The sequence below is a fragment of the Mycobacteriales bacterium genome (genome assembly GCA_030697205.1).
Classification (GTDB): domain Bacteria; phylum Actinomycetota; class Actinomycetes; order Mycobacteriales; family SCTD01; genus JAUYQP01.
In genome coordinates this window covers 1-55,697 of record JAUYQP010000007.1, presented here as the reverse complement: position 1 = coordinate 55,697, position 55,697 = coordinate 1, and the positions used below count along the sequence as shown (strand labels likewise).

General features: G+C 73.5%; 63 protein-coding genes (1 of these 63 running past the window's edge). 33 read left to right on the top strand and 30 right to left on the bottom strand.

The features are described from left to right. Both Q8R60_01835 and Q8R60_01830 read left to right on the top strand, forming a co-directional pair. Positions 1-484: the 3' portion of a Gfo/Idh/MocA family oxidoreductase gene (locus Q8R60_01835; GenBank protein MDP3711211.1), read on the top strand. 467 nt of this gene lie to the left of the window's left edge; 484 of the gene's 951 nt are visible here — the last part of the coding sequence; its start codon lies beyond the left edge, outside the window; its stop codon occupies positions 482-484. Positions 485-494: 10 nt separating this feature from the next. After that, positions 495-821: an Rv2175c family DNA-binding protein gene (locus Q8R60_01830; GenBank protein MDP3711210.1), complete on the top strand. Its 327-nt coding sequence runs from the start codon at positions 495-497 to the stop codon at positions 819-821. On the opposite strand, the gene Q8R60_01825 is transcribed toward Q8R60_01830, so the two are convergent. After that, complete coding sequence (locus Q8R60_01825) at positions 818-1,330, bottom strand: phosphate-starvation-inducible PsiE family protein (GenBank protein MDP3711209.1); 513 nt, start codon at positions 1,328-1,330, stop codon at positions 818-820. The genes Q8R60_01830 and Q8R60_01825 overlap by 4 nt on opposite strands. 58 nt (positions 1,331-1,388) lie before the next feature. Between Q8R60_01825 and thiS the strand changes: the two genes are divergently transcribed. From thiS to Q8R60_01805, 4 genes are read left to right on the top strand one after another with little or no spacing between them, the layout of a single operon-like run. Next, complete coding sequence (gene thiS / locus Q8R60_01820) at positions 1,389-1,601, top strand: sulfur carrier protein ThiS (protein MDP3711208.1); 213 nt, start codon at positions 1,389-1,391, stop codon at positions 1,599-1,601. A 1-nt stretch (position 1,602) separates the two neighbouring features. Next, a complete protein-coding gene (gene thiE, locus Q8R60_01815; protein MDP3711207.1) occupies positions 1,603-2,223 on the top strand; it encodes a thiamine phosphate synthase in 621 nt (206 codons plus the stop codon). Continuing rightward, positions 2,220-2,540: a lycopene cyclase domain-containing protein gene (locus Q8R60_01810; protein ID MDP3711206.1), complete on the top strand. Its 321-nt coding sequence runs from the start codon at positions 2,220-2,222 to the stop codon at positions 2,538-2,540. Before thiE ends, Q8R60_01810 begins: the two co-directional genes overlap by 4 nt. After that, positions 2,537-2,920, top strand: a complete 384-nt coding sequence (locus Q8R60_01805) for a lycopene cyclase domain-containing protein (GenBank protein ID MDP3711205.1) — start codon at positions 2,537-2,539, stop codon at positions 2,918-2,920. The genes Q8R60_01810 and Q8R60_01805 overlap by 4 nt, the downstream gene beginning before the upstream one ends. On the opposite strand, the gene Q8R60_01800 is transcribed toward Q8R60_01805, so the two are convergent. The 9 genes from Q8R60_01800 to Q8R60_01760 form a co-directional block, all read right to left on the bottom strand. After that, entirely contained in the window at positions 2,877-3,122 is a 246-nt protein-coding gene (locus Q8R60_01800; protein ID MDP3711204.1) for a DUF6480 family protein, read from the bottom strand. The genes Q8R60_01805 and Q8R60_01800 overlap by 44 nt on opposite strands. Positions 3,123-3,152: 30 nt before the next feature. Next, complete coding sequence (locus Q8R60_01795; GenBank protein ID MDP3711203.1) at positions 3,153-4,748, bottom strand: sialidase family protein; 1,596 nt, start codon at positions 4,746-4,748, stop codon at positions 3,153-3,155. Beyond that, on the bottom strand, positions 4,745-5,716 hold the full coding sequence (locus Q8R60_01790) for a phytoene/squalene synthase family protein (GenBank protein MDP3711202.1): 972 nt from the start codon (positions 5,714-5,716) through the stop codon (positions 4,745-4,747). The genes Q8R60_01795 and Q8R60_01790 overlap by 4 nt, the downstream gene beginning before the upstream one ends. 10 nt (positions 5,717-5,726) lie before the next feature. Further along, complete coding sequence (locus Q8R60_01785; GenBank protein MDP3711201.1) at positions 5,727-7,358, bottom strand: hypothetical protein; 1,632 nt, start codon at positions 7,356-7,358, stop codon at positions 5,727-5,729. Between the two features lie 102 nt (positions 7,359-7,460). After that, positions 7,461-8,981 (bottom strand): phytoene desaturase family protein, encoded by a 1,521-nt coding sequence (crtI, locus tag Q8R60_01780; protein MDP3711200.1) that lies wholly within the window; start codon positions 8,979-8,981, stop codon positions 7,461-7,463. 32 nt (positions 8,982-9,013) lie between these two features. Further along, positions 9,014-9,457, bottom strand: a complete 444-nt coding sequence (locus tag Q8R60_01775; GenBank protein ID MDP3711199.1) for a hypothetical protein — start codon at positions 9,455-9,457, stop codon at positions 9,014-9,016. Continuing rightward, positions 9,454-9,900 (bottom strand): hypothetical protein, encoded by a 447-nt coding sequence (locus Q8R60_01770; GenBank protein MDP3711198.1) that lies wholly within the window; start codon positions 9,898-9,900, stop codon positions 9,454-9,456. Before Q8R60_01770 ends, Q8R60_01775 begins: the two co-directional genes overlap by 4 nt. Positions 9,901-9,962: 62 nt before the next feature. After that, positions 9,963-10,976 carry a type I methionyl aminopeptidase gene (gene map / locus Q8R60_01765; protein ID MDP3711197.1) on the bottom strand — a complete coding sequence of 338 codons (1,014 nt, stop codon included), beginning with the start codon at positions 10,974-10,976 and terminating at the stop codon, positions 9,963-9,965. Between the two features lie 46 nt (positions 10,977-11,022). Then, entirely contained in the window at positions 11,023-12,093 is a 1,071-nt protein-coding gene (locus Q8R60_01760; GenBank protein ID MDP3711196.1) for a polyprenyl synthetase family protein, read from the bottom strand. Between the two features lie 47 nt (positions 12,094-12,140). Between Q8R60_01760 and metF the strand changes: the two genes are divergently transcribed. From metF to Q8R60_01725, 7 genes are read left to right on the top strand one after another with little or no spacing between them, the layout of a single operon-like run. Then, the gene (gene metF / locus Q8R60_01755) at positions 12,141-13,028 is read left to right on the top strand and encodes a methylenetetrahydrofolate reductase [NAD(P)H] (protein ID MDP3711195.1); all 888 of its coding nucleotides are present in this window, start codon (positions 12,141-12,143) and stop codon (positions 13,026-13,028) included. Positions 13,029-13,061: 33 nt separating this feature from the next. Next, positions 13,062-13,445 (top strand): response regulator, encoded by a 384-nt coding sequence (locus Q8R60_01750; GenBank protein MDP3711194.1) that lies wholly within the window; start codon positions 13,062-13,064, stop codon positions 13,443-13,445. Then, positions 13,442-13,885, top strand: coding sequence for an SRPBCC family protein (locus tag Q8R60_01745; GenBank protein ID MDP3711193.1), 444 nt, complete (start codon positions 13,442-13,444; stop codon positions 13,883-13,885). The genes Q8R60_01750 and Q8R60_01745 overlap by 4 nt, the downstream gene beginning before the upstream one ends. Continuing rightward, complete coding sequence (locus Q8R60_01740) at positions 13,882-14,661, top strand: CDP-alcohol phosphatidyltransferase family protein (GenBank protein ID MDP3711192.1); 780 nt, start codon at positions 13,882-13,884, stop codon at positions 14,659-14,661. The genes Q8R60_01745 and Q8R60_01740 overlap by 4 nt, the downstream gene beginning before the upstream one ends. A gap of 58 nt (positions 14,662-14,719) precedes the next feature. Next, a complete protein-coding gene (locus tag Q8R60_01735; protein MDP3711191.1) occupies positions 14,720-15,301 on the top strand; it encodes a nucleoside triphosphate pyrophosphatase in 582 nt (193 codons plus the stop codon). After that, positions 15,292-16,404, top strand: a complete 1,113-nt coding sequence (gene dusB / locus Q8R60_01730; protein ID MDP3711190.1) for a tRNA dihydrouridine synthase DusB — start codon at positions 15,292-15,294, stop codon at positions 16,402-16,404. Before Q8R60_01735 ends, dusB begins: the two co-directional genes overlap by 10 nt. A gap of 42 nt (positions 16,405-16,446) precedes the next feature. Further along, complete coding sequence (locus Q8R60_01725; GenBank protein MDP3711189.1) at positions 16,447-16,875, top strand: hypothetical protein; 429 nt, start codon at positions 16,447-16,449, stop codon at positions 16,873-16,875. Between the two features lie 31 nt (positions 16,876-16,906). On the opposite strand, the gene Q8R60_01720 is transcribed toward Q8R60_01725, so the two are convergent. From Q8R60_01720 to Q8R60_01675, 10 genes are all read right to left on the bottom strand, one after another. After that, complete coding sequence (locus Q8R60_01720; GenBank protein ID MDP3711188.1) at positions 16,907-17,281, bottom strand: hypothetical protein; 375 nt, start codon at positions 17,279-17,281, stop codon at positions 16,907-16,909. Then, on the bottom strand, positions 17,278-18,762 hold the full coding sequence (gene crtI / locus Q8R60_01715; protein MDP3711187.1) for a phytoene desaturase family protein: 1,485 nt from the start codon (positions 18,760-18,762) through the stop codon (positions 17,278-17,280). Before crtI (Q8R60_01715) ends, Q8R60_01720 begins: the two co-directional genes overlap by 4 nt. Further along, on the bottom strand, positions 18,759-19,805 hold the full coding sequence (locus Q8R60_01710; protein MDP3711186.1) for a glycosyltransferase family 2 protein: 1,047 nt from the start codon (positions 19,803-19,805) through the stop codon (positions 18,759-18,761). Before Q8R60_01710 ends, crtI (Q8R60_01715) begins: the two co-directional genes overlap by 4 nt. After that, complete coding sequence (locus Q8R60_01705) at positions 19,802-20,572, bottom strand: carotenoid biosynthesis protein (protein ID MDP3711185.1); 771 nt, start codon at positions 20,570-20,572, stop codon at positions 19,802-19,804. Before Q8R60_01705 ends, Q8R60_01710 begins: the two co-directional genes overlap by 4 nt. A gap of 95 nt (positions 20,573-20,667) precedes the next feature. Further along, the gene (locus Q8R60_01700) at positions 20,668-20,880 is read right to left on the bottom strand and encodes a hypothetical protein (protein MDP3711184.1); all 213 of its coding nucleotides are present in this window, start codon (positions 20,878-20,880) and stop codon (positions 20,668-20,670) included. A gap of 134 nt (positions 20,881-21,014) precedes the next feature. Further along, the gene (locus tag Q8R60_01695; protein ID MDP3711183.1) at positions 21,015-21,461 is read right to left on the bottom strand and encodes a hypothetical protein; all 447 of its coding nucleotides are present in this window, start codon (positions 21,459-21,461) and stop codon (positions 21,015-21,017) included. Further along, a complete protein-coding gene (locus tag Q8R60_01690; protein MDP3711182.1) occupies positions 21,454-23,034 on the bottom strand; it encodes an NAD(P)/FAD-dependent oxidoreductase in 1,581 nt (526 codons plus the stop codon). The genes Q8R60_01695 and Q8R60_01690 overlap by 8 nt, the downstream gene beginning before the upstream one ends. 4 nt (positions 23,035-23,038) lie before the next feature. Beyond that, complete coding sequence (locus Q8R60_01685) at positions 23,039-23,560, bottom strand: GNAT family N-acetyltransferase (GenBank protein ID MDP3711181.1); 522 nt, start codon at positions 23,558-23,560, stop codon at positions 23,039-23,041. Beyond that, positions 23,557-24,255 carry a monooxygenase gene (locus tag Q8R60_01680; GenBank protein ID MDP3711180.1) on the bottom strand — a complete coding sequence of 233 codons (699 nt, stop codon included), beginning with the start codon at positions 24,253-24,255 and terminating at the stop codon, positions 23,557-23,559. The genes Q8R60_01685 and Q8R60_01680 overlap by 4 nt, the downstream gene beginning before the upstream one ends. Further along, positions 24,252-24,719 carry a YbaK/EbsC family protein gene (locus Q8R60_01675; protein ID MDP3711179.1) on the bottom strand — a complete coding sequence of 156 codons (468 nt, stop codon included), beginning with the start codon at positions 24,717-24,719 and terminating at the stop codon, positions 24,252-24,254. The genes Q8R60_01680 and Q8R60_01675 overlap by 4 nt, the downstream gene beginning before the upstream one ends. A 61-nt stretch (positions 24,720-24,780) precedes the next feature. On the opposite strand from Q8R60_01675, the gene Q8R60_01670 reads away from it, so the two are divergent. Further along, positions 24,781-25,461 carry a phosphoadenylyl-sulfate reductase gene (locus Q8R60_01670; GenBank protein MDP3711178.1) on the top strand — a complete coding sequence of 227 codons (681 nt, stop codon included), beginning with the start codon at positions 24,781-24,783 and terminating at the stop codon, positions 25,459-25,461. Here Q8R60_01670 and Q8R60_01665 read toward each other — a convergent pair. Genes Q8R60_01665 through Q8R60_01655 form a run of 3 tightly spaced genes read right to left on the bottom strand, consistent with a single transcriptional unit; the run spans position 25,458 to position 27,830 of the window. Further along, positions 25,458-25,958, bottom strand: coding sequence for a GNAT family N-acetyltransferase (locus Q8R60_01665; protein ID MDP3711177.1), 501 nt, complete (start codon positions 25,956-25,958; stop codon positions 25,458-25,460). The two genes, Q8R60_01670 and Q8R60_01665, sit on opposite strands and share 4 nt — an antisense overlap. A gap of 38 nt (positions 25,959-25,996) precedes the next feature. Further along, entirely contained in the window at positions 25,997-26,170 is a 174-nt protein-coding gene (locus tag Q8R60_01660) for a hypothetical protein (protein ID MDP3711176.1), read from the bottom strand. A 25-nt stretch (positions 26,171-26,195) separates the two neighbouring features. Next, the gene (locus Q8R60_01655) at positions 26,196-27,830 is read right to left on the bottom strand and encodes a nitrite/sulfite reductase (protein ID MDP3711175.1); all 1,635 of its coding nucleotides are present in this window, start codon (positions 27,828-27,830) and stop codon (positions 26,196-26,198) included. 272 nt (positions 27,831-28,102) lie between these two features. Between Q8R60_01655 and cysC the strand changes: the two genes are divergently transcribed. The 10 genes from cysC to Q8R60_01605 all read left to right on the top strand — a co-directional run bounded on the left by cysC (position 28,103) and on the right by Q8R60_01605 (position 37,277). Beyond that, complete coding sequence (gene cysC, locus Q8R60_01650) at positions 28,103-28,672, top strand: adenylyl-sulfate kinase (GenBank protein ID MDP3711174.1); 570 nt, start codon at positions 28,103-28,105, stop codon at positions 28,670-28,672. Then, entirely contained in the window at positions 28,669-29,580 is a 912-nt protein-coding gene (gene cysD, locus Q8R60_01645; GenBank protein MDP3711173.1) for a sulfate adenylyltransferase subunit CysD, read from the top strand. The genes cysC and cysD overlap by 4 nt, the downstream gene beginning before the upstream one ends. After that, complete coding sequence (locus Q8R60_01640; protein MDP3711172.1) at positions 29,580-30,854, top strand: GTP-binding protein; 1,275 nt, start codon at positions 29,580-29,582, stop codon at positions 30,852-30,854. The genes cysD and Q8R60_01640 overlap by 1 nt, the downstream gene beginning before the upstream one ends. Before the next feature lie 28 nt (positions 30,855-30,882). Then, positions 30,883-31,386, top strand: coding sequence for an Rrf2 family transcriptional regulator (locus Q8R60_01635; protein ID MDP3711171.1), 504 nt, complete (start codon positions 30,883-30,885; stop codon positions 31,384-31,386). Positions 31,387-31,654: 268 nt separating this feature from the next. After that, on the top strand, positions 31,655-32,695 hold the full coding sequence (locus tag Q8R60_01630) for an ABC transporter substrate-binding protein (GenBank protein MDP3711170.1): 1,041 nt from the start codon (positions 31,655-31,657) through the stop codon (positions 32,693-32,695). Next, on the top strand, positions 32,692-33,498 hold the full coding sequence (locus tag Q8R60_01625) for an ABC transporter ATP-binding protein (GenBank protein ID MDP3711169.1): 807 nt from the start codon (positions 32,692-32,694) through the stop codon (positions 33,496-33,498). The genes Q8R60_01630 and Q8R60_01625 overlap by 4 nt, the downstream gene beginning before the upstream one ends. After that, on the top strand, positions 33,495-34,367 hold the full coding sequence (locus Q8R60_01620; GenBank protein ID MDP3711168.1) for an ABC transporter permease subunit: 873 nt from the start codon (positions 33,495-33,497) through the stop codon (positions 34,365-34,367). The genes Q8R60_01625 and Q8R60_01620 overlap by 4 nt, the downstream gene beginning before the upstream one ends. Positions 34,368-34,390: 23 nt before the next feature. Continuing rightward, entirely contained in the window at positions 34,391-35,548 is a 1,158-nt protein-coding gene (gene cobA / locus Q8R60_01615; GenBank protein MDP3711167.1) for a uroporphyrinogen-III C-methyltransferase, read from the top strand. Next, positions 35,536-36,372, top strand: coding sequence for a sirohydrochlorin chelatase (locus Q8R60_01610; GenBank protein MDP3711166.1), 837 nt, complete (start codon positions 35,536-35,538; stop codon positions 36,370-36,372). Before cobA ends, Q8R60_01610 begins: the two co-directional genes overlap by 13 nt. A 332-nt stretch (positions 36,373-36,704) precedes the next feature. After that, positions 36,705-37,277, top strand: coding sequence for a hypothetical protein (locus tag Q8R60_01605; protein MDP3711165.1), 573 nt, complete (start codon positions 36,705-36,707; stop codon positions 37,275-37,277). A gap of 40 nt (positions 37,278-37,317) precedes the next feature. Here the strand turns inward: Q8R60_01605 and Q8R60_01600 are convergent, their stop codons facing one another. Together Q8R60_01600 and Q8R60_01595 are read right to left on the bottom strand one after the other, a co-directional pair. Further along, positions 37,318-38,328 carry an MBL fold metallo-hydrolase gene (locus tag Q8R60_01600; GenBank protein ID MDP3711164.1) on the bottom strand — a complete coding sequence of 337 codons (1,011 nt, stop codon included), beginning with the start codon at positions 38,326-38,328 and terminating at the stop codon, positions 37,318-37,320. Between the two features lie 335 nt (positions 38,329-38,663). After that, on the bottom strand, positions 38,664-38,876 hold the full coding sequence (locus Q8R60_01595) for a hypothetical protein (GenBank protein ID MDP3711163.1): 213 nt from the start codon (positions 38,874-38,876) through the stop codon (positions 38,664-38,666). A gap of 46 nt (positions 38,877-38,922) precedes the next feature. On the opposite strand from Q8R60_01595, the gene Q8R60_01590 reads away from it, so the two are divergent. Then, on the top strand, positions 38,923-39,228 hold the full coding sequence (locus Q8R60_01590) for a hypothetical protein (GenBank protein ID MDP3711162.1): 306 nt from the start codon (positions 38,923-38,925) through the stop codon (positions 39,226-39,228). Here the strand turns inward: Q8R60_01590 and Q8R60_01585 are convergent. The 4 genes from Q8R60_01585 to Q8R60_01570 all read right to left on the bottom strand — a co-directional run bounded on the left by Q8R60_01585 (position 39,206) and on the right by Q8R60_01570 (position 45,322). After that, positions 39,206-42,751: a M36 family metallopeptidase gene (locus Q8R60_01585; GenBank protein MDP3711161.1), complete on the bottom strand. Its 3,546-nt coding sequence runs from the start codon at positions 42,749-42,751 to the stop codon at positions 39,206-39,208. The genes Q8R60_01590 and Q8R60_01585 overlap by 23 nt on opposite strands. Before the next feature lie 167 nt (positions 42,752-42,918). Then, entirely contained in the window at positions 42,919-43,257 is a 339-nt protein-coding gene (locus tag Q8R60_01580) for a hypothetical protein (GenBank protein ID MDP3711160.1), read from the bottom strand. A gap of 32 nt (positions 43,258-43,289) precedes the next feature. After that, positions 43,290-44,690 (bottom strand): FAD-dependent oxidoreductase, encoded by a 1,401-nt coding sequence (locus Q8R60_01575; protein MDP3711159.1) that lies wholly within the window; start codon positions 44,688-44,690, stop codon positions 43,290-43,292. A gap of 128 nt (positions 44,691-44,818) precedes the next feature. Further along, positions 44,819-45,322 (bottom strand): methylated-DNA--[protein]-cysteine S-methyltransferase, encoded by a 504-nt coding sequence (locus Q8R60_01570; protein ID MDP3711158.1) that lies wholly within the window; start codon positions 45,320-45,322, stop codon positions 44,819-44,821. A gap of 38 nt (positions 45,323-45,360) precedes the next feature. On the opposite strand from Q8R60_01570, the gene Q8R60_01565 reads away from it, so the two are divergent. The 8 genes from Q8R60_01565 (at position 45,361) to Q8R60_01530 (ending at position 55,261) form a co-directional block, all read left to right on the top strand. Next, entirely contained in the window at positions 45,361-46,125 is a 765-nt protein-coding gene (locus Q8R60_01565; GenBank protein MDP3711157.1) for an isocitrate lyase/phosphoenolpyruvate mutase family protein, read from the top strand. 268 nt (positions 46,126-46,393) lie between these two features. Then, entirely contained in the window at positions 46,394-46,753 is a 360-nt protein-coding gene (locus tag Q8R60_01560) for a DUF6504 family protein (protein ID MDP3711156.1), read from the top strand. Next, positions 46,753-47,166, top strand: a complete 414-nt coding sequence (locus Q8R60_01555; GenBank protein MDP3711155.1) for an SAV_6107 family HEPN domain-containing protein — start codon at positions 46,753-46,755, stop codon at positions 47,164-47,166. Before Q8R60_01560 ends, Q8R60_01555 begins: the two co-directional genes overlap by 1 nt. Positions 47,167-47,209: 43 nt before the next feature. Continuing rightward, positions 47,210-51,091, top strand: coding sequence for a DNA polymerase III subunit alpha (locus Q8R60_01550; protein MDP3711154.1), 3,882 nt, complete (start codon positions 47,210-47,212; stop codon positions 51,089-51,091). 174 nt (positions 51,092-51,265) lie between these two features. Continuing rightward, entirely contained in the window at positions 51,266-52,486 is a 1,221-nt protein-coding gene (locus tag Q8R60_01545) for a hypothetical protein (GenBank protein MDP3711153.1), read from the top strand. Between the two features lie 94 nt (positions 52,487-52,580). After that, positions 52,581-53,348: a methyltransferase domain-containing protein gene (locus Q8R60_01540; GenBank protein ID MDP3711152.1), complete on the top strand. Its 768-nt coding sequence runs from the start codon at positions 52,581-52,583 to the stop codon at positions 53,346-53,348. A 12-nt stretch (positions 53,349-53,360) separates the two neighbouring features. Further along, positions 53,361-54,641: a DNA polymerase IV gene (dinB, locus tag Q8R60_01535; protein MDP3711151.1), complete on the top strand. Its 1,281-nt coding sequence runs from the start codon at positions 53,361-53,363 to the stop codon at positions 54,639-54,641. A 173-nt stretch (positions 54,642-54,814) separates the two neighbouring features. Next, entirely contained in the window at positions 54,815-55,261 is a 447-nt protein-coding gene (locus Q8R60_01530) for a DUF3040 domain-containing protein (protein ID MDP3711150.1), read from the top strand. 223 nt (positions 55,262-55,484) lie between these two features. Here Q8R60_01530 and Q8R60_01525 read toward each other — a convergent pair. Then, positions 55,485-55,697, bottom strand: a 213-nt coding sequence (locus tag Q8R60_01525; GenBank protein MDP3711149.1) for a hypothetical protein, incomplete at its 5' end; no start/stop codon positions are given.

Sequence of the window (55,697 nt, the reverse complement as noted above, 5' to 3'; positions counted from 1 at the left end):
GCTCGAGGTCGAGCGTGGGGGAGGAGCCCTCTACGACGTGGGGCACTACGCCGTGTCGGCCGCGCTGTGGGCGGTCGGGCAGGGCGTGCCGTCCGACGTCGCGGCCCGCCAGGTGCTCGGCCCGACCGGTGTGGACCTCGTCACCGAGGCCGTCCTCGACTGGCCGTCGGGCGCGACCGCCGAGGTGCGGGCCGGCATCGACGAGGGCGAGGGGCAGTGGCTCGTCGTCACCGGGACCGAGGGGGAGATCGAGCTGCGCGACGCTCCCTTCACGTCGTGGATCGAGGACGACACCGAGCTGTGGGTCTCCGACGGGACCGCCACCGAGCGGCTACGGGTACCGGCGACCGACGCCTACCGGGTCATGGTCGAGGAGGTCTCGTCGGTGATCGCCGGCGGGCCCGGCTGGGTGCTGCCTCTCGAGGAGTCGCTGGCCTGCGCGACCGTCCTCGACACGATCCGCTCCGCGGCGAGGGCTCACTAGGCTGCACGGCATGGAGATGCTCACGGTCCCGGACGTCGCCGAGCTGCTGGCGGTGCCCGTCACCGAGGTGCGCAGCCGCGTCAAGGACGGGACCTTCCTGTCGGTTCGCCGTGATGACGGCGTGCTGGTGCTGCCGGCCGAGCAGTTCGACGGCACCGAGCTCGTCAAGCACTTCTCCGGTGTGCTGACCCTGCTGCGCGACGCGGGCTACAACGACGACGAGGCCCTGCGCTGGCTGACCACCGCCGACGACACGCTGCCGGGCACCCCCCTGCAGGCGCTCCACGAGAACCGCGCGACCGAGATCAAGCGCCGGGCACAGGCGCTCGCCTTCTAGTCGGGCGTCGGCGCGGTGGTCGTCTCGACCGGTTCGGCCTCCTTGCGCCGCAGCAGCAGCGCGGCGGTCGACAGCGCGAGCACGACCCCGGTGAGCAGCCCGATCTCCACCATGGCCCGGGCGAACTCCGGTCCCTTCGACAGGTACTCGTCGGCGCCCTTCACCGACAGCACCACGATCTCCTTGATGGCCACCAGGATGCCGGCGATGAGGAACGGCTCGGCGACGATCTGGCGCTCCTTCAGCGTCGTGCGGACCGCGTAGAGCAGCTCGACGAAGATGAAGACGAGCAGCAGGCTGTCGAGCACCTCCACGAGCGCGTCGGGACGTGAGTCCTGCGCCTTGTCGACCAGCTCGACGGCGGTGCGGCCGAGGACGACCAGCGCGGCGGCGGCGAGCAGCACGGCGACGGCGACGTAGATGCAGTCCTCGACGACGGACAGCACCTTGTTGCCGAGGCGCACGGGGAGGGGGGTCTCGGGGGCGGGCTGCTGCGGTGTGGTCGGCACGGTCGTGATCATGCCCGGTCGCGCGCGCCCCACACCCGGCCGTAGGCTCGGCAGCGCTGTGGAGACCACCATCGAGATCACCGTCAACGGGCGGCGCTCTGCCGTCGACAGGGGTACGACGCTGCCGGCCCTCGTCGCGTCGCTCGGCCTGCGGGTCGGGTCCGTCGTCATCGAGTACAACGGCACCGCCCTGCTGCGCGCCGAGGTCGAGGCCGTCGTCCTTGCCGACGGTGACCGGCTCGAGCTGGTACGGGCGGTGGCGGGTGGCTGACCTGCGCGCGCGGCTGGCCGACGCCCGCCTCTACCTCTGCACGCCCGACCGCCCCGACCTCGCGGACTTCCTCGAGGAGGTGCTCGCGGGCGGGGTCGACATCGTGCAGCTGCGCGAGAAGGGCATCGAGGCGCGCCGCGAGATCGCGCTGTGCGAGGTCGTCGCGGAGGTGGCCGCTCGCCACGGGGCGATGTGGTCGGTCAACGACCGCGCCGACGTGGCCTCCGTCGTACGCCCTGACGTCCTGCACCTCGGTCAGGACGACCTGCCGGTGCCCGCCGCCCGCGCGATCCTCGGTGACGACGTGCTCGTCGGCCGGTCCACCCACGACGAGCAGCAGGTGGCCGCGGCGGCCGTCGAGCCCGGCGTCGACTACTTCTGCGTCGGGCCGACGTGGCCGACCCCGACCAAGCCGGGCCGGCCCGCGCCCGGACTCGCCCTCACCCGCTTCACGGCTGGCCTCGGCACCGAGCGGCCCTGGTTCGCGATCGGCGGCATCGACGAGGGCAACCTCGACGAGGTCCTGGCCGCCGGGGCGACGCGGGTCGTCGTGGTGCGGGCCCTCACCGAGGCCGCCGACCCGCGGGCGGCCGCCGCGCGACTGCGGGTACGGCTCGCGTGAGGTTCGCCTACTTGCTCGTCCTGCTCGGCTGCCTGCTCGGGACCGCCCCGCTCGAGGTCGTGCTCGGCACCCGCGTCTACGCCCGCTGGCGCCGCCTGCTGCTCACCCTCGCGCCCGTGCTGGTGGTCTTCCTCGTCTGGGACGCCCTCGCGATCCGGGCCGGTCACTGGGCCTACGACGCGGCGCAGACCACCGGCGTCGTCTTCGGCAACGTGCCGCTCGAGGAGGTGGCCTTCTTCCTCGTCGTACCGGTCTGCGCCATCCTCACCCTCGAGGCGGTCCGGGCCGTGAGGGGCTGGGAGGTCGGGGACGAGTGACCTACACGACTGCGGCGCTGATCGGCGTCGTCGCCACCGTGCTGCTCGACCTGGTGGTCCTGCGGACCCGGCTGCTGCTGCGCCGCGTCTTCTGGGTCGCCTACGCGATCGTGGTCTTCTTCCAGCTCGTCACCAACGGCATCCTCACCGGGCGCGGCATCGTCTTCTACGACGACAGCGCTGTCGCGGGCGTCGGGTCGAGCGCGGGCGAGGCCCCACCGCTGCTCGGTCAGGGCCGCGTCGTCTTCGCGCCCTTCGAGGACCTGCTCTTCGGCTTCGCGCTGGTCGTGCAGACCCTCGCCTGGTGGGTCTGGTGGGGCCGGCGCTACCCCAGCCTCAGGACGGCACGAAGCTCGCGCCCACCAGCACCGCGCACATGACGACCAGCACGGCCAGGGCGGACAGCGCGATGACCATCGGGGTGCGGTTGCCGCTGACCGGTCCCTGGTTGGGCGACGGCGACGGGGCGGCACCCGAGACCTGACCCTCCGCGGGCGGGGTGTCGCCGGGGGCGACGCCACCGCCGGGCTCGAGGCCGGGCGTGGCAGCGGGATCGGTCGCGGGGGCGGGGCGCTGGTCCATGCCCCTGACCGTCCCCGGTCAGGGGCATGGCTACACCCGGGCGCGGCGCCGGGCTGCGACGAGGCCGAGGACGAGCACGGCACCGGCGAGCGGCACGAGCCCGCTCGGGCCGGTGGCCGGCAGCTGTGGGGCGCTCGGCACCACCGACGGCGGGACCGCGACCGGCGGCTGCCCGGTGGTCGCACCGGGCGTCGTGCCGGCGTCCTTGGGGGCGACGAGCGACGGGCCGCCGGCCTGGCGGACGAAGCCGGGCAGCGACACCGCGCCGTCGACGCGGGTGTCGGAGTAGCCGACATACATCCGGCCGGTGTTGTCGACGTCGAGCGAGATGTAGTCGCCGAGCCGGCGATCGGTCACAGTGGCCTGGCAAATCGTGCCGGACTGGCAGATAGTGCCGCGGTGGACCGGGTCCTGGGTCGCGACGCTGCGCGAGAAGACCGGGGTCCTCGAGTCGGCGCAGCCCAGGCCGCTGGTCGTCACCGCACCGACGACGCGCCAGCCGTGCTCACCCACGGTCTCGCCGTTGTTGTTGGGCAGCCGGGTGTCGGCCTGCAGCCACGCGATGCCGACCCGGCCGTCGTCGCCGACGCCGATCCAGGGCCAGATCGCGGTGCCTGAGCCGTCGTCGACCTGGTAGGCCTGCGACCAGGTCTTGCCGGCGTCCGTGGAGTAGGCGTAGTAGATGCCGGCTTCGCGCTCGTCGCCGCCGAGGTCGTCCCAGGTGATGTAGACGTTGCCCGACGGGTCGAGGTCGATCGCGGCGAAGCTCGAGATCAGCCGGACGCCCTCGGCGACGATGTTGTCGTCGGTCTTGGTGAGGTCGCCGCTGCGGGCGTTGCGGAACGCTGCGACCGAGAGGTTGCCACCGGTGTAGTGCACCTCGTAGACGGTGCCGTTGCGCTTGTCGACCCGCAGGTCGCCGATGCCGCCGGGGTTCGGGATGTTGGTCGTGAAGGTCGCGCCGCCGTCGGTGCTCTTGCTGATGAAGTGCCCGGTGCCGGGCGACAGCGGTGTGCCGGTGCCGCCGCCCAAGGCGTTGGCGACGAAGTAGAGCTCGCCGGGCCGGTCGGCCTCCATCCACTGCCGGTCGGTGAGCACCGCGCCGAAGAAGTTCTGCAGGGCCCACGTCGAGCCCTTGTCGGTGCTGCTGCTGACCGCGACGTTGGCGAGGTTGATCTCGGAGAAGTAGACGCCGCCCTCGGAGTCGATCGAGAACTCCGGGTCGGAGAAACCGCTGGCTGGGAGGTTGTTGCCCGTGCCCGCGAGCAGCCCGTCACGATCGCGGAAGTCCCAGGTCACCCCGTTGTCGTCACTGGTCCAGATGTAGGTCTGGCCCTCGTAGTTCTCCACGAACGCCGACGACCCGGTCGCCGCGGCCTCGGGCGAGTAGAAGTGCGTCGTACCGGCGTGGCTGGAGTACATCAGCCGACCGCTCGGGTGCGTCTGCACGAGCGGCTCGCCACCCGCGCGGTTCTCGTCGACGTACTTCGGCTGCTCCCAGGTCAAGGGGGCCTGAGCGGCGCAGGCCGCGGCAGCGGCGGCGGGGGACGACCCGCTCACCGCCGGGACGACCAGGCCGCCGGCGCAGGCGAGCGAGACGAGTGCGGCGGCGCGACGACGGTTCATGAGCGGGACTCCTCGGGGCGGGTGCTTCGTCCTACTTCGCCCTGGTTGGGCGTCTTCCTGCGTGCGAGGGCGGCCCGGACCAGACCGGGACCCGCGACCGCGGCGCGGCGGGCGCTGCCGACGCTCACGCGCCGGTCGAGGACTTGGTAGTCGGCCTTCTCGACCTCGTCCAGGATGCCGCCGTAGAGCGCCAGCGCGGTCTCGATGCAGGGGCGGCTGGTCGGGTGCAGCAGCCGCACGCCGTGAGCCGCGACGCGGTAGGTCTCGCGGGTGCGGGCGACCTGGAAGGCGAGCGCGCGGCGGACCCGCGCGTCGACGACCCCGCGCTGGAGGTGCTCGCGGTCGACCCCGAAGGCGGCGAGCTCCTCCAGCGGCAGGTAGACGCGGCCGCGCTGGAGGTCCTCGCCGACGTCGCGGATGAAATTGCTCATCTGGAAGGCGATGCCGAGGTCGGCGGCGTAGGGGTCGGCGACCTCGCGCGGAACGAGCGGCTCGAGCACCGGCACCATCTCGAGACCGATGACGGCCGCGCTGCCGTAGACGTAGGTCATGAGGTCGTCGTAGGTCGCGTAGTCGGTGACGGTGAGGTCCATCCGCATGCTCGCGAGGAACGCCTCGACGTAGGTCATGGGGATGTCCCAGCGGCGCACCGTGTCGACGACGGCGCGGCTGATCGGGTGCTCGCTGCCGCCGGCGGCGACGTCGGCGACGAACTGCTCACCCCAGCCGACGAGCCAGTCGGCCTTCTCGGCGTCGGTGAGGGTGCTCGCGAGGTCGTCGACGATCTCGTCGGCGTAGCGGGCGAAGCCGTAGAGGGCGTGGACGTAGGGCCGCTTCCACGCAGGCAGCAGCAGCGTGGCGAGGTAGTAGGTCCGGCCGTGGCTCGCGTTGAGCCGCCGGCACGCCTCGTAGGACGCGCGCAGCGCCGGGTCGGTGATGCCTGCCGCGTCCAGCTCCCTACCGCTCACGCGGAAGACCCTAGGGGAGCGCTCCGGCGGCACCACGACGGCGTACGACGAGAGCGGTCCCCAACAGCACGAGTGCGGCCAGCGGGAGCACCGCGACCGGTCCGGTGCTGGGCAGCGCGCTCGGCGGGGGAGTGGTCGCGGGCGGCTGCTGGGCGGGCGGCTGCTGCGCCGGCGGCTGGGCGACCGGCGGGGTCGTGGTGCGGGCCGGCAACGTGACTTCGTAGACCTCGATGCCGCGCACGGCGTCTGCGGTGTAGACGAGGTTGGTCTTCTGGCCGGGGATCGCCACGCCGGCCGCGTCGCGCTGCGGCACCCAGTAGGCGTCCCAGACCTGCGTGGCCAGACCGGTGACGTAGCCGAACTGGGTGATCTCCGCGGGGTTGCGGACGTCGAGGATGCGCATGCCCGCGCCGTAGTGGCCCAACGCCACGAAGCCGTCCTGGTGCACGTCGAACCAGTGCGCGGAGCAGAAGCCGCTGACCGGCGTCGACAGGCCGCCACCGAAGTCCGACGGCGCGTTGACCTGGTCGAGCGGCTCGACGGTGCCGACGTCCTGCACCTTGCCCGTGGGGTTGCGCGCGCGGTAGGCGGCACCGTCGAGGTCGGGGACGTACCACGTCTGGAAGCTGCCGGCCTCCGCACAGACGATCTCGTCGCCCTCGTCGGCGTAGTCCTCCTCGGTGACGAGCAGGACGTTGCCGTTGGCGATGGACGGCGCGGCGCCCTTGCGGAAGGCCCCGGCGTTGGGGCGCATCGAGTTGTGCAGGATGAAGTCGTTGATCGGCTTGCCGCGGCCGAGCGCGTTGGTCGCGGTGACGAGGACCGGGTTGGTGGGGTCGGCCGCGTCGAAGGCTGCGGCGCCGCCCGAGCCGGTGTGCCAGCCGAGCACGCCGTCGAAGTCCCAGTAGTGGCCGGCGCCGTTGGCGAACCCCTCCTTGCCCGGCCCGGACGCCGGCGAGGCGACGGTCTTGAGCTGGCGCGGGTTGTCGAGGTCGGTGAGGTCGACGATGGAGAACAGGCTGCCGGTGCCGGCGGTGTAGGCGTAGCGGCAGTCGGCCTGGTCGACGCACTGCACCGTGTGGGTGCTGGTGGTGACCCGGTTGTCCCCGGTCGTGGGCGTCCGGCTGCGGATGAAGGGCGCGTCGGGGTCGGTGACGTCCACGAGGACGATCTCGAGGCCGTCGCCGGCGTTGACGTGGGTTGGGTCGTCGGGCGAGGCCTGGACGATGTCGACCGCCGCGATCACGAAGCGCTGCAGCTCGCCATCGACGACCCGCTCGCCGTAGGTCATCGACTCGTTCTCGAACAGCGCGTTGACCAGGGTGCCGCGCAGCACCGGCTCGCGCGGGTCGGTCAGGTCCAGCACCGAGATGGTGTCGAGGCTGCTGACGTAGGCGAAGGGCCCGGTCCGCGCGAACTCCATCGAGATCGCTGTCGTCTCGGGGATGCCCGACAGCTGCGTGATGTTGTCGCTCGTCACCGTCGGGATCGCGGGCGCGACGGCGCGCAGCGCGGCGGTCCTGCGCGCGCGCTCCGACTCGCGGTCGACGGGGTGCGCGGCGGCGGTGCCGGTGAGCAGCGCAGGGGCCGCAAGGGCGGCGAGGAGCACGGCGGCGCTGACGGCAGTGCGGGGGCCAGGCATCGGGGGGTCCTTCGCTGGGGGGAGGCCAGCATGCCCCACCGCACGTCCCGACATCGGGCTGTCGTGCCCTCGGGGAGGGAAGGTGTCCCGCCGTGTCCGGATTCAGCGGGCGAGGCGCATGGCCCGGGAGGAGTACGACGGGTCCTTGCCGAGGATGCGCTCCGCGGCGAGGCGGCCGCTGATCAGCACCATCGGCACGCCGACGCCCGGCTGGGTGCCCGAGCCGGCGAACACCACGCCGTCCACCTTCGGCGCGAGGTTGGCGGCGCGAAACGGCCCGGTCTGGAAGAAGGAGTGCGCTGCGGCGAAGGGAGCGCCCTGCTCCATCCCGCGGCGCCCCCAGTCGGCCGGGGTCGTGACCGACTCGACGTCGATGGCGCCGCCGAAGCCGACGTAGCCGAGGCCCTCGAGCCGGGCGACGACCTCGTCGCGGTAGCGCGGGCCGACGACGTCCCAGTCGATGCCGGCCGACAGGTTGGGCGTCGGGAAGAGCACGTAGTAGGACTGCTTGCCGTCGGGGGCGAGCGACGGGTCGGAGAGGGTCGGGTTGGTGACCAGCACCGACGGGTCGCTCATGAGGGAGCCCGAGCCAATGAGCTCGTCGAAGACGCCGCGCCACGACCGGCCGAAGTGGATGTTGTGGTGCGCGATCTGGGAGTAGGACGCCGAGGAGCCGGCGAGCAGCAGGAAGCACGACGGCGAGTAGGTCTGGCGCTTCACGCGCGCCGGTGTGGCCGACGGCGGCAGCAGCTCGCGGTAGGCGACCGGCAGGTCGGGGTTGAGGATCACGACGTCGGCGTCGAAGCGCTCGCCGTCGGTGGTCTCGACGCCGACAGCCCGGCCGTGCTCGACGAGCACGCGCGCGACCGACCGGCCGTAGTGCAGCGCAACGCCGTGCTTCTCGGCCGCGCCCGCAAGCGCGCGGGGAACCGCGTGCATGCCCCCGCGCGGGAAGTAGACGCCCGCGACGGAGTCCATGTAGGCGATGACCGCGTAGATGGCGAGCGCGTCGTAGGGCGACAGCCCGGCGTACATGCTCTGGAAGGAGAGCACCCGCTGGGTCCGCGGGTCCTGGAGGTACTGCTCGACCTTCGGCGCGAGCTTGCGGAAGCCACCGATCGCGGCGAGGCGCGCGAGGTTGGGCGTGAGCAGCGTGAAGGGCGAGTCGATGTTGCGGTCGATGAAGTCCTTCATCTCGAAGCGGTAGAGGTCCGAGACGAAGTCGACGTAGCGCAGGTAGCCCTGGGCCTCGGCCGGCCCGCAGACCCGGCGCACCTCCTCGGCCATCTCGCCGACGTCGGCCTTCACATCGAGCGTCGAGCCGTCGGGGTAGTAGGCGCGGTAGAGCGGGTCGACCGGGTCGAGCGTGAGCCAGTCCTCGAGCTTCTCCCCGACGCAGTCCAAGGCGTCGGCGATGAGGTCGGGCATCGTCAGCACGGTCGGGCCGGTGTCGAAGCGGTAGCCCTCGAGCTCCAGCAGGCCGTTGCGCCCGCCGGGGATGTCCTCGCGCTCGAGGACCGTCACCTCGCGACCGGCACCGGCGAGCCGCAGGGCTGCGGACAGCCCGGCGAGACCGGCTCCGACGATGACGACGCGGTCGGTCCTGCCGGAGACGGTCTTCACGTGGTCAGCCTAAGTGGCTGACCGCGAGGCCTCTACTTGTAGGTGAAGGTGTAGGTCACGGTGCCCGTGGGGCCGCCGGCCCAGTTGCAGGCGACGATCTGCACGGGGGTCTTCTTCTTGAACTTCACCGTGACGACCTCCGGCGCGGGCGCCGGGGCGTAGCCGCCTGACCCGCTGCCCGCCAGCTCCTTGCCCGCGCCGTCCATGAGAAGCAGGTCCCAGTCGTTGACGTAGCCGCTGAGCTCGACCTTGAGCGTGCCGGCGGCCGGCACGGTGAAGGGCCGCTTGTCGAAGCTGCCCGGAACGGTCTGGCCGCACAGGCTGTAGTCGCTCGCGACCCCACCGGTCGGGTCCGGGGTGGCGGCGGTCGCGGTGTAGGTCGCGGTGATCGGCTTGGGCTTCGGGGCGGCGACGGACGGCAGGGCCGTCCCCACGATCGCGACCGAGGCGGCCGTCAGCGCTGCGACGCGCCTCACTTGTAGGTGAAGGTGTACTTCACGGTGCCGGTCGGGGCGCCGGCCCAGTTGCACGCGATGATGTGGGTCTGGGTGGCCTTCTTGAACTTCACCTGGACCACCTCCGCCTGGCCCTGCACCTCGGTGAGGCCGCTGAAGGCGATCTCCTCGCGGGCACCGTCCATGAGCAGCAGGTCCCAGTCGCCGAGGTAGCCGGTCAGCTCGACCTTCAGCGTGCCGGCGGCGGGCACCTTGAAGGACTCGTCGTGGAAGCTCTGCGGCACGTTCTGCGCGCAGACGGAGTAGCCCACGCCGGCGACGTTGGTCGGGTCGGGCGTCGGAGCCGTCGCGGTGTAGGTCTTGGTGATCGGCTTCGGCTTCGCCTTGGGGGCGGCGGTCGCGCTGGGGGCGACGACGCCGACGACGGCGACGCAGCCGGCGAGCAGAGCGGCGGTGCGGTTCACGGAGGCCTCCGGGGGATCGGGCTGGGTCCTCCTGGTATTCGCCCTCGGGCCGCGGACTCCTGCTAGCCGATGCGGGTCAGCACGTCGGCGCCGGTCTCGGTGACGACCAGGGTGTGCTCGAACTGCGCGGTCCTCGACCGGTCGCGAGTCACGGCCGTCCAGCCGTCGTCCCACATCTCGTGGCGCCAGTCGCCGATCGTGATCATCGGCTCGATGGTGAAGGTCATGCCGGGCTGCAGCACGGTGCGCGCCTGCGGGTTGTCGTAGTGGTAGATCTGCGGGTCGCTGTGGAAGGACCGGCCGATGCCGTGCCCGACGAAGGCCTGCACCACGCCGTAGCCGTGGCTCTCGGCGTGGGCCTGGATCGCCCGGCCGATGTCGCGCACGGTGCCGCCCGGCCGGACCGCCGCGATGCCGAGGTCGAGGCACTCGCGGGTGACCTCGACGAGCCGCCGGTCCTGCTCGGAGACCTCACCGACGAGGAAGGTCGCGTTGGTGTCGCCGTGCACGCCGTCGAGGTAGATCGTCACGTCGCAGTTGACGATGTCGCCGTCCTTGAGGACGGTCGAGTCGGGGATGCCGTGGCAGATGACCTCGTTGACGCTGGTGCACAGCGACTTCGGGTAGGGCGTCCCTGAGCCGCCGTAGCCCAGCGGCGAGGGGTAGCCGCCCCTGGCGATGCACTCCGCGTGGGCGATCGCGTCGAGCTCGTCGGTCGTGACACCGGGACGGACGGCGGCACCCACGGCAGCGAGCACCTCCGCGGCGGCCTGACCCGCGACGCGCATCCGCGCGATCGTGTCGGCGTCCTTCGGCCCACCGCTGTCGCGGTGGCGCGGCCGGCCGTGCGTGTCGAGGGCGTAGTCGGGGCGCGGGATCTCCGGCGGCACCTCGCGGCGCGGCGACAGCCTGCCGGGGCGCACGAAGGCCGCGGCCAGTCGCTCCGCCTCGGCCTTGCGGGCGAGGTCCGCGGCGACGCGCTCGGGGTCGATGTCGGCGAGCCGGTGGCAGCGCTTGTACTTGCGCCCGCTGCCGCAGTGGCAGGGGTCGTTGGCCGCCAGGGTCGGTGCAGTCATGGTCGCACCAGAGTACGGCGGGACGCCCCCGCCAGCGAGCGCGCCGTCAGACCGCTCGGGCTGTCGCGGCGACCGCGAGCTGCTCGAGGACCTCGCGGGCCTCGGTGGTGACGGGCGCGGCGTGCAGGGCGGCGAGCGAGTCCGACATCAGCTCGTCGATGAGCCGCTCCACCCGGGCAAGGGCTCCCGTGTCGGTGATGACCTCGCGCAGCTCGGCGACGCCGGCCTCCGACAGGTGCGGGTCGCCGAGGTGGCGCTTCACCGCAGCGATCTGCCCCGGAGTCGCCGTCTCGAGCGCCATGGCGACCAGCGCGGTGCGCTTGCCATCGCGCAGGTCGTCGCCGGCGGGCTTGCCGGTCTGCGAGGGGTCGCCGAAGACGCCCAGGACGTCGTCGCGCAGCTGGAACGCCTCACCGAGCGGCAGGCCGTAGCCGGAGTAGCCGTCGAGCACGTCCTGGCCGCCGCCACCGAGCGTGCAGCCCATGTGGAGCGGCTTCTCGATCGTGTACTTCGCCGACTTGTAGCGGGCCACCCGCAGGGCGCTCTCGACGGTGCCGCCGCCCACCGCCTGCTCGAGCAGGTCGAGGTACTGACCCGCCATCAGCTCGACGCGCATCTCGTCGTAGACCGGCTGGGTCCGCAGCAGCGCGGCCGCAGGCATGCCGGAGGTGTTGAGCAGCTCGTCGGCCCAGATGAGGCACAGGTCGCCGAGCAGGATGGCGGCCGAGACCCCGAAGGCCTCCGCGTCGCCGCGCCAGTCCTCGCCACGGTGCAGCGCCGCGAAGCGCCGGTGCATCGCGGGCTGCCCGCGCCGGGTGTCGCTGCCGTCCATCACGTCATCGTGGACGAGCGCGCAGGCCTGCAGCAGCTCCAGCGACGCGGCCGCGGCGACGACGGCGTCGCTGTCCTCCCCGCCCACCCCGCGGTAACCCCAGTAGGCGAAGGCCGGTCGCAGCCGCTTGCCGCCGTCGAGCAGGAAGGCCGACAGGGCGTCCTGCACGGGTCCGAGCTGGTCGCTGACGGCGTCGAGGCGTGACGCCTGGCCGGTGAGGAACTCGGCCAGTGCCTTGTGCACGCGGGCGCGCAGGTCGTCGCGGTCGAGCGGGGCTGGGCTCATGGCCGAGCAGCGTACGGCGGTCGGGCGCGCGCGGGCTACCGTGAGGCATGGCCAGCCGCAAGATCTCCGACCTGCTCGCCACCGGCGAGCGGACCTTCTCCTTCGAGTTCTTCCCCGCGAAGACCGACGAGGGCGAGCGGCAGCTCTGGCAGGCCATCCGCGAGCTGGAGTCGCTGCAGCCGCACTTCGTGTCCGTCACCTACGGCGCGGGTGGCTCGACCCGCGACCGCACCGTCGCGATGACCGAGCGGATCGCCGCCGACACGACCCTCACCCCGCTGGCCCACCTGACTGCCGTCGACCACTCGGTGGCCGAGCTCCGGCGGATCATCGGGCAGTTCGCGGCCGCCGGAGTGAGCAACGTCCTGGCGCTGCGTGGCGACCCGCCCGGTGACCCGCAGGCCGAGTGGGTCAAGCACGAGGAGGGCTTCGAGTACGCCGAGGAGCTCGTCTCCCTGGTGCGCGCGTCCGGCGACTTCTCGGTCGGGGTCGCGGCCTTCCCGGAGAAGCACCCGCGGTCGGCCGACTTCGTCACCGACGTGGAGTTCTTCGTCCGCAAGTGCCGGGCCGGCGCGGACTACGCCATCACCCAGATGTTCTTCCGCGCCGAGGACTACCTGCGGCTGCGCGACCGCGTCGCGGCGGCCGGGTGCGAGGTGCCGATCATCCCGGGCGTCATGCCGGTCACCAACGTCGCCCAGATCGAGCGGATGACCCAGCTCACCGGCCAGGCCTTCCCCGCGGACCTCGCCGAGAGGCTGCGCGCCGTCGAGGACGACCCGGCTGCCGTGCGCGAGATCGGCGTGGAGGTCGCGGGCGAGCTGTGCGAGCTGCTGCTCGCCGAGGGCGCACCCGGACTGCACTTCATCACGCTGAACCGCTCCACGGCGACCCGCGAGATCTACGCCCGGCTCGGGCTCGGCGCGCCCGCCTGACGTCACCGGTCCTCGCGGCCTACGGTGATCGACATGCGCGTGATGACCGTGGACGACGACCCGTCGATCCTGTCGCTGGTCCAGACCACCCTCGAGCTCGACGGCCACGAGGTGACGAAGGCCGTCGACGGCAACGACGCCCTCTACAAGCTCGAGACGAGCAAGCCGGACCTGATCGTCCTCGACGTGATGATGCCGGGCAAGAACGGCTGGGAGGTCCTCGAGGCCATTCGCCAGGACGTGCGGCTGGCCCGCACCCCGGTGCTCCTGCTGACCGCGCGCGATCTGCCCGACGACGTGCAGCGGGGGAGGGAGCTGGGGGCCTCGGCCGTGCTGGCCAAGCCCTTCGAGCCCCAGCAGCTCTCGGACCTCGTCGCCGCGCTCCTGACGGCGTTCGGGGGATCGGGCGGGTCATGAGGCTGTCCCATCGGGTCGGCACCCGAGCGTCGCCCGAGCAGGTGTGGTCCGTCCTCGGGCGCCCGCAGCGCTGGCCCGAGTTCGACGTCGCACTGCGCCGGGTGCGCGGTGCGACGGGGGAGGCTCGCACCGGTCAGCACCTGATGGCCGTCGTGCGCGGGCTGCCCGTCGCCGTGCCCGTCGACGTCGTCGAGGCCCTCCCCACCCGTCGGCTCGTCCTGCGCGTCGCGTCCTTCCCGGGCATGGCCCACGAGGTCACGACCGAGGTCGTGCCGCGCCTGCGTGGCGGCTGCACGCTGTCGGTCCGGGTCGTCACCGACGGGCTGCTCGCGCGTCCTGCCGCACTGCCGGTCTGGGCCCTGAGCGCGCTCACCACCCGGCTGCTCGCGTCACGGTGCGACCGCGCGGCCGCTGACCAGCAGGGCAGGTTGTCGGCGTGACCCGCTCCGAGGCCTACCTGCTCGCGCTCGCCGTCTTCGGGGTCGCGCTCGTCGTCCTGGCGCTCGTGACCGCGCGCCGGCCCGAGCACGAGATCCCGTCGCGCGACGGCTACTTCGACCGCTGGCAGGAGCTGCACGGCGGCTACGACCCGCGCACCGGCAGCGACTGGCTGCGCGGGTGGCTGACGATGGTCTACGCGATCGCCAGGCCACTGGCCCGACGCGGCGTGCAGCCCGACGTCGTGACGATCAGCTCGATCTGGCTGGCCGGCGCGGTGCTGGTGCTGTCGGAGGTCGGTGGACGGTGGTGGATCGCGGCCGGCTGGACCATGGTCGCGAGCGGGCTGTTCGACACCCTCGACGGCTGCGTCGCCGTCCTCGAGGAGCGCACCACGAAGTGGGGCTACGTCCTCGACAGCGCTGTGGACCGCGTCAACGACTGCATCTACCTGCTCTGCGTCGTCGCCGTCGGCACACCGCCCGAGCTCGCGGTCGCTCTCGGCTTCTCGTTCTTCTTCATGGAGTACCTCCGGGCCCGCGCCGGCAACGTCGGCGGTGACGAGGTCGGGCGCATCACCATGGCGGAGCGGCCCACGCGGGTCATCCTGCTGTCGCCGTCGATCCACTTCAGCGGCGTCTTCCTCGGGCTGTCCGACGTGCTCCCGGTCGTCGGCCCGTCGATCCTGCTCGCGATGACGGTGATCTCGATCGTGCAGCTGACGATCGCGATCCGCCGGCAGCTGGTCGGCCTGCCGACCGACGCGCCCGGCGGCTGACGCGCCCCGGCGTACTCCTGGCTCTGCCGGGTCCTGCGCGCCGGTAGCCTGGGTGCTCGTGCCCGACCTCGTCCTCGCTTCCGCGTCGCCCGCGCGCCTCGGGCTGCTGCGCTCCGCCGGTTTCGACCCGTCGGTCGTCGTCAGCGGTGTCGACGAGGACGCGGTCACCGGGCTGGCGCCGCTCGAGCTGGTCCTCGAGCTCGCGGTCCGCAAGGCAGCGGCCGTGGCGTCCCTGCGCCCCGACGCCGTCGTCGTCGGCTGTGACTCGATGCTGGTCCTCGACGGCGACGTGCTCGGCAAGCCCCGTGACGCGGCCGACGCGGTGGCCCGCTGGCAGCGGATGCGCGGCCGCACCGGCGTGCTCGCGACGGGCCACAGCGTGGTCGCCGACGGGCGCACTGCGAGCGCGGTCGCCGAGACCGTTGTCCGCTTCGGCACGCCCTCGGACTCCGAGGTCGAGGCCTACGTCGCGACCGGCGAGCCCCTGCACGTCGCGGGCGCCTTCACCCTCGACGGCCGCTCCGCGCCCTTCGTCGACGGGATCGACGGCGACCACGGCAACGTCATCGGCCTGTCGCTGCCGCTGCTGCGCACGCTGCTCGCCGAGCTCGGGGTCGAGGTGACCTCGCTGTGGGTCTGAGCATCGGGCCGATCACGGTCGACCCGCCCGTCGTCCTCGCACCGATGGCCGGCGTGACCAACGCGGCCTTCCGCCGGCTCTGCCGCTCCTACGGCGCCGGGCTCTACGTCTCCGAGATGGTGTCGGCGCGCGCCGTCGTAGAGGGCAACGAGCGCACCAAGATGCGCGCGTCGTTCGCCGACGACGAGCCGGTGCGCAGCCTCCAGCTCTACGCCGTCAACCCCACGACGGTCGGCGAGGCCGTGCGGATGGTCGTCGACGACGGGGTGCAGCACGTCGACCTCAACATGGGCTGCCCCTCGCCGAAGGTGATGCGGCGAGGCGGGGGAGCGGCCCTGCCTGTGCACACCCGGCTCGTCGCGGCGATCGTGCGCTCGGCCGTGGCCGCCGCCGGCGACGTGCCGGTGACGGTGAAGACGCGGATGGGCGTCGACGACGACACGCTGACCTACCTCGACACCGGCCGAGCCGCCGAGGACGAGGGCGCCGCCGCCATCGCGCTGCACGCCCGCACCGCCGAGCAGCTCTACTCCGGCCGGGCCGACTGGTCGGCGATCACGACCCTGAAGCAGCACGTCACCTCGATCCCGGTCCTCGGCAACGGCGACGTGTGGGACGGCCGTGACGCGCTCGAGATGCTCGCCCAGACCGGGGCCGACGGGGTCGTCGTCGGGCGTGGCTGCCTGGGCAAGCCGTGGCTGTTCCGCGAGCTCGCCGACGTCTTCGCCGGCCGGCCGGTGCTCCCGCAGCCGTCCCTCGGCGAGGTCGCCGACGTGATGCGCCGTCACGCCCGCCTGCTCGTGGAGGCCTTCGCGGGAGAGGAGGGCTGGGCGCTGCGCGACTTCCGCAAGCACGTCGGCTGGTACCTCACCGGCTACCCCGCCGGCGGCGAGATGCGGCGCCGGCTCGGGATGGTGAGCAGCCTCGCGGAGCTCGATGACCTGCTGTCGCTGCTCGACCCGACCGCTGTGCTGCCGCCCGGGCACGAGCGGCTGCCGCGCGGCCACCTGTCTGGGCCCAAGCAGGTCACCCTGCCGGAGGGCTGGCGGGAGAGCCGCAGCAGCCTGCTGCCCCCCGACGAGCTCTTCGTCACGGGTGGGTGACGGACCTCCAGTTCACGGTCCTGGCGTGCCGATGGTGCCCGCATGGACCCGATGGAGATGCTGGCGGAGGTCTACGAGGACGTGGCCTCCACGGAGGTCATCCGTCCCTCCGCGGTGCTGCCCGAGAGCGCGGCGCGCGCCGTGCTCGTCGAGCTGGCGCTGCAGGACGTCCGCGGGGGCGGTGTCTGGGACGCCAACCCGTCGCTGTGGCGCCGCTACGACCGGCCCTGGAGCACCTCCGAGGAGCCCGGTGACGCGCTGCTGATCGGGAGCCTGCAGGTCGCCTACGGCGTGCCGACCCGCTACGCGATCACGATCTACCGCGCGACCATCACGTCCTTCGGCGAGCGCGCCGGGTGGACCGTGACGGCGCTGTGCGACGAGGCCCTCGCCCACGGCGGCTACACCCTCGCGGACTGCCCGCGGGCCGAGCTGTCGTCGCCGCCCAAGCCCTTCCAGATGGGCGACTGACCTCAGCGGCGAACCTGCGCAGACCCTCGGCTCAGGTGCGCCCCGGGCGCAGGCCGACGGCGGTCACCACGGCAGGGAGGGCGGTGACGAGCGCTCCGGCTCCGGCGAACAGCTCGTCCCCGACGAAGGGCAGCAGGCCGACACCGAGGAACACTGCACCGAGCAGGGACACCTGCACGCACACGCGCCACAGCACCGTGCGCGCCCGGAAGCCGGAGCGGACGTCGCCGGACCCGATGACGGCGTCCATTCGGCGGGACAGCCCGGTCAGCCGGAGGGCCACGAGCACGCCGAGCACGGCACCTGTCGTACCGCCAAGACCACCGGCCACGGGAGCCAGCACCACCAGAGCGGCCAGCAGCAGGCCCAGGACGGCGAGCAGGGCGAGCCGCTCGAGCCGCGTCACGCCGGTCCGATGAGGCTGGCGACGACCTTGGCGGACAGGGTGACGAGCGGCAGGCCACCGCCGGGGTGCGACGAGCCGCCGACGAGGAAGAGCCCCTGCACGGGGGAGCGGTTGGCAGGGCGGAAGAAGGCGGCGGACGGGCCGTTGCTCGAGGTGCCGTAGATGGCGCCACCGACCGCGCCGGTGCGGGCCTCGAGGTCGGCGGGCGAGAGGTGCGACGACCACAGCAGCCGGTCGCGCACGTCGAGGCCGCGGGCGGCGAGGCGGTCCATCAGGTGCGCGGCGTAGTCGGCGGACACCGCGGGCGACCAGTCGAGCGCGCCGGCGCCGGTGCCGTGGCGGGCGGCGTTGACGAGGACGAACCACGCCTCGTGGCCGGGCGGGGCGACAGCGGGGTCGTCGGGTGCGCTGATGTAGAGCGTGGGGTCGGCGACCGGACGAGCGCGCGGCCCGAAGACGGCGTCGAACTCCGCGTCGTAGTCCGAGGGGAACAGCACGTTGTGGTGGGCGAGCCCGGGGGTGCGGCCCTCGACGGCGAGCAGCAGCACGAAGCCTGACAGCGACGGCGTCGCTCGGGCGAGCCGGCGCGAGGCGGCGGGGCAGTCGACGAGCTGTCCGTAGACGTGGGCGGCGTCGGCGTTGGCCACCACGACGTCGGCCGGCAGGTGGCCACCTCCGGCGAGGTCGACACCGTCGGCCCGGCCACCGCTGGTGGTGATGCGCGTGACGCGACTGCCGAGCAGGACAGTGGCACCGCGCTCGAGGGCGCGCTCGTGGACGGCGTCGCCGAGGCGCCGCAGGCCGCCGGTGACGTACCAACCGCCGAAGGCCTGCTCGACGAAGGGGACGGCCGCGAGGGCGGCGGGCGCGCGGCGCGGGTCGGAGCCGGTGTAGGTGGCGTAGCGGTCGAGCACCATCCGCAGCCGTGGGTCGCGTAGGTAGCGGCGTCCGAGGGCCCGCAGCGACCGGCCGGGGGCGATCGCGGCGATGTCGCGGGGCTGGGTGATGGCGAGCTTCGCGAGCTGCGGCGCGCCGCCGAGGGCCCGCTCCAGGAAGGGCTCCCGGCTCGCGTCCCAGACCTGCCGGGCGCGGGCCGTGAAGGCCCGCCAGTCGTCCCCGGCGCCTGCGCCCAAGGCCTCGTCGAGGCGGGCGCAGTGGACGTCGAGGTCGTTGCTCGCGTCGAAGCTGGCTCCGTCGGCGAAGCGGTAGCGCGCGATCGGGTCGAGGGGCGTCAGCTCGAGGTCGTCGGGCCAACCGCCGGTCGCGGAGAACAGGTCGTGGAAGACCGACGGCATCGTCACGAGCGACGGACCGGTGTCGAAGCGGAACGTGCCTGCCGGGGTCTCGTGCTCGACCAGCCCGAGCTTGCCGCCAACGGTGTCGGCCGCCTCGCACACGACGACGTCGTGCCCGAGCGTCGCGAGGCGCGCGGCTGCGGCGAGGCCGCCGACACCGGCCCCGATCACGACGACGCGACTCACAGCGCCCGTCCCTTCCAGGTCAGGGAGCCGCGGCGGTGCAGCACGTGCGACCGCACCGTCAGGGCGGCCAGGGCAGCCACCGACACCGGGTGCAGAGCCGCGTCGGGCCAGGAGCGAGAGCCGGTACGACGAGCCGCGACGACCCTGCCCGCGACACCGGCGGCGTAGGCGATCTGCCCCGCCCGCGACCCGCGCAGGGCGGCGATGGCGGGCGCGACGTAGAGCACCGCGAGCATCGCGGTGGTCGCCGGCGGCACGGTGTGGAGCGACTTGGAGTAGCCGTCGACGAGGGCGCCGAGGTCGTCGTACATCCGGCAGGTGGCGAGGGCGGTGCCATCGACGACCCCACCCGTGCCACCGCTGCGCTTGACCGCGCGCAGCAGCTCGACGTCCTCGACGACCGCGGCGCGCACCGCGGCGTGGCCGCCGGCCCGGTCGTAGGCGTCACGCCGGACCGCGAGCAGCTGGCCGTTGGCGGCCGACAGCGACGGGCGGGGGCTCCGCTCGGCGAGCCGCAGCGGCAGGAAGGTGAGCCACGACCACTGCAGCAGCGGCTGCACGAGCCTGGTCGCGCCGGGGGAGTCCTGACGCGGGTAGGGGCTGACCAAGTCGAGACCTGACTCGTCGAGGCAGGCGACGGTGGCCGTGACGGCGTCGTCGGCGAGCACGACGTCGGCGTCGACGAAGACGAGGACGTCGCCGGTGGCAGCCTGTGCCAGCTGGTGGCACGCGTGGGGCTTGCCGTGCCACCCGGGTGGCACGTCTCCTCCGGTGAGCAGCCGCACCCGTGGGTCGTCGCCGCAGGCCCGGCGCACCACGTCGGAGGTGCCGTCGGTGGACCCGTCGTCGAGCACGAGCAGCTCGTGGAGGTCCTGGCGCAGCAGGGCGCGCAGGCACGGCTCCACGCGGTGGGCCTCGTCGCGCAGGGGCAGCAGGACGGACACCCGGTGGTGGTGGGGCCGTGCCACGGGCACCCGCAGCAGTCGCGCGTTGACGACCGTGTGGGCGGTCAGGGCGGCGACGGCGAGAGCGACCGCCCTCACCGGGTGAGCCTGCGCAGCCAGGGCACGACCGTGACGCCCATGCCGATGCCGCCGACCAGCGCGACGCCGGGCCGCCCGAAGAAGACCGCGTTGGCGAGCACCGACGACAGGTAGGTCCAGGCGAGCAGCAGGGTCGGCGCGCGGTCGTCGGCAGCCCGGCGGGGGAGCAGCTGCAGGGCGGCCATGAGGACGACCGCGACGACGAGCCAGCCGGCGAAGTTGCTGACCGGGATGCCGGGCACCCCGGGCAGAGCGGGGGTGGGGTCGGCCCAGGACCAGTGGCCCGCCTCGACCATCTGCGGGTCGAGGAAGAGGTCCCAGCCCGCGAGCATGGCGCCGCTGACGAGCGCGGCCAGCCACGGCGAGCGGGTGAGCGCCTGACCGGCGAGCAGGCACGGGTAGGCCATCATCGACCAGGCGAGGGGGATGACGACGGGTACGCCGAGCAGCTGCCAGCCGAGCGTGTCGGCGTAGGAGTAGTCGCCGAAGGGCAGCCCGGTGCGGGTGCCGACCGACTCGGCGAGCAGGCCCCCGCCGGCGGTCACGGGGACCATGAGCGCGGCCCAGCCGGCGCCACGGGTCACCGCGGCGTGCGTGGCCGACGCGGCGAAGAACACGACGACGGTGACGACCGTGAGGACGTCGCGGGGGTGCCCGTCGACGAGCGGGTAGGCGACCTGCAGGAGCACGGTCGCCGCGGCGAGCAGCAGTGGCACCAGGGTCGTGACGGGGAGGCGCGGCGCTGTCTCCCGCACCGTGGCTGTCACGTCGGCCAGCCTAGTGAGGCCGGGTAGCGGCGACGAGCCCGCGCCCGGTCAGGACCTCTGGCCGGGCGGATGGCCGATCAGGCGCGGCAGGGCCGTCAGGCGCTGCGACGGGCGACGGCGAGCACGTCGCTGCGCTCGGTCCCACAGAGGTTGCCGAAGGCGCGCTCCTGGGCCCGGAAGGCGCGGGTCGCGCGGCGCTCGGCGGTGAAGGTCGACCAGGCGCTGCGGGTGGTGCCGGCGAACCGGCTGCGGGCGGCGCCGACCGGTGAGGTGAGGGTGCTCTGGGTGTCGACGGTGGTCGTCGTCATGGGTGCGCTCCTGGGTGCTCCAGCTCTTGTGCACTGGATGCATCAATTCTCGGCAGCCCAATCCTGCGGTGCCACCCAGGATGCTGTGATCGCTCCCACAGCGACGCCGCGCTGAGCGTGCGGCGAGAGCCAGGTCACACGCCCTGGGGTGCCATGGCCTTGCGGAGGCGTTGCACGGCGGTGCGCAGGGCGGCCTGGGCCATCTCCCCGTGCTCCTCGAACCAGCCGGGGACCTCCTCGACGAGGTCGTCGTAGGCCTCCTCGATGTCGTCGCCCTGCAGCGCCTGGCCGACGTGGGGGGCGTCGAGCAGCAGGTGCCACAGCTCGGAGACCTCGGCGGTCGGGGGTGGCGTCGTACCTCCGGCGAGCCAGCCGTCGAGGTCGAGGTCGACCTCGTCGGGCAGGTCGTCGAGCATCGTCAGCCCGTGCTGCTGGGCGTAGTGCTCGAGGCCGGGGCGACCCGGCCAGACGAGCACCTTGCCGCCGACCGCGAGCAGCGAGTCGGTGTCGTCGTCGACGACCCAGCCGGCGGACCAGCGGGTGCCCTTGTCGACGAGCAGGACCTCGTAGACGTCAGCCACGGGAGACCGCCTTCCTGATCCGGGCGAGCGGTGATGGGTTGCGGTCGGCGAGGACGACGCCGGCGGCGGAACGCCCGCTGGCACCGAACACGCCGCCGCCGGGGTGCGTCGACGCGCCACACAGGTAGAGCCCTGCCACGGACGGTACCGAGTAACCGGCCAGCTCGGGCATCGGGCGCCACAGGAACATCTGGTCGAAGGCCATCTCGACGTGCATGACCTGCCCCTGGCGCAGGCCCAGCTCGCGCTCGAGGTCGAGCGGGGTCTGCACGTGCATCTGCTCGACGGAGGACGCGAAGCCGGGCGCGACCCGGTCGACGGCCTCGACGAGCTTGGTGCCCTCGCGCTCGCGGATGGAGTCCCAGTCCTCGCCGTTGGAGAGCTCGTAGGCGTGCCACTGCCCCCAGACGGTGACGTTGTGCTTGCCGGGCGGCGCGATGGTGTCGTCGAAGGAGCTGAAGGTCATCGCGAGCACGGCCGGGTCGGTCGGCGGCCGGCCGGCGAGGTAGTCGCCGTGGGCCGCGCGCAGGAACTGCCGCGACGGCGCGATGAGCTGGATCGAGCGGTAGGTCTCCTCGGTCGCGGCGGCGTAGCGCGGCAGGTCGTTGGTCGCGAGCCGGGCGACCATCCCGATGCCGTTGCCGACCCGGATCGACCGCCGGGCCCGCTCGGCGAGGTCGCGGGGAACCCCGTCGCCGAGCAGCTCGAGGGTGGTGAGGACGTGGCAGCCGGCGACGACGGTGCCGGCCGCGAGGTGGTCGCCGGACTCGGTGAGGACACCCGTCACACGGCCCGAGGAGGTCGTCACCGCGGCGGCTCCGTCACCGAGGCGGACCCGACCGCCGTAGGACTCGAAGCGCCTCTGCAGGGCCTCCGACAGCATGCCACTGCCGCCCTTGGGGTGGCCCGGCGGCTTGAGGTGCATGACGGTGTTCCAGCCGACGAGGTCGGCGGTGGCGACCTCGTGGGTCGGCGGTCCGGACTGCGCGCCCATCCAGGCCAGCGCGGTCTTGAGCCGCTCGTCGTCGAAGTGCTCGTCGAGCAGCGAGTCGCCGGTGGTGAGGAACTGCCGCGACAGCTCGAGCCCGTCGAGGCCGGTGGACGTGCCCACGCCCCACAGGGTCCGGCCGAGGTGCATCGGGGTCGGGGCACCCTGGAAGGCCTCGAAGACGCGGAGGTTGCGGGCCGACCAGTCCTCGACGAAGCGCTGGTAGGCGTCGGCGTCCTTCGCCCCGCAGACCGCCTCGATGGAGGCGCACGTGCGGGCCAGGTCGACGTGGAAGTGGATCCCCTCATCCCCGAAGGGCGCGAAGCCCCAGGGGTCGAGGTCCTGGTACTCCAGGCCGCACTCGTCGAGCCGCAGGTCCTCCACGATGCCGGTGTGGCGGACCATGATGTGCGCGCTCGAGCCGCGGTCCATCCGGTAGCCGGGGAAGCGCTCGACCGTCGACACCGCGCCGCCCACGACGGTGTCGCGCTCGACGACCTCGACGGACAGGCCCTCGCGGGCGAGGTAGCAGGCAGCGACGAGGGCGTTGTGGCCCGCGCCGATCACGATCACGTCGAGGGGCACGGGATCAACCTAGGGCGAGCCCCAGCACGGCGAAGGACCGAGGGTCACCGGGGAAGCGGAGGTCGCGGACGAGGTCGACCCAGCCACCCGCGCGGTAGAAGGCGCGCGCCCGCGTCTCCGCGTCAGGGGTCGTCAGGACAGCGGTCCCCGAGCGCCCGGACAGCAGCGCGTCGAGCAGCGCTCGTCCGGTGCCGGTGCCCTGGTGGCTCGGCAGCACGTGCAGCTCGCAGACCTCGAAGGCCCCGTGCAGCCACCGCTGAGCGGTCTCGCGCGTCATCGCCGCGTCGACCTGGTCGTGCCACCACTGGCCGCGCTCGCCGACGTAGCCGTAGGCGACGCCCACGAGCAGGTCGCCGTCGTGCGCCGCGACCGCCGCCAGGCCTCGCCGGTCGAGGTGGCCGGTGACGATGCTGCGCCGTGCCCGCGCGACCCGCCGGTCGACGCCCATCGCCGCGGCGTAGACGTCGAGCAGGGCGTCGCGGTGGTCGGCGAGGTCCTGCCGCGACCAGGTCGTGACGGCCGTCATGCCAGCGGGTCCCGGCCGGCGAGGGTGCCCGCGCTCGACAGCACGGCGAACCGGGCGAACAGCTCCTCGGCGTACCAGCCCTCGACGGGGGTGCGCGCGACGACCTCCTGGTGGGCGGGGTCGCGGTGGGCGAAGTCGCGCAGCGCCGTCGCGGACTCCCACAGGCTGAAGGTGCCCTGCAGCCCGACCGGTGCCTCCCCGATGCCGACCGCGGCGCGCAGGCCGGGGTGCTGGTGCAGCGCGGCCGACACCGGCGGGACGGCAGACCAGAAGCGGGCCGTGCGGGCCGGTCGCAGCCGGGCGCGGGTGAGGGCGGCGACGGGACCGTCGTGGCGCACCGGCACCGGCGCGCCGAAGGGCTCGCGACCGCTCCAGCGACCGGTCGACACCAGTGGCCGCAGGTCGCAGCGCCAGGTCTCCTCGGCGATCGCCGCCCAGTCGCGGGCCAGGTCGCTGCGGTCGAAGGACGAGGCGTACGACGGGTCGGTCCACGTCGTGAGGAGTGCCCAGGTCCGCGGGTCGGCGTCACGGGCGGTGAAGGTCCGCCCGTCGCCGGTCCCGAGCAGCTTGGCGAAGCGGACCCCGGGCAGGCGTCGCGCCCGACCGCGGTCGGTGGCCATCCGGCGCAGCGCCCGGGCGGGGCTCGTCACCCGCCAGACGTGCAGCGTCACGAGCGGGGGGACCGGCTCGCTCACCCGGCGACCTGCGCCGCCTGCCCGCCGGTCAGGCGGAGGAGCTCGTCGTAGCTGGTCGGGAAGACCGCGTGCGGGTGGCCGGCGGCGGCCCAGACGACCTCGTGCTCGGCGAGCGCGACGTCGACGAGGGTCCGCAGGGGAGCGGGGTGGCCGATCGGGGCGACGCCGCCGATCGCGTAGCCGGTGGCGCTGCGCACCAGGTCGGCGTCGGCCCGGCCCAGGGCGGCGACACCGAGCAGCGCGCCGGTGACGGCCGGGTCGACGCGGTGGCCGCCGCTGGTGAGGACCAGCACCGGCTCGTCGCCCGCGGTGAAGACCAGCGAGCTCGCGATCGCACCGACCTCGCAGCCCAGCGCCGCCGCGGCCTCGGCAGCGGTGCGGGCGCTGTCGGTCAGCTCGCGGACCTCACCGGTGGCGCCGGCGGCGCGCAGCAGTCCCGCGACGCGCTCGACGGTGGGGTGCACGACGCCGAGCCTGCCAGACCTCTCGGGAAGCGCGCGCCGGACGGCGGTGTTGACTCAGACCGTGGAGCTGCGTGACATCGCCGAGCAGGCGGGCCGGGACCTCGAGGAGGCCTCGGCCCAGGACGTGCTGCGCTGGGCCACGTCGACCTTCGGCGACCGCTTCGCGATCGCGTCGTCGATGGGCGACGGGCTGATGGCCCACCTCGCGTCGTCGGTCGCCTCCGGCGTCGACGTCGTCTTCCTCGACACCGGCTACCACTTCGCCGAGACGATCGGCACCCGCGACGCCGTCGACCAGGTCTACGACGTGACCGTCCGCACGGTGCTGCCGCTGCTCACCGTCGCCCAGCAGGACGCCGAGCACGGCGCCGAGCTGTGGCGCCGCGACCCCGACGCCTGCTGCGCGATGCGCAAGGTCGAGCCGCTCGAGCGCGCGCTGGCTCCCTACGACGCGTGGGCGTCCGGTATCCGCCGCGACGAGTCACCGACCCGCGCCACCACCGGCGTCGTCGAGTGGGACGCGCGGCGCAGCAAGGTGAAGGTCAACCCGATCGCGGCCTGGACCCAGGACGACGTCGACACCTACGTCGCCGAGCACGGCGTGCTCGTCAACCCGCTCGTCGACGACGGCTACCCCTCGATCGGCTGCGCCCCCTGCACGCGCCGGGTCGCGCCGGGCGAGGACGCCCGCTCCGGTCGCTGGGTCGGCGCCCAGAAGACCGAGTGCGGCCTGCACGTCTAGCGCGTGCTGTAGAGGACGTGCCGTCGGATCGGCGACCCCTCCGCAACCCGCGGGTGGTCGAACTCGCGGACCCGCCGCATCCCGAGCCGCTCCATCACCCGCCACGAGCGCTCGTTGACGACGGCCGTGAAGGAGAGCACCTCCGGTGCGTGCTGCAGCCCGAACCGCAGCGCCGCGGCTGCGGCCTCAGTGGCGTAGCCGTGGCCCCAGGCCCATCGCTCCAGCCGCCAGCCGACCTCGAGGTCGCGGCCGCCGAGCACATCGGTCCACATCAACCCGTCGAAGCCGGCGAACCGACCGTCGACCTCGACCGCCCACAGCCCGAAGCCGTGCTCGGCGAAGTGCGCCTCCACCCGGGCGGCGAAGGCGTCGGCCTGCTCGCGGGTCAGGGGAGCCGGGAAGTGCTCCATGACGACCGGGTCGGCGCACAGCTCGGCGAACGGCTCCCGGTCGGCAGCCACCCACTCCCGCAGTACCAGCCGCTCGGTCCGGATCACGGGGCGCACGCTACGACGCGACGCCCCGGCGTACACGGTCATCCGGCGTCCGGGGCTGGGCGGCCGGTGGTGCCGACGTAGGACAGCCGGAAGACGCGCAAGCAGTCGTCGCAGGTCCACTGGCCGTGACCGGCATCGGGGTCGTCGCCGAAGGGGCGCACCGACTCCTCGCCGCAGTAGGGGCAGTAGAACGGCGCGGCCCGCTCGCTCACAGCGACCCGGGGGTACGACGGGGCGTCACCGGAGCAGGGCCTCGTCGGCGTCGCGGGCCCACGTCGCGAAGCGCTGCCCGGGGGCGCGGTGCTCGAGGTAGGAGCGCAGCAGCCGCTCGACGTAGTCGACCGCCTCCTCGCCGGTGATCTTCAGACCGCGGGGCTTGCGGCCGAAGCCGGCGTCCTCGCCGAGCCGCCCACCGAGGTGGACCTGGAAGCCCTCCTGGTCGCCGACGATCGAGCCCTTGAGCCCGATGTCGGCGGTCTGGAAGCGCGCGCAGGAGTTGGGGCAGCCGTTGACGTGGATCGTCACCGGCTCGTCGAAGTCGGGGAGTCGCTGCTCGAGCGCGGTGTAGAGGTCGACCGCGCGGACCTTGGTCTCGACGATCGCGAGCTTGCAGAACTCGAGGCCGGTGCAGGCCATCGTGCCGCGGCGGAAGCGCGACGGCCGGACCCGCAGGTCCTCGCCCTCGAGAGCCGTGACGAGCTCGGCCACGGACTGCTCGGGCACGTCCAGCACGACGAGGCCCTGCTGGGCGGTGGTGCGGACGCGCCCGCCGCCGAGCCGCTCGGCGAGCTCGGCGACCCGCTGCAGCTGGGTGCCGGAGGTGCGGCCGGCCCGCGGCACGACGCCGACGTAGGACAGCCCGTCGGCCTGGCGGTGCACCCCGACGTGGTCGCGGTCCTCGGTTGGCGGCGTCGCGGGCGCGGGCCCGTCGGGCAGAGGCGCGGTGAGGTACTCCTTCTCCATCACCTCGCGGAAGCGCTCCGGACCCCAGTCGGCGAGCAGGAACTTCAGCCGGGCGTGGGTGCGCGAGCGGCGGTAGCCGTAGTCGCGGAAGGTCGAGCAGACACCGGCCCAGACCTCCTCGACGCGCGCCGGCTCGACGAAGGCACCGACCCGCACCCCGAGCTTGGGGTTGGTCGACAGCCCGCCGCCGACCCACAGGTCGTAGCCGGCGCCGAGCTCCGGGTGGACGACGCCGACGAAGGCGACGTCGTTGATCTCGTGGTTGCCGCAGTAGACCGAGCAGCCGCTGATGGAGGTCTTGAACTTGCGCGGCAGGTTGGAGAAGGCCGGGTCGCCGAGCCAGCGGTCGACGACGGCGGTGATGGACGCGGTCGCGTCGAGGACCTCGTGGGCGTCGACGCCCGCGAGCGGGCACCCGAGCACGACGCGGGGCGTGTCGCCGCAGGCTTCCGTCGTACCCAGTCCGACGGCTCCGAGCTCCTCCCAGATCGCAGGCACGTCCTCGATCCGGATCCAGTGCAGCTGGACGTTCTGGCGGTCGGTGACGTCAGCGACGTCACGGCCGTAGCGCTCGGCGATCGACCCGATGACGCGCAGCTGCTCGCTGGTGAGCAGGCCGCCGTCGATCCGGACGCGCAGCATGAAGAACGGCGCCTCGAGCTCCTCGGGCTCGAGCACCGCCGTGCGGCCGCCGGGGATGCCGTCGGCGCGCTGGGTGTAGAGGCCGTACCACCGCAGGCGACCGCGCTTGTCGGCGCCGTCGATCGAGTCGAAGCCCTGCTTTGCGTAGATGTCGATGACGCGGTCGCGCACCGTGAGCGGGTTGCTGTCCTTCTTGACCTGCTCGTTGGCGTTGAGCGGCTCGCGGTAGCCGAGTGCCCACTGCCCCTGTCCGCGCACGGCGGGCATGGCTGTCTCCTACTGGATCGGGTGTGTGACGGGAGGTCTAGCGCTGCTGCGGGCGGGCGGAACAGATCGCCGACGCGGTGCGCTTGAGGTCGACGTGACGTCGACTGGTCAGCAGGAGGAGCACCCGGCAAGGGTCGCACAGGACCCTGCGTGGCAGCATCGTGACGGTCGTCTCGCCGCGGGGCGGTCCCACTCAGCGGGTCGCGCCCCGAACCGCGGATGAGAACACGTTCTAGTCTGATCGCCCTACCCGTCCCCGCAGGAGGACTCCCGTGACCGCCCTGGACGAGCGCGTGCCGTCGGCGCCCGAGCCGCTGCGCCCCGGCGCCACCGTCTGGCTCACCGGGCTGCCGAGCGCCGGCAAGACGACCCTCGCCACCGCGCTGTCGACGCGGCTGGAGGGGCGCGTCGAGGTGCTCGACGGCGACGAGGTCCGCGAGTTCCTGAGCAAGGGCCTCGGCTTCACCCGGGAGGACCGCGACACCAACGTGCTGCGCATCGGGTGGGTCGCCGCGACGCTGGCCAAGCACGGCGTGCTCGTGCTCGCCAGCGTCATCAGCCCCTACGCCGAGACGCGCGCGGCCGTGCGCGCCCTGCACGACGAGCGCGGCGCCGGCTTCGTCGAGGTCCACGTCGCGACGCCCGTCGAGGTCTGCAGCGAGCGTGACGTCAAGGGCCTCTACGCCAAGCAGGCCAGCGGCGAGATCAACGGCCTCACCGGGGTCGACGCGCCCTACGAGCCGCCCACCGACCCCGACGCGGTGGTGCCCACCCACGAGCAGTCCCTCGACGAGTCCGTCGCGCAGCTGCTCGCGGTGCTCACCGCGAAGGGCCTCGCATGAGCACCCGCGTGCAGGAGGCCCTCGACCAGCTCGACGTGCTCGAGGCCGAGAGCATCCACGTGATGCGCGAGGTCGCCGCGGAGTTCGAGCGGCCGGCGCTGCTCTTCAGCGGCGGCAAGGACTCGATCGTCATGCTGCGGTTGGCCGAGAAGGCCTTCCACCCGGCGAAGATCCCCTTCCCGCTGGTCCACGTCGACACCGGGCACAACTTCGACGAGGTGCTCGCCTTCCGCGACAAGCGGGCCGAGGAGCTCGCCGCCCGGCTCGTGGTCGCGAAGGTCCAGGACGACATCGACGCCGGTCGGGTCCGTGAGGTCCCGGGCGGTCTGCGCAACCCGCTGCAGACCACCACCCTGCTGCGGGCCATCGAGGAGGGTCGCTACGACGCGGTCTTCGGCGGCGCCCGTCGCGACGAGGAGAAGGCCCGCGCCAAGGAGCGGTTCTTCTCCTTCCGCGACTCCTTCGGGCAGTGGGACCCGAAGAACCAGCGCCCCGAGCTGTGGGACCTCTACAACGGCCGCCACAACAAGGGCGAGCACATCCGGGTCTTCCCGCTGTCGAACTGGACCGAGCTCGACGTCTGGCGCTACATCGCCCGCGAGGGCATCGAGGTCCCGTCTATCTACTACGCCCACGAGCGCGAGGTCTTCGAGCGCGACGGCATGCTGCTCGGCGTCACGCCCTTCAGCGAGCCGCGCGACGGCGAGACGGTGACGACCCGCGTCGTGCGCTACCGCACCGTCGGCGACGCCTCGTGCACGGGCGCGGTGCTGTCACCGGCGAGCACCCCCGACGAGATCATCGACGAGGTGTCGGTGACCCGGCTGACCGAGCGCGGGGCGACCCGCGCCGACGACCGGGCGTCGGAGGCAGCCATGGAGGACCGCAAGAAGGAGGGGTACTTCTAGTGAGCGGCCTGCTGCGCTTCGCCACTGCCGGCTCGGTCGACGACGGGAAGTCCACCCTCATCGGGCGGCTGCTCTACGACAGCAAGAGCGTCTTCCAGGACCAGCTCGAGTCGGTCGAGCGGACCTCCGCCGACCGCGGCGACGACTACACCAACCTCGCGCTGCTCACCGACGGCCTGCGGGCCGAGCGGGAGCAGGGCATCACGATCGACGTCGCCTACCGCTACTTCTCGACCCCGGCGCGGTCCTTCATCGTCGCCGACACCCCCGGCCACGTGCAGTACACCCGCAACATGGTCACCGGCGCCTCGACCGCCGACCTCGCGCTGGTCCTCGTCGACGCGCGCAAGGGCGTCATCGAGCAGACCCGCAGGCACGCCTCGCTGTCGGCGCTGCTGCAGGTCCCGCACCTCGTCCTCGCGGTCAACAAGATGGACCTCGTCGACTGGGACCAGGCCGTCTACGACCGCATCGTCGCGGACTTCCGCGCCTTCGCTGCGCACCTCAAGCTGCCCGACGTCGTCGCGATCCCACTCGCCGCGCTGTCCGGCGACAACGTCGTCGACCGCAGCGAGCACACCCCCTGGTACGACGGGCCCACGCTGCTGCACCACCTCGAGACGGTGCCGGTCGAGCGCGGGGGAGCGGCCACCCGTGGCGCCCGTTTCCCGGTGCAGTACGTCATCCGCCCCATGTCGGTCGAGCTGCCCGACTACCGCGGCTACGCCGGCACCCTCGCCACGGGGACGCTCGCACCCGGTGACGAGGTCGTCGTCCTCCCCTCGGGCAAGCGGACGACGGTCGCGTCCATCGACGTCTTCGGCGGCTCGCTGCCCTCGGCGGTCGCCGGCCAGGCCGTGACCGTCCGGCTCACCGACGAGGTCGACGTGTCGCGCGGTGACATGCTCGTCGCCGCCGACGACCAGCCCGCGGTCGCGTCGACCTTCGAGGCGACCGTGTGCTGGATGGCCGAGGAGCCGTTGCGGCCAGGCCAGAAGCTGCTGCTCAAGCACACGACCCGCACTGTGAAGGCCCTCGTCGCGGACCTGCACGACCGCCTCGACGTCGAGTCGCTCACCCGCTCCACGGCCAGCGAGCTCGGCCTCAACGACATCGGCCGCGTGACCCTGCGGGTGGCCCAGCCGGTCTTCACCGACGACTACGTCGTGGACCGCCGCACCGGTGCCTTCGTGCTGGTCGACGAGGCCACGGGCAACACCCTCGGCGCCGGCATGGTCGGCTCGACGCTCGGTCTCGAGGTCGCTCCCGCCTGACCGGACCACCGCACGGCAGGATGGGCGAGTGCGGGTCTCGGCGCGGGCTGACTACGCGGTCCGTGCTGCCGTGGAGCTGGCTGCCCGGCCGGGGCTCTGGACCAAGGCGGAGGCCATCGCCGACGCGCAGCGGTTGCCGCTGCCCTTCCTGCTGCAGACCCTCAAGCAGCTGCGCGTCGAGGGCGTCGTTGCGGCCAAGCGCGGCGCCGAGGGCGGCTACCGGCTGACCCGGCCCGCCTCGGAGGTGACGGTCGCGGACCTGGTGCGGGCGGTCGACGGACCGCTCGCCAGCGTCGCCGGCACGCTGGTCGAGGACCTGGAGTACGACGGCAACGCCGCTGCGCTGCGCGACACGTGGGTGGCCCTGCGGTGCGCCATCCGCAGCGTGCTGGTCGGGGTCACGCTGGCCGACCTGCTCGGCGGTGAGCTGCCACCCCTCGTCGGTCAGCTGCTCGCCGGCGACGACGCCTGGACCACCGACCCGGGGGTGCGTCGGCGCTTCGAGGCCCGTCGCGAGCCAGGTGTCGGGTGACGCAGGCCACACACCCGTCAAGTTGACAGGGATGGTCCACAAAGGCAGCCTCACGGTGTGACTCCGCAGAGCTCTACCTGGGTGCCCATGTGGGCGACCCGTCGCGGGCACCTGTTCGACCAGGTCTGTTGCGGCAGCTGAGCGACCGGTCGTGAGCTGAGGCGCACTGCGCCCGCCGACCGCCCTCCTGTCCGTTCCCGCGCACCCCGTCGGCATGACGGCGCGCTGCGACCGTGCCGAGTCCCGGTCGCGTCCCTGGAAGGCCCGCATGCACCCCCGACCCGCGAGGGCTGTCCGTGCCCTCGTCGCCCTGGCCGTGTCGGCCCTGGCCCTCAGCGGCTGCAGTAATGGGCCCGACGCGAACGCGTCGGGCCCACTCGACGAGCTTCGGCTCGGCTACTTCGCGAACGTCACGCACGCCTCCGCCCTCTACGGCATCGCGAGCGGCGAGCTGCAGCGGGCGCTCGGCAGCACCGTGCTCCGGACCTCCACCTTCAGCGCCGGGCCAGCGGCCATCGAAGCCCTGCGGGGCGGTGCCCTCGACGCGGCCTTCATCGGGCCCAACCCGGCCATCAACGGCTTCGGTCAGACCAAGGGCGAGCTGCTGCGCATCGTCGCAGGGACGACCAGCGGCGGAGCGTCGCTCGTCGTGCGCCAGGGCATCACGAGCGTCGAGGAGCTGGCCGGCAGGAAGGTCGCCACACCGCAGCGGGGCAACACCCAGGACGTGGCGGCGAAGGCCCACTTCGCCGACCGGGGCGTCGACGTCACCGTCGTCAACCAGGACAACGCGCAGACCCTTGAGCTGCTGCGCTCTGGCTCCATCGACGGGGGGTGGGTGCCGGAGCCGTGGGCATCCCGGCTCGTCCTCGACGGCGGCGGCACGGTGCTCCTCGACGAGGCCACGCTGTGGCCGCGGGGGCAGTTCGTCACGACCCACCTCGTGGTCCGCACGGACGTCCTGCGGGACCACCCCGAGACCGTCGACGCGCTGCTGCGGGGCCTCATCGCGGTCACCGACGTCGTGGCGACGACGTCGCCCGCGGTGCAGGCGAAGGTCAACGAGCAGGTCCTCGCCGACACCGGCAAGCAGCTTCGTCCCGAGGTACTCGCCTCGGCCTTCGCACGGCTCACCCCCACGATCGACCCGATCGCGACCTCGCTCCTCGAGACCGCGAAGGACGCGCAGGCCGTGGGCGTCCTGCGCCCGGTCGAGCTCGCGGGCATCTACGACCTCCGACGGCTCAACGCGCTGCTGGCCGCCGCCGGCAGGCCGACCGTCTCCGACGCTGGGCTGGGAGCCTCATGACCGTCCTCGACACCGTCCTGCGCCGCGGCGCGGCGACCCCCGACACTGGGAGCATGAGCGCACCCGCGGTCTCCGTGCGCGGGCTGACCAAGCGCTTCGGCACCGGTGCCGTCGTGCTCGACAACGTCGACCTCGAGGTCGCACCGGGGGAGTTCCTCTGCGTCCTCGGTGCGAGTGGCTGCGGCAAGTCGACGCTGCTCAACCTGCTGGCCGGCCTCGACGTCCCGACCGCGGGCAGCGTCGACGTACCCGGTCACAAGCCGGCCCTGATGTTCCAGGAGCCGGCGCTGTTCCCCTGGCTCACCGCCGCGGAGAACGTCGAGCTCGCCCTGCGCCTCAACGGCGTGGGCAAGGCTGCGCGCAGGGCCCGGGCCCAGGAGCTGTTGGCGCTGGTGCGGCTCGAGGAGGCCGGCGCCAAGCGCCCGCACGAGCTGTCCGGTGGCATGCGCCAGCGTGTCGCACTGGCCCGGTCGCTGGCCCAGGATGCCAAGGTGCTGCTCATGGACGAGCCCTTCGCGGCGCTCGACGCCATCACCCGGGACGTGCTGCACGACGAGCTGACCCGCATCTGGTCCGAGGTCGGGATCACGGTCGTCTTCGTCACCCACAACGTGCGCGAGGCCGTCCGGCTCGGACAGCGCGTCGTGCTGCTGTCGTCCCGACCGGGGCGGGTCGTGCGGGAGTTCGACGTCGACATCGACGGCACCCGTCGCATCGAGTCGCCTGAGGTCGCGGCGCTGTCGGTCGAGATCACCGAGCACCTGCGGGCCGAGATCCGCAAGCACGCCGGAGGGCTCGCGTGAGCACGCCCGTCGTCGACCGGGGCGGCGTCGACCTCGAGAAGGGACTCGATGCGCTCGAACTTGGGCCCGTCGAGCCGACCCGCTCGTGGTGGAGCAAGGCGCTGTCCAGCGCGGTCCCGCCGCTGCTCGCCCTCGGCTCCGTCCTGCTGGTCTGGCAGCTCGTCGAGCTGACCCGCGACCCCGACACCCTTCCGGGGCCCGCCGAGGTGTGGGCCGAGCTGCAGTACCAGTGGGACCTCGGGCGCATCCAGGAGAGCGTCACCACGAGCCTCCAGCGCGGCGCCGTCGGCTTCCTGCTCTCGGTCGTGATCGCGACGCCGCTCGGGCTGCTGCTGTCGCGCGTCAGCCTGCTCCGCCGGGCCTTCGGCCCGCTCATCAGCGGTCTGCAGTCGCTGCCGTCGGTCGCCTGGGTGCCGGCCGCGATCCTGTGGTTCCAGCTGTCGGAGGCGACGCTCTACTTCGTCATCCTCATGGGTGCGGTCCCGTCGATCATCAACGGCACCATCAGCGGCCTCGAGCAGGTGCCGCCGTTGTTCGCCCGCGTCGGTCACGTGCTCGGTGCCCGCGGCCTGACGCTCGCCCGCCACGTGCTGCTGCCCGCCGCGCTGCCGGGCTACCTCGGTGGCCTCAAGCAGGGGTGGGCGTTCTCCTGGCGCTCGCTCATGGCTGCGGAGCTCATCGCCACCTCGGGCGACCTCGGGCTCGGGCTCGGGCAGCTGCTCGACAACGCCCGGTCCGATGGTGTCATCGCCGGCGTCCTGGTGGGCATCCTCGCGATCCTGCTGGTCGGCATCGCCGTCGAGCTGCTGCTGTTCGCCCCGCTCGAGCGTCGGGTCCTGCGTCGCCGGGGCCTGCTCGCCGCCCGCTGACCGCGCGCTGAGAGGCTGGTCGGGTGACCGACCGCTACCCCCTGCACCTCGACCTCACCGGCCGCCGGGTCCTGGTCGTGGGGGCAGGGCAGGTCGGCGTACGACGGGCGCGGGCGCTGCTGTCCGCGGGCGCCGTCGTGACGCTGGTGGCCCCGTCCGCCGGGGAGGTCCCCGACGGCATCGCCCTGGTCGAGCGGGCGTTCCGGCCGGACGACGTCGACGGCTGCTGGCTCGTGGTCGCGGCCACCGGGGTCGTGGACGACGAGGTCGCCGCTGCGTGCGAGCAGCGGCACGTCTGGTGCGTGCGCTCCGACGACGCCTCGCTGAGCCCCGCGTGGGTGCCTGCAGTGGGCAGGCTCGACGACGTGGTCGTGTCCGTGACCGCGGGTCGCGACCCGCGACGCGCCACCGCGCTGCGCGACGCCGTCGTGCTCGCCGCCGAGACCGGCTCGCTTCCGCTGCGCAGGCACCGTGCCGGCACCGGCTCGGTGGCCCTGATCGGCGGCGGGCCTGGCGACCCGGGGCTGCTGACGGTGCGGGCCCGTCTGCTGCTCGCGCAGGCCGACGTCGTCGTGCGCGACCGGCTCGCCCCGGTGGTGGACCTCCCCGACGGCGTCGAGGTGATCGAGGTCGGCAAGAGCCCCCGCGGGCCGTCGTGGTCCCAGGGCGACATCGACCGCCTGCTGGTGGAGAAGGCACGGGAGGGGTTGTCCGTCGTACGCCTCAAGGGAGGTGACGTCCACGTCTTCGCCCGCGGCATCGAGGAGGTCGCCACCTGCACCGCCGCGGGCGTGCCGGTTGAGGTCGTGCCCGGGGTCTCGTCGGCGCTGGCTGCACCCACCCTGGCCGGCATCCCCCTCACGGCCAAGGGCGTCACGCAGTCCTTCACGGTCGTGAGCGCCCACCTCGCGCCCGGGGACCCCGCCTCCACCGTCGACTGGGACGCGCTGGCGCGCCTGGGCGGGACGCTGGTCCTGCTCATGGCGGTCGACCGGCTCGCCGCCTGCTGCGCGGCACTGGTGGCAGGTGGCCTGCCCGCGTCCACGCCGGTGGCCGTCGTCGAACGGGCCAGCCTCCCGACGCAGCGGCTGTCTGTCTCGACGCTCGCCGACGCGGGCTCCCTCGACGTGAGCGCACCAGCCGTCGTCGTCGTCGGTGAGGTGGTGGGATGGCGGGCGTGACGGTCCTGCTCGGCGTGGCGCACGGGTCGAAGACGCCCGCGTCGCAGGAGGTCGTCGAGGCGCTGATGGCTCGGGTCGCCGAGCTGCGGCCCGGGCTGCGGACGGTTCCGGCGTACGTCGACAACGCCAGCCCCTCGATCGCCCGGGCCCTGCGGGAGCTGGTCGCGCAGGGCGTGGACGACGTCGTCGTGCTGCCGCTGCTGCTGTCGCCGGCGTCGCACTCCAAGACCGACGTCGCCGCGTCCGTGCAGGCCGGGCGGATCGCGCACCCGGGCCTGCGGCTGCGCTACGGCCGTCCGCTCGGCCCGCACCCGGTGCTCGTCGACGTGCTCGCGCGCCGGCTCGCCGAGGCAGGCGTCACCGACGGTCCGGTGGTGCTCGCGGCAGGCGGGTCGCTCGACCCGGATGCCAACGCGCAGGTCGCCGCCACCGCGCGGCTGCTCTGGGAGGGGCGCGGCTTCGCGAGCGTCGACATCGCCTTCGCCTCGACGACCGGTCCGACCGTCGCCGAGGCCGTCACCCGACTGCGCGACCTCGGGGCCACCCGGGTCGCGCTCGCCCGCTACTTCCTCGGCCCCGGCTACCTGCCACGCCTGGTCGAGACGCAGGCCCGCTCGGTCGACGGCGTCGAGATCGTCGCCTCCGCACCGCTCGGCGCGTCCGACGGGCTCGCGGGACTGCTCGCCGGTCGCTACGACGAAGTCCTCGGCGGCGACACCCGGATGAACTGCGACGCCTGCGTCTACCGGATCGCGATGCCCGGCCGCGAGCAGGTCGTCGGGGCGCCGCAGCTGCCGCACAGCCACCCTGACGACGAGGTCTGAGCAGCGACCGACGCACCGGAGGCCTCAGCGACCCGCGCTGGACGCAGCCGGGACGTCTCGGTCGGTCGTGGTCGCTCTGGTGACCACCACCGACCGAGTCACCTGATCTCCCCGAGTTGCGGCTGAACCTGCCACACCCGGTCGTGCGTCTGGCTGCCGTGACACCGCCGAAGGGCGGTGCGGAGACGGGACAGTGATGAGCCACAGGTGCGTGGTGGTCGGGGCAGCGGTCGGACTGGCAGTCGGTCTGGCGGGGTGCAGCGCCGACGGGACGGCCCGGGTGTCGCTCGCCGACCCGACGGACGCGCGGCTCGGGAGGGTCGCAGGACCTCGTGCACGGCAGTCTGCGCGACGGGACCGTCACCCGGAAGGGCAGCGTCGCCGCCGACCCGAGCCGGGGGCGCGACGCATTCACCGACTACGGCATCGGGGACCTCGCATGGGTGGACCGCGGCACGGTCGCCGTCAGCGTCGCGGTCGAGAGCGACGACGGCCCCGACGTGAAGGTCGTCGACCTCAGCACCCGCCGCGGCTGGCTGGCCGCCCGGTCCTTGTCGCCGTCGGCGTCGGACGCCCGCGCGGGCTACCTCACCTACGACGGGATCCTCGGCGCAGCAGGCGGTTCGGCGCTCGCCGTCGAGCGCGGCAACTGGATGGACGAGCAGCGGGTGCCGTCGCGGGCGGTGCGGGTCGACCTGCGCGACGGCAGTGTCGAGCAGGTCGTCGCTGTGCCGGGCGAGCAGCGCGACGTCGTCGCGGTCAGCGGCGGCGCGCACGCGCTCTACGTCACCCAGGAGCGCGACGGCAGCGACCGGGTCGTGAGCCTGCGCTGGCCCGGCGAGGCCAAGGGCGGGCCGGTCACGGGCCTGCCGGCTGACGTCGTCATCGCGGTCGCCCAGCCCTGACCCGCGTGGAGATCGGCCCGCGCTGACAGGCGGTCCGCGGTCAGGCGTAGCGGCGTACGCCCTGGTCGTCGGTGGTGCGGGTCAGCGTGCCCTGCGCCGCCAGCAGGTCGAGGTGGGCGCCGGTCTCGAAGACGGCGAGCATCGCGTTGAAGGGGTCGAGGCTCGCGAGCTTGTGCTCGCGGCGCGTCCACCGCAGGACACCGGCCGCCTCGAAGGCGCTGGTCGCGCCCTGGTGGACCGCCGCGAGGCTCTGCTCGAGCCGGCGACCGTGGTGGGCGATGAGCTCGTCGACGCGGGCATGCACGGAGTCCGCGACCGGTCCGTGGGCGGGCAGCAGCACCGCGTCGGGCCGCTCGCGCACGACCCGCAGCGACGACAGGAACGCACCGAGCGGGTCCTCGGTGACGGCCGGCTCGAAGCCGATCGAGGGCGTGATCGTCGGCAGCACGTGGTCGCCGGTGAACATCACGCCGGCCGCGGTGTCGTGGAAGACCAGGTGCCCGGCGGTGTGGCCGGGCGTCTCGACGGCGTCGAGGACGCGGCCACCGGCCAGGGCGACCGGCCCGCCCGTGAGCCACTCGTCGGGGGACTCCCACTGCCCCTGGTCGACGCGGTGCCCGCGCATGAAGCTGCCCATCAGGTCGGCGAGCTCCACCGCGCCGTGGCAGGTGAGCTGCTCGAGCTGGTCGATGAGCGGCGAGCGGTCCGGCTGCTGCAGCAGGTCGAGGGTCGGCTTGTCGCCGAGCCCGAGCGAGACAGTGGTCCCGAACTCGCGGCGCAGCACCGGCCCCTGCGTGTAGTGGTCGCGGTGGACGTGGGTGACGAGGAAGCGCCGGATGTCGCCGAGACCGGCGCCGATCGAGGCCAACGCGGTCGCGAGCTGCTCGCGCGACTCCTCGATCGCCCAGCCCGCGTCGACGCACACCAAGCCGTCGTCGGTGGCGATCGCGTAGACGTTGACCGACCGCAGCCCGTCGTTGGGCAGGGGCAGCGGGATGCGGTGCACGCCGGGGGACACCTCGAAGGCGCCGGGCTCGGTCCAGTCGCTCATGGGGTAGTCCTACAGCACGGCCCGGGAATGCCGATGCCCGGGATGTGGTTGTCTGAAGACAGCAGCCCGCCATGCGGCTGCCTCGCGGGCTTCACCGCGAGTCCACCTGCTGACCTGAGAGTCGGCAGCACGAGAACCGCCCCGGGCACCGCGCGATCCCGCGCACCGCTGCACGGCAGGGGCCGCAGAGAGGAAGACCGATGAACGACTTCGGACCCTGGGACGACTGAGTCCCACCAGACGAGAGCACGACAAGACGTACGACGAGGGCCGCCCGGCACGACGCCGGGCGGCCCTTCGCGTGCGGGTCGGTCTCTGATCCCCGGATGAGCGACTCAGGCGCAGACGACGACGGTGACGGCGAAGCCGCCCGGGTCGGGCACGGTGACCCGTGCCGTGCCCGGGTGATCGGGTCTCACCTCGTACTGCCGACCGGGTGCGTCGGCGGTCTGCACGAGCTCGACCGCGTCGCTGTCCGTGCGGGCAGGAGGGTCGCTGTCGTCGCCGGCCGCTCGCAGGTCGACCCGCGCGTCACCCGTGACGTGCACGATGCGCCCGTCGTCCTCCTTGGTCAGGACGGCGCGCGACGCCGCTGTGGCACACCCGCCGGCCGTCGTCGCGGTGGAGCGCGCGGTCCGGGTCGCGGACGGCGAGCTGACCAGGCTTGTCGAGCCGACGACCGCCGGCGACGCAGAGGTGCTCGTCGCGGACGGAGCGGTGGTCGTGGCTGCCGACGAGGGCGAGGTCGTCAGGGTGGCCGGCTCGGAGGAGGCGCTGCATCCCGCGAGCAGGACGGAGATGAGCAGCAGACCCGTGGTCAGGACGGCCGGGAGCCCCGGGGCGCGTGCGCCCCGGGACCCCGTGCTCAGGCCGGCGATCAGCCGCCGTCCCTCTGGTTGAGCCGCTCCAGCACCTTCTGCCCCTGCAGCAGGGCCTCGCGGCTTGCGGCCGGGTCGAGCCGGACCGACTCGGCGTTGCCCACCGCGGCGGCGAAGGTGCTGTCCAGTAGCCCGTCGCCGTCGGTGTCTACGGCCTCGTCGAGGTCGTAGGAGCCGTGCGCGAAGTTGATCCAGGCCGCGAGCAGCTGCGCGTCGAGCAGCTGGGTCGCGCTGCTGGTCTGCTTCGTGTTCAGCACGTCGGTCGCCTGCGACTGGGTGTCGACCGCCCGGGCCTCACTGAAGACGCCGCTGGCGTGCCGCGCGATCGCGAGGTAGCAGTCCAGCGTCGTGTCGTCGAGGTCGTTGGCGTTGCGCTGGCCCGGCGTCGCGTACTGGCTGTACCAGTAGCCCTTGCTCCGGGCCTTGTCGGCGTTGCCCTGGATGATGACCGCGATCGTGTCGGTCGCGACCCCGCTGTCGTCGTCCGCGACCCGCACCACGACGTCGTAGAGGCACGCGTCGCTGAAGACGTGGGTCGTGCTGTCCGTGACGAGTCGCGGCTGCACCGTCGGGCTCGGGTCGGGGTCGGTCGCGGGCGGGTTGACCAGCGAGTCCCGGGACTCATCAGGAGCGGGCGCCCCGTCGTCCCAGTCCCAGCTGGTCGTCAGGTCGTCGCTGCCAGGGTCGGTCGACGTCGTGCTGAAGGGCACGACCTCGCCGACGTGGACGACCATGGTCGGCACGCCCTGCAGCAGGACCGTGCCGCTCTCGTCGATCCCGGTGGTCGGCGCGATGTTGCCGACGGTGACGGGCACCGAGACCGAGCCCACACCGCCGTCGTCGTCGGTCACTCGCACGACCACGGTGAACAGCCCGTCGTCGCCGTACTGCTTGGTCGCGGCGAGCGTGCCGGTCGTCGCGACACCGGGTCCGCCGGGTGTGGTCGAGGCGATCGTGAGGGCCTCGAAGCCGTCGCCCGCGCCCCAGTCGACCTCGGCGGTGTGGGTGTCGAGCCAGCCCGGGTCGGAGAACGACGCCCCGAGGCTGAAGGTGTCGCCCTCGTCGAGCGTGGTGTCGAGGCCGCCGTCTGCGAGGACGGTCGGGGCGACGTTGCCGATGCTCGGCGTCGCCTGCTCGCAGGTCGAGGTGTCGTCGTCCGCGACGCAGGTGCTGATCGTCGGCGCGCCGTTGTCGCCGTAGTGGTGCTGGGAGCTGATCGAGAGGGTCGCGTCGGGACGCAGGTTCTCCAACCCGGACCCGGCTGCCTCCGACCCCGCGCCGTCACCCCAGTCGACGGTGGCGGTGAGCAGGTCGAGCCATCCCGGGTCGCTCCCGGAGCCGCTGACGGTCAGCAGCGAGCCCTCGAGCAGGACTCCGGAGAGCAGAGCCGAGACCGACGGCGCCACGTTGGAGACGGTGACCACCGCGCTGTCGGTGTCGGTCTCCCCGGCCTCGTTGGTGACCAGCAGCCCGACCGTGTAGGCGCCGTCTTGACCGACCTGCGTGAAGGTCGGAGTGGCCGACGAGGAGTCGTCGTAGGCGCCGTCGTTGTCGAGGTCCCAGGCGTAGGTGAGGCTGCCCGTGCTCGGGTCGCTGCCCGCGGTGCTCGACGAGCCGTCGAGGGCGACGTCGGTCCCCTCAGGGGTGGAGTAGGGCCCCCCGGCGTCGGCGGTCGGCGAGCACTCTGCCGGGACGTTCGTCCCCGGCGTCGCCGTCGCCTGCGTCGCGATCGCGTTGGTGCCCATCTCGACCGCGGCGAAGCGCGACCAGAGCATGCAGCGGTCGGCGCCGGCGTTGGTGGTGGCGTCTGCGGCGAGCATGCCGTCGCGGGCGTCGAGGTAGGTAGGCGACGTCGTGGTCGACTTCAACCCGTCCACCATGAGCTGGCGGAAGCGGTCGAGGCCCGGTCCGTTGCCGTAGCGGTCGCGCAGGGCGTCGAGCACGTCGAACATGACGGTGGCCCAGATCTGACCGTTGGCGTGCACGCCGCTCGCGCCGCTGAAGTCGCTGAACACCAGCGGGCTCGTGTCGTAGGCGACGCTGCGGATGCCTGTCGTGGTGTCGCCGGTGACGTACTCACCGATGATCGGGTCGTCCCAGTACATCATCGAGACGGTGTCGCTCCAGCCCTCGCCGAGCGAGCCTGCCTGCAGGCCGCTGCCGAAGTTGCCGTTGCCGACGAGGCGTTTGGACAGCCCGTGGCCGTACTCGTGCGCGATGACGTCGCCGTCGAGCGACCCGTCGCGCTGCGGTCGGCTGCCGTCCCAGAGGTACATCTGCATCCGGGGGCGCTCGCCGTCCGCGGGCGTGCCGAAGTTGGCGTTGTTCCGGCACAGGATCGGGTCGCCGTTGTTGTTCGTGCAGAGCTCCTCGGTGCCCGTGCCGTAGCCGTCGCGGGCCTCGGCGTTGACCGGGTCCCCACCCGCTCCGCCGTTGCCGAAGTTGTCGGTCTGGAAGTTGCGGAAGGCCTCGGTGAAGCCCAGTCCGTAGAGGAAGTCGTGCATGAGGTTGGTGTAGTAGAAGAGCTGCGTGACGCTCGCGTCGCGGTCGGTCTCGACGTCGGTGCCTGTGGTGCTCCAGGCGTCGGTGAAGCCGTAGTCGAAGTGCTGGTCGGCGTTGACCGGACGCGAGCCTGCGTCGGCGGCGTCGTCCTCGTCGCGGTCCTCGTAGGCGTCGGCGTTGTTGCCGATCGTCGTGTCGCCGCTCACCCAGCCGGCGAAGCTCCGCTCAGCGCGCGGAGCGGACTCGTCGGGGTGCTCGCCGGGGAAGACCGTGCCGTGGGCGTCGGACTCCGCGTAGTAGTTGACCCGCTCGAGGACGCGTCCTGTCGAGGCGTCGACGTGGGTCTGCAGCCAGAGCCGGTCGGACAGCTCCGTGACGGTCTTCCATGCCCGCGTCACGCGACCGTCTGCCGCGGCCCACGTCACCTGCGTGGCGGTGAGGTCGCTCGGTCCGCGCACACCGCGGGCGACGGTGTTGACGAAGTGCGCCGTCCCGCTCGTGCCCGCGATAGGACGCAGCTCTGCGGGCCCGCTGACGTCGGCCGCGCGCAGGGCCGCGCGGACGGCACCCGCCGCGCCGAGGCGGTCGGCGCCGGTGGCCCTGGCCGACGCGACGAGCCGTCCCGTGACCGCGCCGAGGTGGCCGGCTCGGTCGAAGACGAAGGTCAGGTTGGAGCCGTCGACGACGCGGCCGGCGTCCCGCTGGGACAGCACGACGTGGGTGGTGCCGACCGTCGGTGTCGCGAGCACGTCCTCGACGACGACGCCGGCGAGGTCGGCGGCGGACAACCCGTAGAGGGCCCGGTGGGCGGCGACCCAGCCGAGCGCACCGGCCCCGAGGTCACCCGAGGTGATGCGAGCCAGTGCGCGCTCGCCGCGCAGCACCGACCGGGCGTGTCCGGTCTGGGAGTCGAAGCGGACCAGGGCTCCGGGGAGGCGTCGCGCTTCGGCGAGCGCGCCGGCGGCGGGGCCGTCGGGCGTTCGGCCTTGCTGGAGCTGGGCTGCGGCCGGCACCGCGGTGAGGCCGGTCAGCAGCGCGGTCACGGCGACCGCAGCTCGTCCTCTGGTCAGGTGTTCCCCCGTGCGACAGGCGGTGGGTGGGGGTCCCCGGGCAAGCAGGCCCGGCCCGCACTGCGGCCGCGACGGTAGGGCGGGTCGCCGCCCGTGACTGTCGGCCAGCCGACACTTTCGCCGGGTGTGTCACCACCTGGTCAGGCGCCTTGCCGCTCCTCGCCGGTGTCGAAGAACGCGTCGAGGTAGTCCTCGGTGTCCAGGTCGCTGTCGCGCATCAGCGAGAAGACCTCGCTGCCGTGGCCCGGGGCCTCGGCGAGTCGGTAGGCCTGGGCCAGCCCGAGGTAGAGCGCCTCGACGTCGTCGGCGTAGTCGACGGCCTCCTGCTCGGCCAGCGCGATCGCCGTGTCGAAGCCCGAGGCACGCCACAGCGTGACCCGCTCCTCGTAGGTCATCGCCTCGCCGTCCCCAGAGGTCGGCGCCGCTGTCGGCACGGCGAACACGCAGCGGACGGAGAACCAGTCGAGGGCGAGCTCCATCCGCGCACCCTAGGGCTGCGCGGCCGGTGCGACTAGGACGCGCCTCGCGAGACGTCGATCATCGTCTGCCGGTCGACGACCTTGACCCGCTCGCGAACGGTGCCGTCGGGCAGCTCGCCGTACGCCGCCCCCAGCTCCTTCTCGTGGGCGTCGAGGCGGTCCCAGCCCTCCCACGTCGTGTAGACGACGCCGCGGCTCTCGAGGAACTCCGTGACCGCCTCGAGCTGCGGCTCGGGGGCGCTCGGCAGCGACCCGAGGTCCTCGAGCAGGCTGCCGACGGTCTCGATCGCGTCGCCCTTGGTGTGGCCGATGAGGCCGACCGGACCGCGCTTGACCCAGCCGTTGACGTAGAGGCCCGGCAGGTGCGCGCCACTGATGTCGAGGACGCGGCCCTTGGCGTGCGGGACCACGTGGTTGCTGGAGTCCCACGGCAGGTCGACGAGCTCGCTGGAGCGGTAGCCGACGCAGCGGTAGACCGCCTGGACCGGCCAGTCCCGGACGACCCCGGTGCCGCGGACGTTGCCGTCACCGGTCAGCTCGGTGCGCTCGGTCCGGAAGCCCTCGACCTTGCCGTCGCCGGTGACCTCGACGGGGCTCTCGAAGAAGTGCAGCCACAGCTTGCGGGGCCGCTCGCCGACGCCGTGCTCGGCGGTGCGCATGGCGTAGCGCTCCAGCTCGCGGACCACCAGCTTGGTCTGGTTGTCGGAGTTGATCGCCGCGACGGAGCCGTCGTCGTACTCGATGTCCTCGGGGTTGACGAGGACCTCGACGTGGGGGGAGTGGTCGAGCTCGCGCAGCTCGAGCGGGGTGAACTTCGCCTGCGCCGGGCCGCGACGGGCGAAGACGTGGACCTCCTCGACGGGGGAGGCCTTGAGGCCCTCGTAGACGTGGGCCGGGATCTCGGTCTTGAGCAGCTCGTCGGCGGTCTTCGACAGCATCCGGGCGACGTCGAGACCGACGTTGCCGGCGCCGATGACGGCGATGCTGCGGGCCTCGAGTGGCCACTCGCGCGACACGTCGGGGTGGCCGTCGAACCAGCTCACGAAGTCCGCGCCGCCGAAGCTGCCGGGCAGGTCGATGCCGGGGACGTCGAGGTCGCGGTCTTTCTCGGCGCCGGTGGTGAAGACGATCGCGTCGTAGAAGCGCTGGAGGTCCTCGAGCTTGACGTCGACGCCGTACTCGACGTTGCCGAGCAGCCGGATCTGCGGCTTGCTCATCACGCCGTGCAGCGCGTTGACGATGCCCTTGATGCGCGGGTGGTCGGGCGCGACCCCGTAGCGGATGAGGCCGTAGGGGGCGGGCTGGCGCTCGAGCAGGTCGATCGCGACCTCGGTGCCCGACTTCATCAGCACGTCCGCCACGTAGACGCCGGCGGGACCGGCTCCGACGATCGCGACCCGCAAGGGGCGCTCGGGAGTGGGCTGCTCGGGCACGGGTCGCTCTTCCTTCAGGGGACGTCTCGGGTGCAACGCGGATGCACCTGTCGTTCGTCCCATGGTCGCAGTCCGGACGGGCCTTGACGACCTGTCAGGGCTGTGACCGGTGCCACTCGTGGGCGGCGTCAGAACAGCCGGTCGTCGGCGGTGGTGCGCGCGGACTCGTGGGCGAGCAGCCAGCGCTTGCGGTCCAGCCCGCCGCCGTAGCCGGTGAGGTCGCCGCTCGCGCCGATGACGCGGTGGCAGGGCACGACCACGGAGATCGGGTTGCGCCCGTTGGCGAGCCCCACGGCGCGCGACGCGCCCGCCACCAGCCCGAGCGACGCCGCGACCGCGCCGTAGGACGTCGTCGTGCCGTAGCCGATCTCGCCCAGCTGCTGCCAGACGCGCTGCTGGAACTCCGTGCCCTGGCAGAGGTCCAGCGGCAGCTCGAAGGTGGTGAGCTCACCCGAGAAGTACGCCGCGAGCTGCGCGCGGACGTCGTCGAACGCCGTGTCGTCGCGGTGCCAGGCCTCGTCCGGCCCGGACATGCCCTGGTGGGGCGTCATCCAGATCCCGCAGACCCCGCGGTCGGTGCGGGCCACGAGCAGGTCGTCGATCGGGCTCGGCACGACGGTCCAGCGGGTCACCGACGCAGTCTGCCGCGTGACGGGGCTACGGTCCGGGGATGACTGCTGAGAAGGCACGGACCCTGCGCGAGCTGCACCTCGCCCCTGCGCTGCTGCAGGTCGTCAACGTCTGGGACGCCGTGAGCGCGCAGGTGGTCGCGGGCGTGCCCGGCACGACCGCGCTCGCGACGGCGAGCCACTCGATCGCGGCGAGCCACGGCTACGCCGACGGCGAGAACATCCCGGTCGAGCTGATGCTGGACGCCTGTGCGCGAATCGTCGCGGCGGTCGACCTGCCGGTGAGCGCCGACCTCGAGAGCGGCTACGGCGACGTGCACGCGACCGTGCGCAGGGCGATCGGCATCGGGGTCGTGGGGGCCAACCTTGAAGACGGGATGCGGCCGCTCGCCGAGTCGGTGCACGCGGTCGAGGCGGCGGTGTCGGCGGGTGAGGACGAGGGCGTGCCGTTCGTGCTCAACGCGCGCACCGACGCGTTCGTGAAGCCGGGGGAGCCGGCGGAGCAACTCGCCGCGGCGATCGAGCGCGGCCGCGCCTACCTCGACGCGGGCGCCACCTGCGTGTTCGTCCCGGGTCGGTTCAGCGCCGAGGTGATCGGGTCGCTCGTCGAAGGCATCGGCGAGCGCCGGGTGTCGGTCATCGGCGTCCCCGGCACCCCGCTGCCGGCCGAGCTCGAGGCGCTCGGGGTCGCCCGGGTGTCCTACGGCCCGCTCACCCAGCGGGTCGCGCTCGCCGCCCTGCAGGCCACCGCGACGGACCTGCTCGCCGGTGGCGGCCTGCCGGACGGGATCCCCACACTGAACTGACGCGCCCGCCGGCTTTCGTCGTACGCCTGAGGGGTTGACGCCGGGGGCGGCAGAGGGTCTACTGGTGTCGTTCGAACATAGATTCGAATGATCGGGAGGCTTCGCGGACTCCCGACGGGCGGTCTCCGGCCCGGGCGTGCGACCTCGACCCTCTCACGCCCGGGCCCGGGGTCCCGACCGGGGCGGGGCGTGGGGAAGCGCCGCGTCCCGGTCGGGCCGCTCGACCGCCGCCTTCCCCCGGCCCGCGCCGATCCCTGGGGAGAGCTCCGTGACCCGTCTGCACACCGACCCCGTCGAGGTCCGCTCCGAGCGCGACGCGCCCGCGCAGTTCCTGTGGCGCGGCCGGCTCTACCTCGTCCGCGAGGTGCTGGCCCGCTGGACCGAGTCCGGCCAGTGGTGGCGGACCGACGCGGTGCGCGCCCTGACCAGCGGCGACAGCGGCGACAGCGGCGACAGCGGCGCGTCCGCTGCCGGCCCGCTGCTGTCGGTCGAGGACGGCGAGTGCGACTGGTGGCGGGTCGAGGCCGGCACCGGCCGGCACGAGGCCCTGACCGCAGGCACCGGCGTCTACGACCTGTGCTTCGACGGGGCCCGTGGCAGCTGGTCGCTCGCCCGGGTTCTCGACTGATGACCACCCCCACCCTGCCCGCCGCGTCCCTGCTGCACCTCGCCCGCCGTGGCCTGGTCGAGGCGACGACCGCGATGGACCCCGCAGAGAGGTACGCCGCGGCGCACCTGTCGGCGCTGCGCTCCGCCGCGGCCGTCCTCGCCGCCCGGGCCCGTCCCGCGCCGCGACCGGAGCGGCGGGCCACCCGACCCCGCTCGGCCTGGTCGCTGCTCGCCGGGGTCGCCCCGGAGCTGGGGGAGTGGGCGGCCTACTTCGCCGACGGCGCGGTCAAGCGGGCCGCGGCCGAGGCCCACGTCCAGGGCGCCGTCACCGACCGTGAGGCCGACGACCTGGTGCGCGACGCCGAGACCTTCCTCGCCGTCGTCGAGACCACCCTCGGCTTCGCCAGTCCCCAGCTCCTCCTCACCCGCTGAGCCGTCCCCACCCGCTCTTCCCCCTGAGCACCCTCCGAGCCGCATGTCCGACCCTTTCGTCCACCTGCACGTCGCGTCCGGCTACTCGCTGCGGCACGGCGCCTCCCACCCGCGCGCGCTCGTCGAGCGGGCCGCCGAGCACGGCATGGACGCCCTCGCCCTCACCGACCGCGATGGCACCTACGGCGCGGTGAAGTTCGCCAAGGCCTGCCGGGCCGCGGGGATCCGCCCGCTCCTCGGGGTCGACCTCGCGGTCCGCCCGCTCGACCTGTGCGGACCGCGCGCCGCCGGGCTGCACGGCCGGCCCCCGCACGAGCCCGGTCAGCAGCAGCGGCGCGTCAGCCCGGCGCGCGGCGGGGCCTTCGTCGACCGCCCCGGTGGCGGCCCCGAGCTGCCCCGGGTCACCCTGCTCGCCCGCGACGGCCGCGGCTGGGCGGCGCTGTGCCGGCTGGTGTCCGGGACCCACCTGGCAGGGGAGCGCGGCACCCCGGTGACCAGCCTCGACCTCGTCGCCGAGCACGCCGGCGGGGCGGCGCAGGCGGGCAGCCTCGCGGCCCTGCTCGGCCCGCAGTCCGAGCTCGGTCGGGCCGTCGCGGTCCACCGCGACGACGTCGCCCGCCACCACCTCGACCGCTGGCGCGACGTGCTCGGCGGTGACGCCGTCGTCGTCGAGGTCGTCTCGCACCGCACCCGTGACAGTGCTGCGCAGGCGGGGCGGCTGCTCGGCTTCGCCGAGGCCCACCGCGCCCGCAGCGTGCTCACCAACGTCGTGCGCTACGCCGACCGCGGTGACGCCCCGACCGCCGACGTCCTCGACGCGAGCCGGCGGCTGGTGCCGCTCGACCTGCGCCACGTCGACCGGCGCAACGCCGAGGCGTGCCTGAAGAGCGGCAAGGAGATGGCGGAGGTCGCCGAGGAGGTCGCCCGGGCTGCGGGCCTCACCGACGGCGGTCGCGGGCTGCTCGCCCGCACCCGCCACGAGGCCGACCGGTGCGCCGTCGACCCGCACCGCGACCTCGGCCTGCGTGACGGTGTGGGAGGCGCCCGCTTCCCGGAGCTCGCAGTCCAGGGCGAGCCGATGGCGGTGCTGCGGGAGCGGGTCGAGGCCGGGTTCGGCCGGCGCGGGATGGAGCGCCGGGCGAGCACCCTGGCCCGCCTCGAGGAGGAGCTCGCCGTCATCGGGGGGTTGGGCTACCCGGCGTACTTCCTCACCGTCGCCGACGTCGTCGACCTCATCAAGGGGATGGGGGTCCGCGCCGCCGCGCGGGGCAGTGGCGCGGGGAGCCTCGTCACCTACCTGCTCGGCATCAGCGATGTCGACCCGGTCCGCTACGGCCTGCTCATGGAGCGCTTCCTGTCGCCGCTGCGCCACGAGCTGCCCGACATCGACGTCGACGTCGAGTCGGCCCGCCGCACCGAGGTCTACGAGCGGGTCCTCGCCCGCTACGGTGGCGACCGCTGCTGCTGCGTGTCGATGATGGACACCTACCGCGCCCGCCACGCGATCCGCGACGTCGGCGCCGCGCTCGGCATGCCGCCCGGTGAGGTCGACGGCCTCGCCAAGGCCTTCCCGCACATCCGCGCCAACATGGTGCGACAGGCGATGCGCGACCTGCCGGAGCTGCGCGCCAGCGGCCTCGGGCAGGGGGAGCAGGGCCGGCGCGTCGACCTGGTGCTGCGCCTCGTCGAGCGACTCGACGGGCTGCCCCGCCACATCGCGCTGCACCCGTGCGGGGTGCTGCTGAGCGACCGCACGCTGCTCGACCGCACCCCCGTCGAGTCGAGCTGGCTGGGCTTCCCGATGAGCCAGTTCGACAAGGACGACGTCGAGGACCTCGGGCTGCTCAAGCTCGACGTGCTCGGCATCCGGATGCAGTCGGCGATGCAGCACGCGGTCGCCGAGGTCGCCCGCGTCGACGGGACCGTTGTCGACATCGACGCCGTGCCCCGCGACGACCCGGCGACCTTCGCGCTCGTGCAGTCGACGAGGACCCTCGGCTGCTTCCAGATCGAGTCGCCGGGGCAGCGCGAGCTGGTCGGCAAGTTCGCTCCCGAGACCTTCGAGGACCTCATCGTCGACATCAGCCTGTTCCGCCCCGGGCCGGTCAAGAGCGACATGGTCCGGCCGTTCCTCATGGCCCGGCAGGGCTGGCAGAAGCCGGTCTACCCGCACCCTGACCTGCGGCCGGCGCTCGAGCAGACCTACGGCGTCGTGGTCTTCCACGAGCAGGTCCTGCAGATCGTGTCGGTGCTGACCGGGTGCAGCCTCGCCGAGGCCGACGAGGTCCGCCGCACCCTCGGCAGCCCCGAGGGTCAGGAGGACGTCCGGGTCTGGTTCGTCCCGACGGCGCTCGGCAACGGCTACCCGCTCGCCGTCGTCAAGGAGGTCTGGGAGGTCCTCCGGGCCTTCGGCTCCTTCGGGTTCTGCAAGGCCCACGCGGCGGCCTTCGCGCTGCCGACCTACCAGTCGGCCTGGCTCAAGGCCCACCACCCGGCGGCCTTCCTCGCCGGGGTCCTCACCCACGACCCCGGGATGTACCCCAAGCGGCTCATCCTCGACGACGCCCGCCAGCTCGGCATCGCCGTGCTCGGCCTCGACGTCAACCTCTCCGGCGCCGACTACCGCGTCGAGCGGGTCGCTGCCCTCGACGAGCCGCCGCCGGCGATCCTCGACCAGGTGTCCGGCGACGCGCAGGCCCCGCCGCGGCAGCGGCCCACCGACCTGCGGCTGCCCGACGGCCGCGGCTACGGCATCCGGATCGGCCTCGCGGAGGTCAAGGGCATCAACGGCGGCGAGGTCGCGCGCGTCGTCGCGGGCCGGCCCTTCGCGAGCCTGTCCGACTTCTGGCACCGCGCCGCGGTGAGCCGCCCGGTCGTCGAGCGGCTCGTCGTCGCGGGCGCCTTCGACTCCCTCTACGGCCTGGGCTCCACCGTCCCGGGCCGGCGCCGCGGCCAGGTCACCCGCCGCGACCTGCTGCTGCAGGTCGCCGAGCTCGACCGCTGGTCCCGCTCCGTCGCCCGCGCCGGCCGCAGGCCCGCGAGCACGAGGCGTCGCACTCCGTCGCCCGTCACGGTCACCTCCCTCGACGACGTCCGCGGCCGGCAGGAGCGGCAGTCGCAGGCCGCGGCCGTCACCGAGCCGGTCGACGTGCAGCTCGCCCTCGACCTCGGCGACGAGCCGGAGACGCGACCCAGCGGGCTGCCGGAGATGAGCCAGGCGGAGCGGACCCGCGCGGAGCTCGACGTGCTCGGCCTCGACGTGAGCAGCCACGTCATGGACGCCTACGCACCGTTCCTCGAGGCCCTCGGCACGACCCGCGCCAAGGACCTGCTCGACCGCCGCAACGGCTCCGACGTCCTCGTCGCCGGGGTGAAGGTCGCGACCCAGACCCCGCCGATCCGCTCTGGTCGCCGGGTCGTCTTCGTCACCCTCGACGACGCGACCGGCCCGCTCGACGCGACCTTCTTCGAGGAGGCGCAGGTCGGCTACGCCACCACGCTGTTCCACTCCTGGCTGCTCGTGATCAGAGGGCAGGTACGCCGGACCGGCCCGCGCGGGATCAGCCTGCTGGCGCTGGGCGCCTGGGAGCTGCCGCTGCTCCACGACGCCTGGCGGGAGGGCGGTCTCGACGCGGTCTGGCCGCTGCTCGAGCAGCCGGGTCAGGTGACCAGCTCCGCGGGGCTGGCCGCCGTGCAGGGGGCGGCTGCGTCCCGCTCGACCCGGCCGGTGATGACCTCCCCGCCGCTGGTCGGCGGCGGGGCGGGTCACTCCGGCGTCGGCGGGATGGTGCACGTCTACGCGACCGGCTTCCGGGCCTCGCCCTATGCCGACGTGAAGCCTGCCGGTGACGGCACCGGCACGTCGCGCGGGTCCGGCGCGCCGCGCAAGGTGTGGCACGCGAGCCCCGGGAGCAGCGGCCGGTGACCGGCGAGCCCGAGGGACAGAGCCCGCTGGCGCCAGGTCCGGACACGTCTGGACACGTCCGGGTCTGGCACGGTGCCCCGCAGGACAGGAGGGGGTTGCCTCTGGTCCGGACGGCTCAGCACGACGCCGACACCTGGAGCACCCCCCGCCCGTCCCCACACCGGGAGACTCCTCGTGAGTACGCACGACCACCAGCCACACCCCCCTGCCCGACCTGCTCCCCGGCGGACCCCCCGTCGGCTCGCCGCGCTCGCCCTGCTCAGCGTCACGACCTCGGTCCTCGCGATCGCCCCGGTCCTCCCGGCCGCCGCGGCACCGGTGGCCTCCCCGAAGGTCGCGGTCCTCGGCAGGGCGATCGAGGGCTACGCGCCCTACCAGGCGCAGACCACCTGCAGCCCGACCGCCAAGCCGGGTGTGACGGCGTTCACCTCGATCGTCCTCACGGCCTACCGGGGCACCGGCAGCTCGGGCATCGTGCGCGCCTGCTCCGTCGGTGGCCGCTCCGAGCACAAGGAGGGCCGGGCCTGGGACTGGCGGCTCAACTACGCCAACGCGACCCAGCGGGCCCAGGCGAGCGACCTCGCGAGGTGGCTGTTCGCCACCGACCGCTACGGCAACCGCTTCGCCAACGCCCGCCGGCTCGGCATCATGTACGTCATCTGGAACGCCAAGATCTGGTCGGCCTACAAGCCGGGTGCGGGCTGGCAGCCCTACAACGGGGCGAGCGCGCACCGCGACCACATGCACGTGTCGTTCTCCTGGGCCGGTGCGCTGAAGCGGACGTCGTACTGGACCGGGAAGGTCTCGCCCGTCGTCGCCGCTCCCGGCGCTCCCACGCCCGCGGCCCCCAAGCCGGTCGTCACCCCGACCGCCACGCCGGTCCCGGTCCCGTCGGCAGCACCGGTCGTGCCGCCGCCCGCCGCGCCCGCACCGGGCGTCCCCGCCCCGACCACGCCCTTCCTCGACAGCGGCAGCACGACGCTGCGGGTCGACGCCGACGAGTGGGAGGGCGACGAGACGTCGGTCTGGCTGCGGGCCGGCCGCCGCTACCGCCTCACCGCGAGCGGCACCTGGTCCTACGGTCGCGACCGCACCGCCGACGCAGAGTGCTCGGAGCGGCCCGCAGACGGCCGCTGGCACCGGACCTCGCAGTGGGAGGGCACGCCCGGACGCAACCACCTCGACCTGTCGGTGCCCTTCGCCGAGGGCGACTGGACCCCGGTCGGCGAGACCAACAGCCGGGGCTGCAGCCGCAGCCGCACCTGGACCCGCGACGTCCTCGTCACGACCGACGGGCCGCTGCGGGCCAAGGTCCTCGACGACGTGTACGACGACAACTCCGGTGCCCTCTCGCTGCTCGTGACGACGCTCGACACCGCGACGTCGCACGACTGAGCGGGTCACCGCCCGCCGACCCTGCCGGGGCGACCGTAGGCTCGCCCCGGCAGGCGGCGGTCCTCGTCGCCCCGGACCGGTCCGAGGGAGCGCAGTGGTCACGTCAGCGGGGCCGGGCGGGTCGGCTCGCACGGCGGTCGTGTGGGAGGTCCTGTCCGCGGTCCTCGCCGAGGCGCAGGCCACCGGGGCCGGCGCCGGGCCCCACCCCGGGCTCGACGTCCTCGACGCTGGGGGCGGCACCGGGGGCTTCGCCGTACCCCTTGCTGTCGCCGGTCACCGGGTCACCGTCGTCGACCCCAGCCCCGACTCGCTCGCGGCGCTGCAGCGACGGGCTGCCGAGCGCGGCGTGGCCGACCGTGTGGTCGCCCTGCAGGGCGACCTGTCCGACCTGCCCGCCGTCGCGGCCGACGGCTCCGCCGACGTGGTGCTGTGCCACAGCGTGCTCGAGGTCGTCGACGACCCGGCCGCGGCGCTCGCCGCCGTCGCGGCGGTGCTGCGCCCCGGCGGCCGGCTGTCGCTGCTCGTCGCCAACCGCGACGCCGCCGTCCTCGCCCGCGCACTGGCCGGCCGACCCGACGAGGCCGCCCACGTCCTCACCGACCCCGCCGGCCGGTGGGGTGCCGCCGACGCCGCGGCCCGCCGCTGGACCCCCGACGCGCTGTCGGCGCTGGTCCGCGAGGCAGGGCTGGTCGTCGAGCAGCTGCACGGCGTGCGGGTCGTCGCCGACCTCGTGCCGTCCGCGGTGCTCGACGCCGAGCCCGGTGCTGCGGCTGCGCTGCTCGCGCTGGAGCGGGCGCTGTCGGACCGCGAGCCGTTCCGGGGGCTGGCGACGCAGCTGCACGTCCTCGCCCGCCTGCCCTAACGGGGTGCGCCGGTGAGCAGGGGAGCGGTGCCGCCGACCGGTCCGCCGACCGGTCCGCGCGGCGACGACACCGACTGCCACGTCCTGCACGTCGACATGGACGCCTTCTACGCGAGCGTCTCGCTGCTGTCGCGGCCCGAGCTCGTCGGGCTACCGGTCATCGTCGGCGGCGGGGGCACGCGGGGCGTCGTGCTGTCGGCGACCTACGAGGCGCGGGCGCTCGGAGTGCACAGCGCGATGCCGATGATGCGGGCCCGCCGGCTCGCGCCGCAGGCCGTCGTCCTGCCGCCGGACCACGACCTCTACGCCCGCACCTCCCACGGCGTCATGGAGGTCTTCCGCTCGGTCACGCCGCTGGTCGAGCCGATCTCGCTCGACGAGGCCTTCCTCGACGTGCGCGGCGCGGTGCGGCGGCTCGGCAGCCCGGCCCGGGTCGGTGAGCACATCCGCGCGACCGTGCTCGACGAGCAGGGCATCACCTGCTCGGTGGGGGTCGCGACGACGAAGTTCGTCGCCAAGCTCGCCTCGGCGCGCTGCAAGCCCGACGGCCTGCTCGTCGTCCCGCAGGACCGGGTCGTGGCCTTCCTGCACCCGCTGCCCGTGCGGGCGCTGTGGGGGGTGGGGGAGAAGACCCACGAGGTGCTGGCCACGCTCGGCCTGCACACCGTCGGCGACCTCGCGGCCACCCCGGCCGAGACGCTGAAGCGGGCGCTGGGCCAGGCGTCCGGCAGTCACCTGCACGCGCTGTCGTGGGGGCGCGACGAGCGGGCCGTCGTGCCGCACGAGCCCGACAAGAGCGTCGGCGCCGAGGAGACCTTCGCCGTCGACGTCGACGACCCGGTCGTGGTCGCCCGCGAGCTGCTGCGGCTGTCGGAGCGCACCGCGGCCCGGCTGCGCGCCGCCGGCCAGGTCGGGCGGACCGTGTCGATCAAGGTGCGCTTCGCGGACTTCACCACGATCACCCGCGCGAAGACGCTGCCGGAGCACACCGACGTGGGGCGGACCGTCTACGAGACGGCGCGCGCGCTCTACGAGGCGCTCGGGCTCGAGCGCGCCCGGCTGCGGCTGGTCGGGGTGCGGGTCGAGGGCGTCCGGGAGGCGGACGGGGTGCCCCACCAGCTGCTGCTCGGTGAGAAGGACTCGGGCTGGCGGGAGGCCGAGCAGGCGGTGGACAGGGCCGCCCGCCGCTTCGGGGCAGGGGCCGTGCGACCAGCGGCCCTCGTGCAGCCCGACTCCCCGACACCGGTCTCCCGCGACCAGCAACGCCCCCGGCGTACTCCTGGAACGGGCTGAACCCGGTCTTCGTTGGGGGGTACAGGGCAGGGTCCGCATGGGTCCGCGCCGCCCGGCCGGAGCCTGTGAGCACCCCGTCTGGGCGACTCGACTTCCCGTCGCGGCCTCACCCTCGTACGATTGTCCTCGCACCCCGGACCCGCCGAGGTGCTCGTCCTCCAGGAGGTGGCGCTGTGCCCCTCTCCGAGCACGAGCAGCGACTGCTCGACCAGATCGAGCGCGCGCTCTACCAGGAGGACCCGAAGTTCGCTTCGGCGGTCCGCTCGACCGACCTGCGCACCCACATGCGTCGTCGGCTGCGGCGCGCCGGCATCGTCTTCGCGATCGGCTTCGCGGTGCTGTTCGCCGGGGTCCCGACGCAGCAGTTCGCGATCGGCGTGGCCGGCTTCGTCATCATGCTGGGCGGGCTGCTCATCGCCATGACGGCGTGGAAGCGGCTGGGCGGTGGGCCCGGTCAGGCCCAGCCCGACCTGCGGCTGCTCGACGAGACCGGTGAGCTCCGCCAGCGCCCGGCCCGCGCGAAGAAGGCCAAGAAGGCCAAGGCCCCCCGCACCACGGGCTCGCCGCTCGAGCGCCTCGAGGAGCGCTGGAAGCGCCGCTGGGACGAGCGCGGCCGCTAGGCCGCTCGACCCCACCCCGCTAGCCGTGCGCCCTCACGCCGCCTCCCTCCCGCTTGTGCGCGGCCGCCGGCGCTACGGCGAGAGGTAGCGCCGACACCGGCGTACAAGCGGCAGGTGTCCACCTCCCGGCCTGCGCGCGGCCCCGCTCCCGCTTGTGCGCGGCTGTCGGCGCTACGGCGAGACGTAGCGCCGACACCGGCGTACATGCCGAGGGTGGCGGGGGTCAGCCGGCGCGCAGGCGCAACCGGCGGGTGACCGCCGCGACGGCGTCGTCGACCGCGTCGAGGACGTCGGCGATCTTCTCCCCGGTGACGTGGGACAGCCAGCGGACCGTGGAGGGCGGCAGCAGTCGCGCGCGCCACCGGGTGCCGCCGGAGGCGCCCGCCAGCAGCGCGCTGCGGACCACCGCCACGTCCGCAGCCGCGGCGGGGTCGTC

Bases quoted from the DNA above. Each gene is read 5' to 3' on its own strand.
- Q8R60_01725 (MDP3711189.1), top strand. From the start codon at position 16,447: ATGGACCCGATGGAGATGCTGGCGGAGGTCTACGAGGACGTGGCCTCC.
- Q8R60_01580 (MDP3711160.1), bottom strand. From the start codon at position 43,257: ATGGAGCTCGCCCTCGACTGGTTCTCCGTCCGCTGCGTGTTCGCCGTG.
- metF (MDP3711195.1), top strand. From the start codon at position 12,141: ATGGCCAGCCGCAAGATCTCCGACCTGCTCGCCACCGGCGAGCGGACC.
- Q8R60_01745 (MDP3711193.1), top strand. From the start codon at position 13,442: ATGAGGCTGTCCCATCGGGTCGGCACCCGAGCGTCGCCCGAGCAGGTG.
- Q8R60_01550 (MDP3711154.1), top strand. From the start codon at position 47,210: ATGTCCGACCCTTTCGTCCACCTGCACGTCGCGTCCGGCTACTCGCTG.
- Q8R60_01785 (MDP3711201.1), bottom strand. From the start codon at position 7,358: ATGCCTGGCCCCCGCACTGCCGTCAGCGCCGCCGTGCTCCTCGCCGCC.
- Q8R60_01565 (MDP3711157.1), top strand. From the start codon at position 45,361: ATGACTGCTGAGAAGGCACGGACCCTGCGCGAGCTGCACCTCGCCCCT.
- Q8R60_01610 (MDP3711166.1), top strand. From the start codon at position 35,536: ATGGCGGGCGTGACGGTCCTGCTCGGCGTGGCGCACGGGTCGAAGACG.
- map (MDP3711197.1), bottom strand. From the start codon at position 10,976: ATGACTGCACCGACCCTGGCGGCCAACGACCCCTGCCACTGCGGCAGC.
- Q8R60_01625 (MDP3711169.1), top strand. From the start codon at position 32,692: ATGACCGTCCTCGACACCGTCCTGCGCCGCGGCGCGGCGACCCCCGAC.
- Q8R60_01700 (MDP3711184.1), bottom strand. From the start codon at position 20,880: ATGACGACGACCACCGTCGACACCCAGAGCACCCTCACCTCACCGGTC.
- Q8R60_01600 (MDP3711164.1), bottom strand. From the start codon at position 38,328: ATGAGCGACTGGACCGAGCCCGGCGCCTTCGAGGTGTCCCCCGGCGTG.
- Q8R60_01750 (MDP3711194.1), top strand. From the start codon at position 13,062: ATGCGCGTGATGACCGTGGACGACGACCCGTCGATCCTGTCGCTGGTC.
- Q8R60_01630 (MDP3711170.1), top strand. From the start codon at position 31,655: ATGCACCCCCGACCCGCGAGGGCTGTCCGTGCCCTCGTCGCCCTGGCC.
- Q8R60_01760 (MDP3711196.1), bottom strand. From the start codon at position 12,093: ATGAGCCCAGCCCCGCTCGACCGCGACGACCTGCGCGCCCGCGTGCAC.
- Q8R60_01685 (MDP3711181.1), bottom strand. From the start codon at position 23,560: ATGACGGCCGTCACGACCTGGTCGCGGCAGGACCTCGCCGACCACCGC.
- Q8R60_01800 (MDP3711204.1), bottom strand. From the start codon at position 3,122: ATGGACCAGCGCCCCGCCCCCGCGACCGATCCCGCTGCCACGCCCGGC.
- Q8R60_01795 (MDP3711203.1), bottom strand. From the start codon at position 4,748: ATGAACCGTCGTCGCGCCGCCGCACTCGTCTCGCTCGCCTGCGCCGGC.
- Q8R60_01555 (MDP3711155.1), top strand. From the start codon at position 46,753: ATGACCACCCCCACCCTGCCCGCCGCGTCCCTGCTGCACCTCGCCCGC.
- Q8R60_01655 (MDP3711175.1), bottom strand. From the start codon at position 27,830: ATGCCCGCCGTGCGCGGACAGGGGCAGTGGGCACTCGGCTACCGCGAG.
- Q8R60_01830 (MDP3711210.1), top strand. From the start codon at position 495: ATGGAGATGCTCACGGTCCCGGACGTCGCCGAGCTGCTGGCGGTGCCC.
- cysD (MDP3711173.1), top strand. From the start codon at position 28,669: ATGAGCACCCGCGTGCAGGAGGCCCTCGACCAGCTCGACGTGCTCGAG.